A 57671-nucleotide genomic window follows, 5' to 3' on the forward strand; every position below is an offset into this window, starting at 1 on the left:
CTGGCACTGAAATGAAGACTGCCCCGGCAAAGCCGAGGCAGTCTTCTGGAGCGCCGCCCCGAGGCTGGTGACGGGTTATCACACAGCCTCCCTAAAGGCGCCGTTTTTGCTTCTACTCAAGCGTTCTTGCTAGCGGGCCGTCATTTCAGCCGCTCGAAGATGGTCGCCACGCCCTGGCCCATGCCGATACACATGGTGGCAAGCCCCAGGCGGGTGTCCTGCTGTTCCATCACGTTGAGCAGGGTGGTGCAGATCCGCGACCCGGAGCAGCCAAGCGGATGGCCAAGAGCGATGGCACCGCCGTTCAGGTTGACCGCCTCGTCCATGCGATCGAGCAGGCCGAGATCCTTGAGCACCGGTAGCGACTGGGCGGCGAAGGCCTCGTTGAGCTCGACGGTCTGGATATCATCGATAGTCAGGCCAGCCGCCTTGAGCGCCTTCTTGGTCGCCGGCACCGGGCCATAGCCCATGATCGAGGCATCGCAGCCGGCAACGCCGGTGGACAGCACCCGGGCGATCGGCTCTAGCCCGAGAGCCTGGGCGCGTTCGTAACTCATGACCGCCATGCCGCTGGCGCCCACCGACAGCGCAGAAGAAGTACCGGCGGTGACGGTGCCGTGGCGCGGGTCGAAGACGGGCTTCAGGGCGCCCATGGATTCGAGGCTGGCTTCGCCACGAATCACCTCGTCGCGATCCACGCGCACCTTGAAGCCCTCGGCGTTATGGCCCTCGACGCCGATGATCTCGTTGTCGAAGCGACCCGCATCGAGAGCGGCTTGGGCACGCTGGTGAGAGCGCACGCCGAAGGCGTCCTGCTGCTCGCGGCTGATGTTGTGCATTTTGCCCAGCAGCTCGGCGGTCAGGCCCATCATCATCGCCGCCTTGGCGGCATGCTTGCTGGCGGCCGGGTTTACATCGACACCGTGGGTCATCGGCACGTGCTCCATGTGCTCGACGCCGCCGATGATATAGAAGTCCCCCATGCCGGCCTTGATGTTGGCACTGGCGATATGCAGCGCGCTCATCGAGGAGCCACACAGCCGGTTGACTGTCTGGGCCGGCACGCTGCGCGGTATGCCGGTCATGATCGCCGCGTTACGGGCGATGTTCATGGCTTGCTCGAGGGTCTGATTGACGCAGCCCCAGATCACATCGTCGACTTCCCCGGGGTTGAGCCCGGGATTGCGATCGAACAGTGCCTGCATCACCGCCGCCGACAGGTTTTCGGCGCGCACGTTACGGAAAGCGCCGTGCTTGGCCTTGGCCATGGCGGTACGTACGCCGTCGACCACCACGATATCTCTTGGATTCAAACTCATCTGACAACCTCTCCTGTACGTGGTGGCTCAGGCCGGGTTCTGACTTGAAGCGGCGGCATCGGAATAGAAACGCTCGCCGGCCTTGGCCATGGCGCGCAGTTTGTCGGTGGGGGCATAGAGCGGCCCCAGTTCCTCGGCTAAGCGCTCGGCCTGGGCGACGAAAGCCTCGAGGCCCATGGCATCGATATAACGCAGCGCGCCACCGCGGAACGGCGGGAAGCCGATGCCGTAGATCAGCGCCATGTCAGCCTCTGCCGGCGTATCGACGATGCCATCTTCCAGGCAGCGCACGGTTTCCAGGCACAGCGGCACCATCATGCGTGCAATGATTTCCTCATCGGAGAAGTCTTGGCTTGCCGTGGCAAGCTCCTTGACCAGGGAAAGCGCTGCCTCGTCATCGACCTTCTTCGGCTTGCCCTTCTTGTCTTCCTCGTAGGCGTAGAAGCCCTTGGCGTTCTTCTGGCCCAGGCGCTCGGCCTCATACATGGCCTGAATGGCCGTTTTTCCTTCGCGTGCCATGCGGTCCGGGAAGCCTTCGGCCATTACCTCATTGGCGTGCACGGCGGTATCCATGCCCACCACATCGAGAAGGTAAGCGGGCCCCATCGGCCAGCCGAACTTCTCCATGATCTTGTCGACCCGGCGGAAGTCGGCGCCCTGCTCGACCAGCAGGCTGAAGCCGCCGAAATAAGGGAAGAGCACGCGATTGACCAGAAAACCCGGGCAGTCGTTGACCACGATCGGTGTCTTACCCATGGCGCGGGCATAGGACACGGTGGCCGCCACGGCCGCATCGCTGGTCTTCTCACCGCGGATCACTTCGACCAGTGGCATGCGGTGCACCGGGTTGAAGAAGTGCATGCCGCAGAAGTTCTCGGGACGCTTGAGATTCTCGGCCAGGCGGGTGATCGAGATGGTCGAGGTGTTGGAGGCGAGAATGGTGTCCTCGCCGACCTGCCCTTCCACCTCGGTGAGCACCGCGTCCTTGATCTTGGGATTCTCGACCACCGCCTCGACCACCAGGTCGACGTGACCAAAATCGCCGTAGGACAGGGTCGGGCGAATGTTGGTGAGCTTCTCGGCCATCGTCTCAGTGGTGAGCTTTTTCCGTTCGACCTGCTTGGCGAACAGCTTGCGCGCCTCCTTGAGGCCAAGCTCGATGGCGTCCTCCTTGATATCCTTCATCAGGATCGGGGTGCCCTTCGAAGCGCTCTGGTAGGCGATGCCACCGCCCATGATGCCGGCCCCCAATACCGCGGTCTGATTGACCGCCTGCGCCTGCTTGACGTACTGGCTGCCCTTCTTCTTGACCACCTGGTCATTGATGAACAGGCCGACCAGGTTGTAGCAGACATCGGTCAGCGCCAGCTTGGCGAAGGCCTTGGCCTCGATGGCCTGGCAGCGCTCGCGGCCCTCGCCGGCCCCCTTCTGGATCACCTTGATGGCCTCGATGGGCGCGGGATAGTGCGGGCCTGCCTTGCCGGCCACATAACCCTTGGCGGTCTCGAAAACCATCATCTGCTCGATGGCGTCGAGCTTGAGCGGCGAGGTCTTCTCGTCGCGGCGTGCCCGGTAATCGAGCTCGCCGGCATTGGCCCGGGCCAGGATGTCCCGCGCGGCGGCCTCGAGGCACTCGCCCGGCACCACGGCATCTACGGCGCCAACCTTAAGGGCGGCATCGGCGCGATTCTCGGTGCCACCGGCGATCCATTCGATGGCGTTATCGGCGCCGATCAGACGCGGCAGGCGCACGCAGCCACCCCAGCCGGGCAGGATGCCGAGCTTGGTTTCAGGCAGGCCGATCTTGGCGGTATCGGCCATGACACGGAAGTCGGTGGTCAGGGTGATCTCACAGCCGCCACCCAGCGCCAGGCCGTTGATGGCAGTAACGGTGGGAAACGGCAGGTCTTCGATGGCGTTGAAGATGGCGTGCACCGTCTGGTTCATCTCGACCAGATAGTCCTCGCCTTTCTCGAACAAGCCATGAAACTCGGTGATATCGGCGCCAACGATGAAGGCGTCCTTGGCACTGGTGATCACCAGACCACTCAGGCCCTGAGTCGCGGCGATGGCCTCGACCGCCTCGCCAAGCTCCGCGACCACCGCGCTGGACAGCTTGTTGACCGACTCACCCTTCAGGTCGAAGGTGAGCGTGGCGATGGGCTCGCCCCCGTTATTGGTATCGCTCGCCACCGCGATGGCATTGCCTTGATAGATCATCCATTCATCTCCAAACAGGGTTGGATGCCGGTGCCCGGCCGCGCATTCATACGGCCGTTTGATTATGGGTCAGCTTGCGCCAGCCACCGCGAAGCGTCAAGCCCCACGGTCTTAGCGAAAGGTACTAGTCCAAGGGTCTCGTTAAAGGTGCTGGTTAAAGGTGCTGGTGATAGGAGCCTAGCTGAAGAGGGAGACTTGTTCAGAGAAGGGCCTGGTCAGACAGGAGGCGAGTCAGGAAAGAAGGAAGGCATGGAATTATGTCGCGCCGGCGAAGGCGCAACCAGACCCCCCGGCGATGCGAATCCGTTCGCATCGCCGGGGGGTTCTTAGCGCCAGTTGAACCATCAGCCGAGCGCCTCCGGGCCGGGGGTTAACCCGTGTTGCGCAGCCCCGCGGAGATGCCCGCCATGGTCACCATCAGGGCACGCGTCAGCGCCGGACTGATGGCGCCATCGGCATCCCGGTTACGCTGCAAAAGCTCGGCCTGCAGGCCATGCAGGGGGTCGATGTAGGGGTTGCGCACCGCGATGGCCTGATGAATCAGCGGCGTATTCTCCAAAAGCTCCTGCTGGTCGAGGATATCGAGCAGCGCCGCCTGCAGCTTGGTGAAGCGCCCGCGCAGCTCTGCGCCCAGCTCCAGCAGCCCCGGTTCGTCGACCAGGCGCCGCTCGTAGTAGGCGGCGATATCGATATCGGCCTTGGCGGAAAGCATCTCCAGCATGTCCAGATAGGTGCCGAAGAAGGGCCAGCGGCTGCGCATGTCCCGCAGCCGCTCGAGGCCACCCGGCTCGGCCAGGCGCTGAACGAAGGCCTCGCCGCTGCCAAGCCAGGCCGGCAGCATCAAGCGGGTCTGGGTCCAGGCGAAGATCCAGGGAATCGCGCGCAGGGTCTCGACGCCACCGTCCTGACGACGCTTGGTGGGACGCGAGCCCAGCGGCAGCCGGCCCAGAGAGCCTTCCGGCGTCACCGCCCGGAAATAGGGCACGAAATCCGGATTTTCGCGCACCACGCCCACATAGGCCTTGTGCGCCACTTCGGCGAGATGGTCCATCTCCTCCCGCCAGGCAGGCTCGGGGGCCGGCGGCGGCAGCAGCGTCGCCTCCAGCACCGCGCAGGCATAGATCTCCATCGAGCGCAGGGCGATGTCCGGCTGACCGAACTTGAAGCGAATCATCTCCCCCTGCTCGGTGACCCTTAGGCTGCCATTCACCGAGCCCGGGGGTTGGGAAAGAATCGCCGCGTGGGCCGGACCGCCGCCGCGACCCACGGTGCCACCGCGACCATGGAAGAGCGTCAAATCCACGCCGTGGCGCTTGCAGACCTCGACCAGGGTCTCCTGCGCCCGGTACTGGGCCCAGGCGGCGGCCAGCTGGCCAGCATCCTTGGCCGAGTCGGAATAGCCGATCATCACTTCCTGCTCGTCGCCGGCCAAGCGGCGATAGCCCGGTAGTGCCAGCAGCCGGTCGATGACGTCGGCGGCCCGATTGAGGTCATCCAGGGTCTCGAACAGCGGCGCAATGGGTAGCGCCACGTCGCCGCCGACTTCCTTCATCAATAGCGCCACCGCCAGCACGTCGGACGGCTGGCCGGCCATGGAAATGATATAGGTGCCTAGCGCCTCGCGCTGCTCGGAGGCGACCACACGGAAGGTGTCGATCACCTCACGAGTCTCGCTGGAGCACTCCCAGCGGCGCGGGATCAGCGGGCGTCGCGAGTCGAGCTCACCAAGCAGGAACTCCTGGCGCTTGGCTTCATCCCATTCCTGATAGTGCCCCTGGCCCAGATAAGCGGTCAGCTCGTCGAATACCTGGGTATGGCGCGACGACTCCTGACGCAGATCGAGCTTGGTCAGGGTGACGCCGAACACGGCGACGCGGCGCAGGGTGTCGAGCAATACGCCGTTGGCGATGGTATCCAGGCCGACATCGCACAGCGAGCGATAGCAGGACAGCAGCGGTGCATAGAGCTGGTCACGATGCTCGATGATCGGCCCGCCCTCGTGGGGCTCACCGTCGAGGCCCGCCTTGGCCCAGTCGCGGGTGGCCTCGACCTTGGCGGTAAGGCGCTTGAGCAGTTCCCGATAGGGCTCAGTGGCATCACCGACCTCGGCGCGCAAGGCACTGTTGGCCTTCCACATCGATAGCTCGGCCTTGAGCTGGTCAAGATCGCGCAGGTATAGGTCAGCGGCCATCCAGCGGCCCAGCAGCAGGACCTCGCGGGTGACCTTGGCGGTGACATTGGGATTGCCGTCGCGGTCACCGCCCATCCAGGAGGCGAAGCGCAGCGGCGCGGCATCCAGCGGTAGGCGCTCGCCGGCGGCCTCCAGCAAGAGGCTGTCGAGGTCGCGGTGGAAATCGGGCACCGCCTGCCACAGCGAGTTTTCGATCACCGCGAAGCCCCACTTGGCCTCGTCGACCGGCGTTGGGCGCTCGTGGCGAATTTCGTCGGTGTGCCAGGCCTGGCTGATCAGCTCTTCCAGCCGGCCATGGACCCGGGTCAGTTTCTCGGGAGAATCGACCGTCGACTCGAGCCCGGTCAGGCAGTCATCGATGGCGTCGTACTTCTGGATCAGCGTACGACGGATGACCTCGGTGGGATGGGCGGTCAGCACCAGTTCGACCCGCATGCTGGCCAGCGATTCGACCAGCTCGCGAGGCGAATGGCCGGCCTTGCGTGCCCGGCTGATCAAATCGCCAAGTTCGGGCTGGGAGCCCGGCTTGTAGTCCTCGACGCGACGAAAGCGCGCCCGGTAATGCTGCTCGGCAATATTGGCAAGGTTGAGAAACTGATTGAAGGCCCGAGTGACCGGCAGCAGGTCGCGATCCGGTAGCCGGCGCAGGTACTCGATCAGCTCGCGGCGCCCTTCGGGATCGCCCTGCCGGCCGCGCTTGGCCAGGCCACGGATGGACTCGATCTTGTCGACGAAGCCCTCACCCAGATCGTCGGCGATGGTGCGCCCCAGGCTATCGCCCAGCACGCGCACATTGTCTCGCAAAGATTCATGCAGATCGTCGCTCACAGACATCCCTCCTGTCGGCTATTGGCATTGTTGACCCGCTACTGCAATGGGCGACTCCCGCGATGAGATGCCTGTCCTCGGGCGCGAGCGCCGTGTCTTGTTGTTCGTCTTGCGGCCGACCCGCTTGGCCATCAGGCCGGTGTTTCGCCGTTTCGCTCAAGCGCCTCATCGTTCTTTTCATCCGCCTTGGCGGTCTGCCAATGCGCTTCCATGTCCTCGAGTGTGACCTGGCCTAGCACCTTGCCCTCGTCGGCGAGCGCCGACTCCACGTGACGAAACCGCCGCTCGAACTTGGCGTTGGTGCCGCGCAGACGCTGCTCGGGATCGGTCTTCAAGGTGCGGGCGAGATTGACCACCGCGAACAGCAGATCGCCGACTTCCTCGCCGGCATGTTCCTGATCGCCGGCGGCCAAGGCCTCCTCGACCTCGTCGAGCTCCTCGCGGATCTTGTCCAGGACGCCGCGATGATCGGGCCAGTCGAAACCGACCCGTGCGGCACGCTTGGAAAGCTTGGCGGCGCGGCTCAGTGCCGGCAGGTTGCGGGGCACGTCGTCGAGCACCGAAACGGCCTTGGTATCTTGATCTGCTCGCTCGGCACGTTCATCGGCCTTGAGCGACTCCCAGCGGGAGTGTACCTGGGCGGCCTCGACCTCGGCGGCACTCTTGCCGTCGCGGCGAGACCCCAGAGTGCCATCGGGAAAGACATGGGGATGACGGCGCAGCATCTTGGCGGTCAGCACATGCACCACGTCGTGGAAGTCGAACCGCCCCTCTTCGCGACCGAACTGGCTGTAATAGACCACCTGGAACAACAGGTCGCCAAGCTCCCCCGGCAGTTCAGCGTAGGCGCGCCGCTCGATGGCATCGGCGACCTCGTAGGCCTCCTCGAGGGTGTGCGGTACGATCGAGTCCCAGTCCTGCTTGAGATCCCAGGGGCAACCCTGGTCGGCATCGCGCAGCACGGCCATCAGGGTCAGCAGGTCATCGAGACGGTAACGCTCGCTCATCAGCGTCCTCCCTTGCGGGGGGGCTTGCTCTTGGCGCCGCTTCTCAGGCGCTTGACGTCGAGCACGTTGGAAAGCTGCTGGATGCGCGAGAACAGCCGCCCCAGGGTCTCCAGGCCATCGACCTCGAGGGTAATGGTCATTCTGGCCAGGCCCTCGACCTCATCGGTCTGGGTGTTCACGGACAGCACATTGACCTTGTCGTTGCTCAGCACCCCGGTCACATCGCGCAGCAGTCCCGAACGGTCCCAGGCTTCGATCTCGATATCCACCGGATAGCGGGTCGCCGCCCGTTCACCCCATTCCACCTCGATGATGCGCTTGGGCTCGTCCATGCGCAGTTGAAGGATGTTGGGGCAGTCCTGGCGGTGCACGGTGACGCCGCGCCCCTGGGTGATGAACCCGACGATATGCTCGCCGGGCACCGGATGGCAGCAGTTGGCCATGCTGGTCTTGAGGTTGCCGACCCCCAGCACGGTAATGCCCTGATCGCCGGCGGCCGGCTTTTCGCGGCGCGGTTTGGCCAGCAGCCGGTCGAGCTGCTCCTGGTCATCGTGCTCGCCAAATAGCTGCTGGGCCTGATGAAGCACCTGGCCGATGCGCAGGTCACCGGCGCCGATGGCGGCATACATGTCCTCGGGCGTGGCGTAGTTAACCTTCTGCGCCAGGGTGGTGAGGTCGATATCCTCGACGTCGAGGCGCTTCATCTCCTTGTCGAAGAGCGCCTTGCCTTCATCCAGGTTCTGGCCGCGGGCCTGCTGCTTGAACCAGGCCTGAATCTTGGCCCGGGCCCGGGAGGTACGCACGAAGCCCACGGACGGGTTGAGCCAGTCGCGGCTGGGCCCACCCTTGGTGGCGGTCAGTATCTCGACCTGCTGGCCGGTCTGCAGCTCGTAGGTCAGCGGCACGATGCGACCGTTGACCTTGGCGCCGCGGCAGCGATGGCCGATCTCGGTGTGTACCCGGTAGGCGAAATCGATCGGTGTGGCCACCCGCGGCAGATCGATGACGTGGCCGTCGGGAGTAAAGACGTAGATACGATCCGGCGCCACATCGCTCGAGAGCCCTTCGCGCAGGTCGCCGAAACCGCCGACTTCCTCCTGCCATTCAAGCACCTGACGCAGCCAGGCGATCTTGTCTTCGTAGCTGCGGCTCTTGGCCTTGGTGTCGTGGCCCTTGTAGCGCCAGTGGGCACAGACGCCGAGCTCTGCCTCCTCGTGCATGGTGAAGGTGCGGATCTGAATCTCGAGCACCTTGTTATCGGGGCCGAACACGGCGGTATGCAGCGACTGGTAACCGTTTTTCTTGGGGTTAGCGATGTAATCGTCGAATTCGTTGGGCACGTGGTGCCAGCGGGAATGCACGATACCCAGCACCGTGTAGCAGTCGGCTACCCGGGGCACCAGGATGCGCACGGCGCGCACGTCGTAAACCTGGGAGAAGTCGATGTGCTTGCGCTGCATCTTCCGCCAGATCGAATAGATATGCTTGGCGCGACCGTCGACGTCGTACTCGTGGATGTCCTGGGCTTCCAGAAGCGCCTTGAGGGTGCTCACCACATCGTGGATATAGCCGGTACGATCGAGGCGCTTCTCGGCCAATTGCTTGGCGATCGACTTGTACTCGGCTTCGTGGAGATAGCGAAAGGACAGGTCCTCGAGCTCCCACTTGAGGTGGCCGATGCCCAGCCGGTGCGCCAGCGGGGCATAGATGTCGAACACCTCGCGCGCCACTCGCAGACGCTTGTCGCGGGTGGCGTCCTTGACCTGACGCAGGGCGCAGGTGCGCTCGGCGATCTTGATCAGCGCCACGCGCACGTCATCGATCATGGTCACCAGCATGCGCCGCAGGTTGTCCTGCTGGTTGTACTGGGACATGTCCTGACTCGGCAGGGCCTGATGGCTGATCGCCGCCATGTGCAGCACGCCTTCGATCAGGGTGGCGACTTCCTGGCCGAAGCGCTTCTCGACGGCCTCGACCGAGATCAACTTGACGCGCACAGAGCGATACAGCACGGCGGCTTCCAATGCGGTCTGGTCGAGCTTGAGTTCGCCGAGAATATCGGCCATCTCGAGCCCCATCCGATAGTTCGAGCGGTTGCCAAGCCCGAATGAGTGCGCCGGGGTTGCTTCATCGGCGAGGCTGCAGGCCAGCTCGCAGGCGTCACGCATCCGCGCTGGGTCGGTAAGCACGGTGTCCTCGCCGAGGCGGGCCAGCCATTGGTCGAGGTCTACCTCGCCGTCGTCGGTCAACGGCTGGTCATCACGCACCTTTACCATGGTGCTTCACTCCTTTGACATCTGCGCCGTCGTCTCATCGGACGCAGGAATTTCGGAATGCTCGAACAGCACAACGGCCTCGAGGTGGGCCGTCTGCGCAAACATGTCGGCGACTGCCGAGCGCGCCAGGCGATAACCACCGGCCGCCAGGTGCGCCGCATCCCGAGCCAGGGTCGCCGGATCGCAAGAGACATAGAGAATCCGAGCAACGCCGGACCTGGCCAGCTGCCGCGACAAGGCTTCTGCACCTTCCCGGGGCGGGTCCAGCACCACCAGGTCCCAGTCGGACTCGCCGAGTAGCGCGCGGACCTGGTCCTCGCGACTCAGATCCGCCTGCCGGGCACTGACCCCAGAAAGGTCGTTGCGCCGGGCATTGGCGGCCAGGCGTTCGACCATCAGCGGGTTGCCTTCTACACCGGTTACCTTACCGGTGTGTGCGGCCAGTGCCAGGCTGAAGTTGCCGACGCCGGCGAAGCAGTCGAGCACTCGCTCGCCGGCGTTGGGCGCCAGCCATTCCAGAGCCGTATCGACCAGGCGCTGATTGACCGAGGCGTTGACCTGCAGGAAGTCTCCCGGCGCAAAGCCAAGCAGCAACTCACGTCCGGCTTCGGACACGTTTTCCTGGCCATTCTCACGCTCGGCCCCAGCCAGCGTCGGCCCATTCAGCACCACCTTATAGTGCAGGTCGGGCGTCTCCGTCAGCCACTCGAGACGCGGCGACTCGCGGCCCAGCAACCAGCCAAGCGATAGCGCGTGGACGGCGGCAAAGGCCTGCCAGCGTTGGGCATCATCCGGCTGGGCACGCAGCTGACGCACCACCAGACAGACACCGCCATCGCTTGCGATAAGCTCGAGATGCCCCACCTGACGCGGCGCATCGAGGAGAGCGAGCTGCTCGCGAAGCGGCGCCAGCAAGGCTTCGAGGGCCGGCACCAGCACCGGACACATGCCCATGTCGATCAGGTGGTGGCTTCCTCGGGCGCGAAAGCCCAGATGGATACGCCCCTCGGCATCGACCTTGACGCCTAGCCGTGCCCGGCGCCGATAGCCGAGCCCGTCGGAGGACAGCAGCGCCGGCGCTTCATCCAGGGTAAGCCCCTGACGCGCCAGTTGCTCGACCAGCACCTGCTGCTTGTGATGGCGCTGGGCATCCAGTGTCTGATGCTGCAGGTCGCAGCCGCCGCAGACGCCGAAATGCGCACATGCTGGCGTCACACGTTCGGGCGATGCCGTCAGCACCTCGCGAACATGCGCCTCATCGAAGCGCTGGCGGCTCTTGTGCACGGCGATTTCCACCCACTCACCGGGCAGCGCGCGATCGACGAACAGGGTCTTGCCGGCCGCATCCCGCGCCACGCCGCGGCCATCGTGGGCGAGACGCAGGATGTCGACGCCACGATCATCGGAAGCCGCCTGCTGAGAGCGCCGGGGCGCCGATGCTTTCTTGGTCGCAGGTTTTGGTGTGCGACGCTTGCCTAGCATCGCCATCTTATTGCTCCGGCGCATAGAGGCCGGTGGATAGATAACGGTCGCCGCGATCACAAACGATGAAGGCAATCACCGCATTCTCGACTTCTTCGGCGATCTTGAGAGCACCTGCCAGGGCACCACCGGAGGAAACGCCGGCGAGGATGCCCTCCTCCCGTGCCAGGCGGCGCATATGCTCTTCCGCCTCGGTCTGGCCGATATCGATCACCCGGTCGACTCGCGCTGGCTCGAAGATGCTCGGCAGATAGGCCTCCGGCCAGCGGCGGATGCCGGCAATGCTGGCGCCATCCTCGGGCTGCAGACCGATGATCTGTACCTCGGGGTTCTGCTCCTTGAGGTAGCGCGACACGCCCATGATGGTGCCGGTGGTGCCCATCGAGCTGATGAAGTGGGTGATGCTGCCATCGGTCTGGCGCCACAATTCCGGCCCGGTGGTGCGATAATGCGCCATGGGGTTATCGGGGTTGGCGAACTGATTGAGCGGTTTGCCCTCGCCGCGAGTGATCATGGTATCGGCCAAGTCCCGAGCCCCTTCCATGCCCTGCTCTTTGGTCACGGGAATCAGCTCGGCGCCGAAGGCCGCCATGGCCTGCTTGCGTTCGCTGGACGCATTGTCGGGCATGATCAGTACCATGCGATACCCCTTCATGGCGGCCGCCATGGCCAGCGCAATGCCGGTATTGCCGGAAGTGGCCTCGATCAGGGTATCCCCGGGGGTGATCTCACCGCGTGCCTCGGCCTCGGCGATCATCGAAAGTGCCGGGCGATCCTTGACCGACCCCGCCGGGTTGTTGCCCTCGAGCTTGGCCAGCAGCGTATTGTTGCGTCCGGCAGCGATGCGCTTCAGGCGCACCAACGGCGTATTGCCGACCACATCCTCGAGCGTGGGAAATTGCATCTAACCTTCCTTCTGGAAAAGTCTTTGGCGCCATTATATCGTCGGGCGTGTCCCGGTGACAGGGATCGGCCATGGCTGTGGCATACTGCACGCAAATGAAGTTTCTAGAGAGTCATGCATGTCGATCAAGACGCGCCTGCTGCTGTGGCTGATGTTACTGCCGCTGAGTTTGCTGGCCATCACCTCTGCGCTAACCCTGACCCACGAGTCCAATGAACGTCGCTCATCGCTTCAACAACACCTGATAGAAACCACCTCCCTGACCGCCCAGGCGATGAGTTCGGCGCTGGCCAATCAACAGATCGATACGCTACGAACGCTGGGAAAAGCGCTACTCGAGGTCGATGAAATACGCTCGGTGCGTCTCTTCTCGGCAGACGGCACGCCCCTGATGTCGCTTGGCCAGCCTCCTCGCACATCGGCACGCCGCCCAACCGAGACGACGCTCGATACCAATGGCGCGGGCTGGCAACTGACGCTGCCGCTGGAAAACTCTGACGACTGGCTAGCGGTAGAAATCGAGACCTTTGGCCTTACGCTGAGCAAGTATCGTCACCTGCTGATCCATGGGCTGGGCCTGCTGCTGGCGGGCCTGGGCCTATTTTTGCTGGCCTATTCGCTGAGCCGGCGCACCACCGACCCCTTGATCGCTATTCAGGCGGCGCTGGAGCGCCTCAATCGCGGCGATCATGGCGTTCGCTTACCCGAAACGGGGCCAGAAGAGACGGCCCAGATCATGACGAGCGTCAATGCCTTGCGCGATCACCTGGAGCGTGTTCAGGAGGACATGCAGGCTCAAATCGAGCAGAACACCCAGGACCTGCAGGAATCGATGGAGACCATCGAGGTCAAGAATATCGAACTCGATATCGCCCACCGTCGTGCCCTGGAAGCCAGCCGCATCAAGTCCGAATTTCTCGCCAACATGAGCCACGAGATTCGCACGCCGCTCAACGGCATCATCGGTTTCTGTCAGCTACTGGGGCGCTCCCAGCTCGACAGCCGCCAGCAGGACTGGCTCGAACACATGCAGAAGACCTCCGACAGCCTGCTGCTGCTGGTCAATGACATCCTCGATTTCTCCAAGATCGAGGCCGGCAAGCTCGAGCTGGAGACCGTCCATCTGGACATGGTCGATCTGGTCGATGAGGTACTGGGCATGCAGGCACCCCAGGCCCATCAGAAAGGGCTACACCTACTGGGCCTGGTCTTCGATGACGTCCCGACCGACCTGAAGGGCGACCCACTGCGCATTCGCCAGGTGCTGACCAACCTCGTCAATAACGCCATCAAGTTCACCGAGAGTGGCGAGGTCATCGTACGGGTGATGCTCGAGGAGTCCCGAGAGCACCAGGTCATTCTAAGAGTGAACGTCAGCGATACCGGCATCGGCCTGCCCAGGGAACAGCGCGACAGGCTATTCAAGGCATTCAGTCAAGCCAACTCGAGCGACACCCGCCAGTTCGGGGGTACCGGGCTTGGCCTGGTGATCTGTCGGCAGTTGATCGAGCAAATGGGTGGCGCTATCACCATGTCCAGCGAACCCGGCCAGGGGTCGATCTTCTCTTTCAATATTCCCCTGTCCACGCGCCACGAATATCGCGCTCCGGAACTCGACCTCGGCGGTCGAGTGGTAGTCCTTCACGAGTCTCACCTGGCAACCCGGCGCGCCCTTAACCACCTGCTTTCGACCTGGAACGCCAAGGTTCCGGCGCGCGGTGACAACGGCCATACCGTTCTGCCCCCTCCACCGGACCTGGTCCTTGCCAGTCTCGATGCCAAGGATCTGGCCCCCGAGCGGCTGGCAAGCTGGCAGACCTGTCTGGATGAAAGCTCCTGCCCAACCATCCTGATGGCCAATACCAGCCCCTACGATATGCCGGAACTTCGCCTGCCAATGGGCGGCGAGACGCTGACGAAGCCCATCTCGCGCCAGGTGCTGGCCGACACGATCAAGCGACAGCTAGGGCTGTCGGCACCCTCCAAGCTTCCGACCCCTAAGACGTCGTTGCCGAAGCTTGCGGCCACCGACCTGCCAAGGGTGCTGGTGGTCGACGACGTGGCGTCCAACCGTCTTCTGCTGCAGGAGCTGCTTCGCGAAGCGGGCATCACCTCGCTGCTGGCCGCCAGCGGGGAAGAGGCGCTGGCACTGGCCCAAAGCGAGCGCATTGACCTTGTATTGTTGGACATTCGCATGCCCGGCATGGGAGGCGAAGCCACGCTGGAGGCGCTGCGCCAGCTAGGGGGCGCCTGGAAGACCTGTCCGGTCATCGCCGTCACCGCTCACGCACGGGAAGAAGAGCGCCAACGCCTCCTGTCGTGCGGCATGCATGACGTCTTGATCAAGCCCATCGACGCCAGAATGCTGATCAAGCTGCTCGGCCAACACCTGGGACTGGCCCTGCCGACTCCGCGTCAGAGCCCGAACGGGTCATCGGAGACGGCATCCGGCGAGAGCCATGTCGAGGCTGACGGTGAGCTGGCAGTGGTGGACATGCAGATGGGTGCCAGGCTTGCCGGTGGGCGAGAGGATCTGGCGCGCAAGACATTGACGCTACTGCTGGAAAGTCTGGATGAGAGCGAGGCTAGCCTGGATGCGGCTTGGCAGGCCAAAGACGAAGAGGCCCTGCTGGATGCCATCCATCACCTGAACGGTGCCTGCCGCTATTGCGGTGTACCGCAGTTGGCGCTGCTCGCCGAGACATTGGAGACGCGGCTAAGAGTGCAGGGCTTGGCGGCGGTCGGCCCTCTGCTGCAAGAACTCTACGCTGCCATGGGGCGGCTGCGCGCCTGGCAGTCGCGCCAGGCCTAGCAGCGCGGCCTCATGAGCGCTAGGTTCGTGAGGCCCGCTACCCTTCCAGCACCACCAGCGCCAGCGCCATGTCGGCCTCATCGGAAATCGACAGATGCATGCCGGTCACGCCCAGTCCCTCAGCGAGGGCCTGGGCCTGGCCGGAAAGCGTCAGCAAGGGCCGGCCCAGGTCGTCGTTAACCACTTGGATCTCGGTCCAACGCATGCCCTGTCGCATGCCGACCCCCAAGGCCTTGACGAAGGCCTCCTTGGCGGCAAAACGCTTGGCGAGATAGGCCGCAGGCTGGCCATGCTCGGCGAGACGCGCCTGCTCATGAGGACCCAGCAAACGTGCCGCAAAGCGATCGCCGTGGCGCGCCATGGCTGTCTCGAAGCGCGCCACCCTGGCGATATCGGTCCCAATGCCGAGGATCATATCGGCTAACCCTAAGCGTGGTCGTGGTCGTGGTCGTGGTCGTGAGTTTCCATGGCGGCCACCAGACCAGCCTCCTGGCCGGCGATCGCCAGACGCTTCATGTCGGCCACGGCTTCCTTGAGCCCCACAAACAGCGAGCGTGCGATGATGGCATGGCCAATATTGAGCTCGGTGAGCCCGGGAATGGCGGCGATCGCCTCGACATTATGATAATGCAGGCCATGCCCGGCATTGACCACCAACCCAAGCTCCAGCGCCATTTCGGCGGCGGCACTCAGGCGCGCGTACTCGCGCCGAGCCTCGTCACCGCAAGCCTCGGCATAGGCCCCAGTGTGTAGCTCGATCACGGGAGCCCCCACGTCCTTGGCCGCTTCGATCTGCACGGGTTCCGGATCAATGAACAGCGACACCTCGCAACCGACGGCGGCCAGGCGCTTGCAGGCGGCGGCGATGGTCTCGCGCGCACCGGCCACATCTAGCCCACCTTCAGTGGTCAGCTCTTCACGCTTTTCCGGCACCAGACAGATATGCGCCGGGCGAATCTCCTCGGCCAGCTCAATCATCGCCGGCGTCACGGCCATCTCGAGGTTCATGCGGGTGTTGAGCACCTCGGCGAGGAGCCTGACATCGCGCTCTTGGATATGGCGACGATCTTCACGCAAGTGGACGGTAATGCCATCGGCACCGGCTTCCTCGGCGAGCAAGGCCGCCTGGACGGGATCGGGAAATCGCGTGCCGCGGGCTTGGCGCAGGGTGGCAATGTGATCAATGTTGACGCCGAGCAGGATACGAGGGGGGAGCATGGCAATCTCTCCAATAAATCATCAGGGGAACATCAGCGGATAGGGGCAAGTCGATAGGGTATTCGATAGAGCAAGACATCAGCCGGAACGGCGACGCGCCGCCAGTTGCTGCATCAGCTCACGGGCCCGCAGGGGGCGCTCGCCAAGCAGCGGCGTCAGTGCGGCCCTGGCCAATGAGCGTGCCGGAGCCGCAAGTCCCGGCGCCGCCCAGTCACCCTGCTCCAACAGTTTGAGCGTGCGACCATCGAGGCCGCCAGCGTGACCCGGTGCCAGTGGACTGAAACGACGCGCGTCAGCCCGATAGACATAGCGAGTCTGGGGGTCGAGCTCAACGCCATCGAGATCACAGAACACCGGCTCGGCATCCAGCGCCTCCAGCAGGGCAAACTCCATACGCCGCAAGGCACCGGCCCGCTCGCCTGGCAGCGGTAATTCCTTCATGGCGGCGCCATAAAAGGCAAAGACCTCGGCCACCGGCAGTTCCAGCGGCAGCAGCCGGGTCAGCAGTTCGTTGGCGTAGAATCCGCATAGCAGCCCCTCTCCGGCGAGCATGGGCGCACTGCCGGTGCTCTCCATCAGGCGCAGGCGTTTCAACTCCCCTGCCCCCACCCAGGTCAGGTGCAGGGGAGTGAAGGGCTGCAGACGCGACCTGGAGCGGCTACCGGGTCGCTGCACGCCCTGTGCCACGGCGCGGATACGGCCATGATCCAGGGTCAGCAAGTCGACCAGGGCACTGGTCTCACGATAGGGACGCTTGTGCAGCAGAAATGCCGGCTGGGGCTGCATGAGAGGGTCAGTCGAGGTCGTAGCCCAGGCTCTTCAAGGCCCGCTCATCGTCAGACCAGCCGCGCTTGACCTTGACCCAAAGATTGAGCATGACCTTGCTCTCGAAGGCGCGCTCCATTTCCAGGCGCGCCTCGCGGCCGATCTTCTTGATGCGATCGCCGGCCTCACCGATCAGGATCTTCTTCTGCCCCTGACGCTCGACCATCATCAGCGCACTGATATGCAGGGTACCGCGCTGATCGGTCTTGAATTCCTCGATCTCGACGGTCATCTGATAAGGCAGCTCGTCGCCCAACTGACGCATCACCTTCTCGCGCACCAGCTCAGCGGCCAAGAAGCGCGAGCTCTTGTCGGTAATCTGGTCATCGGGGAAGTGATGAATGCCTTCCGGCAGGTGCTTGGCGACCTCGGCCTCGAGCTCGGGCACATTGGTGCCATGCTTGGCCGAGATCGGCAGGATGGCGGCAAAATCGCGCTTGGCGCCGACTTCATCGAGCCAGGGCAACAGGCTCGCCTTGTCCTCAAGCCAGTCGACCTTGTTGACGGCGAGGATCACCGGTGCGCTGACATGCTCCAGCTTGTCGAGCACCACCTGGTCTTCCGGCGCCCAGCGGGTGCGGTCGATGATGAAGACCACGCAGTCGATGTCGCGCAACGCCTGGGTCGCTGCCTGGTTCATGAAGCGGTTGATCGCCTTGTTGCGATCCTTCGACATGATATGCATGCCGGGGGTATCGACGTAGATGAACTGGGTCTCTTCATCGGTCTTGATGCCCATTACCTGGTGTCGCGTGGTCTGCGGCCTCCGCGACGTAATGGAGACCTTCTGACCGAGGATGCGATTCATCAGTGTCGATTTGCCGACGTTGGGACGCCCGACGATGGCGACGAAGCCACAGGATTGAGTCATGAGCGACCTCCACGGGGATCAAGGCGAGTCAGGGCAAGTTCGGCGGCCTGCTGTTCGGCATGGCGGCGGCTCGAGCCTACCCCCACGGTGTGCTCGCCGATCATTTCGATGTGGCACTCGACGGTGAAGGTCTGGGCATGGGCCTCGCCATCCACGTTGACTACCTCATAGCGCGGCAGTGGCGACTGACGCGACTGCAGGAACTCCTGCAGGCGGGTCTTGGGATCTTTCTGGGTGTCCTGCAGGTCCAGCGCCTCCAGGCGGGTCGCGAACCAGGACAGCACGCGGGTCTTGGCCACGTCCATGCCGGCGTCCAGATAGATGGCGCCAATCACGGCCTCGACGGCATCGGCAAGAATCGAGTCACGACGATGGCCGCCGCTCTTCATCTCGCCGGAACCGAGCCGCAGGCATTCGCCCACGGAAAACTCGCGGCCTAGTTCGGCAAGGGTCTGCCCCTTGACCAGGCGGGCACGCAGGCGCGAAAGCTGGCCTTCGCGAGCTTCCGGGAAGCGCCGGAACAGCGCCTCGGCGATCACGAAGTTGACGATCGAATCGCCGAGGAACTCGAGCCGTTCGTTGTTCTGGCCACCAAAGCTGCGATGGGTCATGGCCAGCTCCAGTAGGCCGGGGTCGGCGAACTCATGGCCGACCCGGCGGCTGAAGGCATTCAAGGGGTTGCTCACGAAACTCCTGCTACTCTCTTAAAGGTTGTCATCATCGATAGGCATTGTGATCACACCCGGATGCGGCCGTCGGGCCGCACCAGGGTCAGTCGATCACCCGGACCTCACTGAAGCTGGGCAGCCCGCCGTCCCAGTGCATCCACACGGCGAAGGCCTTGCCCACGATGTTTTCTTCCGGCACGAAGCCCCAGTAGCGGCTGTCGTTGGAGTGGTCACGGTTATCGCCCATCATGAAATAATGCCCCTCAGGCACGCGAAGCTCGCGCATCTGCGGCCCGGGGTCACGAAAATCATTGTAAATGGGGTGCGTGATATCGCCCAAGCTTTCCTCGAGCAATACCTCTTCTAGCTGGTCGGTATCGGTTTGATCGACCACCTCTTTGGGAACCGCTTCGCCGTTGATGTAAAGCTGCTTACCCTCATAGCGAATGCGGTCCCCCGGCAGGCCAATCACTCGCTTGATGAAGTTGACCGACGGATCCTGCGGAAAACGAAACACCATCACGTCGCCGCGTTCAGGCTCGCTGATATCGACCAGCTTGGTGTTGGTGACCGGCAGCCGCAGACCGTAGGTGAACTTGTTGACCAGGATGAAATCGCCGATCTCGAGTGTCGGGCGCATCGACCCCGAGGGAATCTGGAAGGGCTCGACCACGAAGCTGCGCACCACCAGCACGATCAGCAGCACCGGGAAGAAGGAGCGTGCATAGTCGACCAGCCACGGTTCCTTGGCGCTCTTTGGGGTGCCCTTGTTAGCCGCGGCATATGTCATGCCGCCCTCTTGACCACCCGATGCCTGGCCAGCCCCATGCGCCAGCTCTTGTCCCTCAGCGGCCAGCGCCATGCGCTGTTGGCGCCGTTTGGACCACCAGACGGCGTCGAGCAGCCAGATCAACCCGGTGACCGTAACGGCCACCACCAGCAGAAGCGAAAAATCCATTTGTCAGGGTTTCCTAGTCGTTCACCTTGAGCACGGCGAGGAAGGCATCTTGCGGGATCTCGACCCGACCCACCTGTTTCATGCGTTTCTTACCCGCTTTCTGCTTCTCGAGCAGCTTCTTCTTGCGGGATGCGTCGCCGCCATAGCACTTGGCGGTCACGTTCTTGCGCAGTGCCTTGACCGTCGAACGGGCCACGACCTGTCCTCCAATCGCCGCCTGGATCGCGACGTCGAACATCTGGCGCGGGATCAGCTCTTTCATCTTCTCCACGAGCAGACGACCACGTGAATGAGCATGATCACGGTGGATGATGACTGCAAGGGCATCGACGCGATCACCGTTGATCAGCACGTCCAGACGCACCAGCTTAGCGGCTTCGAAGCGCTCGAAGTTGTAATCGAGCGACGCATAGCCCTTGGTGATCGACTTCAGGCGGTCAAAGAAGTCCATGACCACCTCGGACATGGGCAGCTCGTAGGTCAACTGAATCTGACTGCCCAGGAACTGCATGTCCAGCTGGGTGCCGCGGCGCTGCTCACATTCGGTGATGACGTTGCCGACGAACTCCTGGGGCACCAGGATGCTGGCCCGCACGACCGGCTCACGCATCTCGTTGACGTTGGCCATGTCCGGCAGCTTGGAGGGGTTGGAGACATAGATGATCTCGCCGCTGTCCATCGCCAGCTCATAGACCACCGTGGGCGCCGTGGTCAGCAGGTCGAGATTGTATTCCCGCTCGAGGCGCTCCTGGATGATCTCCATGTGCAGGGTGCCAAGGAAGCCGACGCGGAAACCGAAGCCCAGGGCGTCAGAATTCTCAGGCTCGTAGTCCAGGGAGGCATCATTGAGCGCCAGCTTCTCCAGCGCGTCGCGGAAGTCCTCGTAGTCGTCGGCGCTGACCGGGAACATACCGGCATAGACTTGCGGCTTGACCTTCTGGAAGCCGGGCAGGCGCGGCACGTCTGGCGTTTTGGTGTGGGTGATGGTGTCGCCCACCGGTGCGCCATGAATGTCCTTGATACCGGCGACCACGAAGCCGACCTCACCGGCGCGCAGGATGCCGGTTTCCTTGCGTAGCGGGGTGAAGATACCCACCTCGCCGACCGGCCAGTCGCGGCCTGTCGAGGTCATGCGAATCTTGTCGCCCTTCTTCAGGGTGCCATCGAAGACTCGCACCAGCGAGACCACGCCCAGGTAGTTGTCGAACCAGGAGTCGACGATCAGCGCCTGCAGCGGCGCGTCCCGATCACCCTTGGGCGCCGGAATATCGCGCACCAGACGCTCGAGCAGACCTTCCATGCCCATGCCGCTCTTGGCCGACACCTGGCAGGCATCGGTGGCATCCAGGCCGATGATCTCCTCGATTTCCTTGCTGACCTTGTCCGGGTCGGCCTGAGGCAAGTCCATCTTGTTGAGTACCGGCAGCACCTCGAGCCCCTGCTCCACGGCGGTGTAGCAGTTGGCCACGGACTGCGCCTCGACCCCCTGCCCCGCATCGACCACCAGCAGAGCACCCTCACAGGCGTAGAGCGAACGAGAGACTTCATAGGAGAAGTCGACGTGCCCCGGCGTATCGATGAAGTTGAGCTGGTAGGTCTTACCATCGTCAGCCAAGTAATCCAGGGTGACCGACTGCGCCTTGATGGTGATGCCGCGCTCACGCTCAATATCCATGGAGTCGAGCACCTGCTCCTTGAGCTCGCGATCGGTCAGGCCGCCACAGATCTGAATGATGCGATCCGAGAGGGTCGACTTGCCATGATCGATATGGGCGATGATCGAGAAGTTACGAATCAAGCTCAGGTCTTTGCTCGTTGCGTTGTTGCTCATGCACAGTCATCCGGTTCTTGGTGCGCATCCCGTCGGCCACCGGGTAAAGCCCGATGGGTGGGGCGTCTTGAAAAAGAATGCCGGCATTGTACCGGCAAGGGCTCGACAGGAACAGCGACGCCGCCGGGAAGGTGCGCCCAACGAACGACGGGGCCCGCAGGCCCCGTCGTTAGTATCGAGTGAGATTAGTCGTCGGCCTCGAGTCGCAGCGCGATATACAAGGAGCGACCCTCACGATAGAGGCGTACCGGCACGGCGTGGCCGGACTCCAGGGAGTCGATGACCGACATCAGCTGCTTCGGCGAGGTAATGGCCTGATCGCCGATGGAGACCAGCACATCTCCAGGACGAATGCCGGCCTGCTGAGCCACACCGCCGGACTCGACGGCTTCGACACCCACACCGCCGTCGACGCCCAGACGCTCGAGGGTCTGATCATCGAGGGTAGTGACGGTCAGCCCCAGACGCGTCTGGCTGTCGCTGGACTGGCTCGAGCCCTGACCGCCATTGGCCATATCCGGCCAGTCACCGACAGTGACCGTGATCTCACGCTGGCGTCCATCGCGCATCACGTCCAGATCGACATCATCGCCCGGACGCACTCGCCCGATGAGTCGCGGCAAGGTGCTGGAGCGATCGACTTCCTGACCGTTGACGCCCACGATCACATCGCCGGCTTTAAGGCCATCGCGAGCGGCAGGGCCATCGGGGTCGAGATCGGCAATCAGCGCTCCGTTGGGGCCGTCAAGCCCGAAGGACTCGGCCAGATCCTGCGACACCGGCTGGATCACGACACCCAACCAGCCGCGGCTGACGTGCCCTTCGCTCTTGAGCTGGTCGGCAACGTCCATGGCCACGCTGATCGGAATCGCGAACGAGAGGCCCATGTAGCCACCGTTACGGGTAAAGATCTGCGAGTTGATACCCACCACTTCACCGTCGAGATTGAATAGCGGTCCGCCGGAGTTGCCCGGGTTGATGGCCACATCGGTCTGGATGAAGGGCACGTAGGCATCGGACGGTAGCGTGCGGTTGATGGCACTGACGATGCCAGCGGTGACCGAGTGATCGAAACCGAAGGGTGAACCGATGGCCGCGACCCACTCACCCACCTCGAGGGTATCGGAATCGCCGATATCCAGTGTCGGCAGATTGTCGGCATCGACCTTGAGGAGCGCGACATCGGTCTTGGTATCAGCACCGACCAGCTCGGCCTTTAGCTCCCGGCGGTCATTGAGACGCACCAGGATCTCATCGGCGTCCTTGACCACATGTGCGTTGGTCATGATGTAGCCATCTTCGCTGATCACGAAGCCCGAGCCGAGCGACTGACGCTCGTGTTCCTGCTTCTGGCCACCACCCGGCATGGGCAGCTGGTCGCCGAAGAAGCGCCGGAAGATCTCGGGAATATCCTCACCGCCGGGGCCGTGATAGGAGAAACCACCCGATGAGACGGTGCGTGTCGTCGAGATATTGACCACACCGGGGGCGGCTTGGGCGACCAGCTCGGTGAAGTCAGGTAGCTCACGAGCCTGGGCCGAGGCACAGGCCAGAGACAGCATTAACAGCAAGGCAAACATGAAAGAATGGCGAAGCGTGCGTTCCATAATCACTCCTGCAACAGCATGGGAAGGCAATGCGTGGATCGGCAATGGTGAGTGCCAGCGACTCCGATGCGACGGAGTCTCGGCCATTCCTATGAACTATCCCTAATATAATCGTTATATGTTGTTGGCGTGCCCGGCGATCAAGGCGGAGAGGGGTCGAGCAGTACCGGACGGTAGCTGCCAGGCTGGCACCGACCCCAGAGGGCCAGGCCGATCACGCCGCAGGCAAGCCCGGCCAGGAAGGCCACCGGTACCAGCGGATGGCCGGGCGCCAGCCAGGCCTCGGCGGCGCCACCGGCAAGCAATGACGTCACCAAGGGCAGGCCATAGATCGCCAGGGCCCCTTGCAGGAAACGTCGAGCCGGCAGGCCGATTCGCACCGTCTGGCCTACCGTCAAATCAGATGAAGTCTCAATGGTCAGCTGCCGGGGGCGAGCCTTGCGCCTGGTCGCCAGCAGGCCAGTGCCACAGCCCTTTCGGGAAGCACAGCCCGCACAGCCGCTCTGGGTAAGCACGCTGACACGGGCGCCTTCACGCAGAAGAGCATCGACCCGCGCCGTGGCTTCGAGCCAGTGCCCCGCGGTCATGCCAATGCTTGCGGTCATGGCGCCTCCTGAGGGCTCAAGGCGTCGCTGGACACCTCGTCACTGAGCACTTGGCTACTGCTCTCGGCACCGGCAAGCCCCACCCGCTCGACCACCCTGATCAGTACCTTGGGCGGCAACTCCCCCATCGCCACCACCTGCATGGGCTGGCCGCCCAGCACCATATGTCGAACCGCCGCGTAAGAGATGCCAAGGCGGTGCAGGCCTGGGGCTAGCGCGGGACGCTCGGGGTCGAGAGGTTCGACGAACATGCTGAGGCTGGAGAGACCATCGCTGAAGAGGCGATGAGGCACCTTATCGGCGTGACTGGCATCGGCCGTAGCCACCGGCTGAGGAACGAACCCGGGCGGTAGCCAACCGGGCTGCCAGGCATCGTTGGGAGAGGGGCGCACTCGGTCCATTTCGATCTGGCCCTCGAACACCGTGGGATGTTCGATGTCGGTGATCTGGAAGGTTTCGAGTACTCGCCCTTGGGTATCGAGCAACATCTGCTTGAGCGGCAGCGCCGTTACTTTGTCTAACCACAGGCGCTGCCCAAAGCGCATATCGTCGAGCGGCTCGATATCCAGACGAACGGCGGCACGGCCGGCAATCCGTTCCTCGCCACCGAGGCTGAGACGATAGTGTTCGTCGAGCTTGGCCATGATCGCCTGTGGCGAAGTCGGCGCGTTGGCGTCACCTGAGGCCCAGCCGCCGCGGCCAATGCGCCCCCGACGTTCGAATACGACGGGATCGCCATCCAGGAAGCGCGCCACCTCATGCTCGATGCCGTCACGGATATTATGGGTCAGCGCCAGGGTCCGCACGCCGTCGCTACCGATGCGCACGGCGCGCGCCTTGAACTCATAGCAGTGGTTGGCCCAGAGACTGCGACCGAACCAATCACTGGCCGTGGCCGGTGCCGCCTGCGCCTCCAGTCGCTGGCAGTCATACCCATCGGCGCTCTCTTCGGCCGCCAGGGCCGATGCCGCCGGCCAAGCCATTGCCAGCAAGGCCGCGAACGTCAACATCTGGGGAAGCGACCGACAGCGGCCAGGATCTCGGCTCATGACAGGGGACACCAGCATCAACGCAGACCCAGTGACTCTTGGCCTGAAGCCCTCAGCAGCGGCATCCAGGCATCGCCACTACGATATGCCGCGCCTTCCGCATGGCGGTCGAGATAGGACTGCAGCAAGCGGGCCTGCTGCTGATCGCCGCGCTGCGACTGGCGAACGCTAGGCGCCATCATCATCGGTGATTCGACGGTGGCGCCGACATTCATCAGGCCGCGGTCGGCTGCGGACGACTGAAACAGCGGCAAGTCGACCAAGGACGGTCGCTGAATCTGGCTGGAAACGCCACTGCCCCCGCTCGGCGCGCTGACCAGACCGGCCTGGCCTGACTGGGCACGCTCGTCAGGCGAGTTATAAAATTGCACGCCGGTAATCACCATCAACGAGACCGCAGCGGCCGCGGCCGCACTGCCTGCAAAGGAGCCAGCGCGGGAAAACAGGCTGCGCGACGGCGCCACCGGCGCCTCGATTTCCGGTGACGGCTCATCGGCGAGCCTCGCCATGATGCCTGCCGACAGATCGGTGGACACATCGATATCCCGGTCTCGCTGCATCAAACTGCGAGCCAGATGGTAGCGGCGCCAGGTCTCAGCGACCTCGGGGGACTCGTCCAGCGACTTGAGCACCCGAGGAAGTTCGAGATTGTCTGCCTCACTGTCCATCAAGGCAGACAATGACTCCTGTGAATTCTGATTCATCACTTACACCCTCACACTTTAAGGCGTGTCGCCCTTAGATCAGTTGTCGACTCGAGTGGTGACAACGTGCCTTTACGACCTGCCTACCCAGATGAGAAAGACGCCTAGCGTCAGACCATCCCTTTCAAGGCATTGCCACCGCGATACATTCGACCCATGCATGTGACGCCAGAAGGCGACAACAGTTCAGCCCTAAAGGCAAAAATGCTGGAATCGATCATTAATGCACCATGTCTTGGGTTCTGGCGGTCACCACCAGCGGCTGGATATGGCGATCGACGGCCTCCCGGGCACGGAAGATGCGCGAGCGCACCGTGCCGACCGGGCAGTCCATGATTTGGGCAATATCTTCATAGGACAGACCATCGAATTCACGCAGAGTAATCGCCGTGCGCAGATCCTCTGGCAGCGCTTCGATCGCCTCGAAGACCGCCGTTTCCAGCTGATCACGCGCGATGGCCGCCTCTGGTGACTCGACATCGGAAAGCCGGCCGCTCTGATCGATGACCTCGGCATCGACGATATCCATATCGCTACCCGGCGGACGACGCCCACGGGACACCAGGTGGTTCTTGGCGGTATTGATCGCAATGCGATATAGCCAGGTATAGAAGGCGCTATCGGCACGAAACTTACCCAGCGCTCGGTAGGCCTTGATGAAGGCCTCTTGGGCCACATCCTGGACCTCGGCGTGGTCATGCACGTAGCGGCCAATCAAGCCAATGATCTTGTGCTGATACTTCTTCACCAGCAGATCGAAGGCCCTCTTGTCTCCCCGTTGAGCGCGCTCAACGAGTTGCTGATCGGTTTCCCGGGTATCCATTCAGCCCCCCTTAATACAGGTAGGGCGTACAATCGACGCTCCAGAGGGCAGCCTCGCAGGGAAGCTTCGTCCGAAGGTACAATTCTCGGTGAACGCTTTAAGCAAACAAGCAGTCATAACGTCTATGTGGAAACCTGGTGGCATTCGGTGATGGTTATCCGTCAGTGTTCCTGTTTATTGGCATTCCATCAAGCACACAGCATGCCAGCGATAACGAACCGCTGGGACAGCAGGTGCCGGCAACGAGTTCCCTGCGGCCGTTGATTTTCACTAGCCCCACGAGCGATAGTAGGCGTCTCTTCATCATTTTCACGCGCGTATTCACGTCACAGGTAGCGGCATGTCACAACAGCAGGTCAATAACCTCAACGTCCTGGCCCAGGATGTCCTGATCACTCCCGAGACGCTCAAGCAGGAAATCCCCCTGACCGACGCCGCCGAACGCACGGTCATCGAGGGCCGCGAGACCATCCAGCGCATTCTGGACGGCAGCGACCCACGGCTGCTGGTCGTGGTGGGTCCCTGCTCTATCCATGACGTGGACGCGGCGCTGGATTATGCCCGGCGTTTGCGTCGCCTGGCCGATGAGGTCAAGGAAAGCCTGTACATCGTGATGCGCGTCTATTTCGAGAAACCGCGCACGACCGTCGGCTGGAAAGGCCTGATCAACGACCCGCACCTCAACGGCTCCTTCGAGATCGAAGAAGGCCTGCACATTGCGCGCCGGCTGCTGGTGGATCTCGCCGAGATGGGCCTGCCGCTCGCCACCGAAGCCCTCGATCCGATCTCCCCGCAGTATCTTCAGGACTGCATCAGTTGGTCGGCGATTGGCGCCCGTACCACCGAATCCCAGACCCACCGCGAGATGGCCTCTGGCCTGTCCTGCCCGGTCGGCTTCAAGAACGGTACCGACGGCAGCCTCGACGTAGCGGTCAATGCTCTGCAGTCGGTGGCGCACCCGCACAACTTCCTCGGCATCGACCAGGCCGGCCAGGTCGCGATCATCCGTACCCGCGGCAATGCCTATGGCCATGTGGTGCTGCGCGGCGGCAACGGCAAGCCCAACTACGACAGCGTCAGCGTAGCGCTTGCCGAGAAGGAACTGGAAAAGGAAGGCATCAAGCCGAACATCATGATCGACTGTTCGCATGCCAACTCCAACAAGGATCCGGCGCTGCAGTCGCTGGTAATGGAAAACGTCACCAACCAGATTCTCGAGGGCAACCGCTCGATCATCGGCCTGATGGTCGAATCCCATATCGGCTGGGGCAACCAGAAGATCAAGGACGACAAAGCGGACCTGGCCTACGGCGTGTCGATTACCGATGCCTGCATCGACTGGGACACCACCGTTGCCACCTTCACCGCCATGAACGAAAAACTGGCCCCGGTGCTGTCCAAGCGTCGTGACTAGCACCTCGTGATGTGCTCGCAGCCATTGCCACCGTCGGCTGCAATAGAAAACGCCCGCTATGATAGCGGGCGTTTTTCGTTTTATGGCGGCATTGTCGCGGCTGCCTGCCTGGGCGTGATACCGGTCATTCAATACTCTAGCGTTTAGCCTCGCCGGCCTTCAGGCCACCTGGCGCTCAGCTTGCTCGAGCTTGTACTGAGCGAAGAAACGACTGTCCTGCTCTGACGCATCGGGGCAGACGAAGTAGGCAATATCGTCACGCACTGGAGCCGGCTTTCGATGCTGGCCGTCTTCCCAGTACAACACCGCATGCTTCACCAGCTCTTCCAGGTAGGTGTGATCCCACTGATAGTGGCAATAGCCGTGGTGGTCGGAGAGATAGGGACTATAGTCGCTAGGCGTGGTCGTCACCTCAGCGTTCTTGTACTCGGCAAACGCCTTGGCGTCCTGCTCCGCCGTCTCCGGGTCGACGAAATAGGCCGCGTCGCGCCTTGGCGGCAGCGCCTGCGGCAAACCAAACTTCTCGCCCACCGCCGAACATTCGACCACAATCCAGGAGACGAAGTGAGCACCAATCAAGTGGTCCCATTTCAGTGCGATATACATGCAGTTTTCCTTTTTTAACGACATCCCATTGAGCAACATAGTCCCGAGAGGCCGCCTTTTCCACGCTCGGCACCCATGCGCCAAGGGACATCACCCGCCCTGCACGACGCCATCAATTTCGCGGGTAAAGGGCGGCAGACCGTCGAGCAATGCCTGACCATAGCGGCGTGTCAGCACCCGTCGGTCGAGCAGTGTAATGCGCCCACAATCGTCTTCCTTGCGAATCAGTCGACCACAGGCCTGCACCAGCTTTATCGAGGCATCCGGCACGGTAATGCGCATGAAAGGATTGCCGCCACGGCTCTCGATCCACTCGGCAAGCGTCGCCCCCACCGGGTCGTCAGGGACCGCGAAGGGCAGACGGGTGATCACCACATGGGTCAGGTACTTGCCGGGTAAGTCGATGCCTTCGGCGAAACTCGCCAGACCGAAGATGATACTGCCCTCCCCGGCATCGACTCGCGTGCGATGGCGCTCGATCAGCTCGCGCTTGGGCAGCCGGTCCTGGGCCAGCACGCGCTCGCGATAGGAGCGCGGCAATGCCTTCTCCACGGCGCGCAACTGGGCCCGCGACGAGAACAGCATCAGCACGGCTTCATCGTCGTCTAGCCCCTGGACGAAGTCGACGATGGCACGCTCGTGGCCCTCACGGTCGCCAGGGTCGACGGCTTCGCGAGGCACGCTCAGCACCGCACGGGAATAGTCGAAGGGGCTGGGTAGGCGCTGATAGCGGTAGCGATTGGCGAGCCCTGCACGCTCCTGCAGGCGCTCGAAACGCCCCAGGGCAGTGAGGGTCGCCGAGGTGACCACCGCACCGTGACAGCTGCCCCACAGGGTCCGTGCCAGGGTATTGGCCGCCGAGACCGGGCTTGCCGCGAAGACCAGCTCCGGCTCGCCGCCGATCTGTTCGAAGCTTAACCAGCGCGCCCGCGGTGGCTCTTGGGTATCGTCGACCTCGCTGAAGGCCAACCACAGGGCGTGAGCCTCCAGAGCGCGGCCATGCAACAGGGCGATCAGCGGCAGCCAGGGTTCGGCCTGCTCCCGGGGTAGCCCGGTGGACTTCTCCGGATCGAGGCTCTCGCGCAGGATATCGGCCATGGTTTCTAGATTGCGCGACATCTCGGCGAAGACCGTCACCAGCACACCGGCCTGCTCGCGCAGCGCCTCGGGCGCGCGGCCCATGTCGAAACGCAGCTGATGGGTCTCCTCACCGGCGCCATTGGGCAGTTCGGCGAGCTGGTGGCCCAGCGCAAAGACCTCCCCCAGGCGTGGCTCGAGCGCGGCGATCGCCTCGGGGAAGCCCCCCAACAGGCGCGCCAGGGTCGGCTGAACGCCGAGCGCCGTATTGAGCTCGGTCAGCGACTTTTTAAGGGTGCGCAGCCAGCGCAAGGCGCCGTTGACGGCGAAGCGATGGGTGAAGTGGCCAATCGCCTTGTCGGGCAGGTGATGCCCTTCGTCGAAGACGTAGATGCAATCGGAGGGACTTGGTAGCACCGCACCCCCGCCCAAGGCCAGGTCGGCGAGTACCAGGTCGTGATTGGCGACGATGATGTCGGCACTGTCCAGGTAGCGCCGGGCGCGGAAGAAGGCGCAGGCGCTGAAGTGGTCGCAGCGGCGGTTGGTGCACTGACGGTGGTCGGTGGTCAGGCGGCGCCATTGCGGGTCGGCGATGGCCACCGGCCAGCTGTCGCGATCCCCTTCCCAGCGGCCGTTGCCGTAGGCCTCGGCCAGCTCCTTGACCAGCCCATGAAAATCGTCGCCGTCGCGGGACTCCATAGCCTGCTCGAACAGCGACAGGGTCGGGTTGTCCTCGACGCCATCCAGCGCCTGCTCGAGCTTGGACACGCAGATATAGCGTCCGCGCCCCTTGGCCAGGGCATAGTCGAAGTCGAGCCCGCTATGCGCCTTGAGGGCCGGCAAGTCCTGGTGCAGCACCTGCTCCTGCAGCGCCACGGTGGCGGTAGAAACCACCAGCCGCTTGCCGCGAGCCTTGGCCACAGGGAGGGCCGCCAGCAGATAGGCCAGCGTCTTGCCGGTGCCGGTGCCGGCCTCGAGCACGCAGACATGCTCGTTGGAGGTCCGCTTGCCGGCATCATCGGTCTCGATTCCCGCCAGGGTACGAGCGATCTCGGCGATCATCAGTCGCTGACCGTAGCGCGGTGTCAGCTCGAGGCCCTCGAGAACCCGCCGGTAGGCGGTCTGGATGTCGCCCTTGAGCGCCTCGTCCAGCATCGTCGATATCGTCCTTACGGCCTTCGCCGTTACAGCGTGCCTTCCGGCGGGTGCTCGCAGGGCAGTTTGTCGTTGATGTAGCGCTCGATCTCGGGCAGCGAGAAGGCGTCTTCTTCACCCACGAAACTGATGGATACGCCCTTGGCGCCGGCGCGACCGGTGCGGCCGATGCGGTGCACATAGTCTTCCGGGTCTTCCGGCAGGGTGAAGTTGATCACGTGGCTGACGTCTTCGATGTGGATGCCTCGACCGGCCACATCTGTCGCTACCAGCACCCGCACCTCGCCTTCGCGGAAGCGCTCGAGGGTCTCGATGCGCTTGGTCTGCGGCACGTCACCGGAGAGCATCGCCACATTGACACCGGCTTCACGCAGCAGGTCGTCGAGCTTGCGGACCAGATCGCGACGGTTACAGAACACCATCACCCGCTCGAGGCTGTCGTCCTTCAACAGGTTGATCAGCAGGCGTGACTTGTCTTCGTCGCTGACCAGATAGACGTGCTGGTCGATGTCGGCGGCGTTGTCGACCGTGACCTCGATCTCCACATGTGCCGGATCCAGCGTCCACTGACTCGCCAGGTTGAGGATGTCCGGGGTGAAGGTCGCCGAGAACAGGAAGGTCTGACGCTCTTCCTTCTTGGGCGTGTGGCGGATGATGCGCTTGACGTCGGGAATGAAGCCCATCGACAGCATGCGATCCGCCTCGTCGAGCACCAGCACCTCGACCTGGGTCAGGTCGACATCGCGCTTCTCGTGGAAGTCGAGCAGGCGACCCGGGGTCGCCACCAGCACATCGACTTTCTTGCCCAGCTGATCGCGCTGCTGCTGGTAGTCCATGCCACCGACGACGCTAGCCACATTCAGCTTGGTGAAGCGCGCCAGGGCCTTGGCATCTTTTTCGATCTGCAGCGCCAGCTCACGGGTCGGCGCAATGATCAGCGCGCGCGGGGCGCCGGGCTTCTGACCGTCGGGCGCTTCTTCTTCGAGGAAGTAGGCCATCAGCGAGATCAAAAAGGCGGCGGTCTTGCCGGTGCCGGTCTGGGCCTTGCCGACCACGTCACCACCCAGCAGGGTCTGTGCCAGCGCCTCGGCCTGAATGGGCGTGCAGTACTCGAAGCCCAGCGCATGGATGGCACGCATCAGCGGCAGGGGCAGGTCGAAGTCATGGAAACGCCACTTGCCCGCGACGGCAGGCACCTGGAACTGGCGAATGTCCCAGTTGGACTGTGACTTGCGCGGTTTGCGGCGCCGACGTTTCGGCTTGCGTGTCTGCGCCGGGGCGGGATTCTGTTCCGACTCGCTCATAGGCTGTGCTTAGGTCCCAATAACAGTGGATGTGATGCACTGACGCCAGGGTCAGGCCAGTTCCGGGTGGGGTATTGTACCAGCCCTTGGCCGTCTCGGCTTGTCTGGTGATACCTTGGCCATCCAGGATGTTCGCCGGATCGACGTTCAAGCAGGCCAAAGGCGACGGCAGGGTAGCTGATGCTGGGCCTGGATATTGCACCGGGGTCGGCTGCCCTCAGCCGGCGGCGCCCGGTGATTGCTGTTGGTAGCGCCCGGTGATTGCTAGAATGACCGTCGCTCAAGAAAGGACACGATGTCATGACACGCAGAAAGAAGACCCGTTCGCTGGCCGACAAGGTCACGATTCGCACCGGCCGGCGCAAGGATTACAAGCAGTGGCGCCACGATCATCCCGATGAGGTGGCTTCATCACGGCGCTTCACCGCCAAGAAGCAGGACCAGCGCAAGCAGCAGGCCGCCCGCAAGCTCGAGCGCATGAAGCAAGCGCAGACCATCGAGATTCATCCGGAGAAAAACTCCCGACCCGAGGGCGAGGGCAAATAATGCGGCTGGTGTCGTTCAACATCAACGGAGTGCGGGCACGCCCGCATCAGCTCGAAGCACTGGTGGCGGCCCATTCGCCGGACGTGATCGGGCTGCAGGAAACCAAGGTCCAGGACAGCGAATTCCCCCGTGAGGCCCTGGAGGCACTGGGTTACCACGTCTATTTCCATGGCCAGAAGGGGCACTATGGCGTGGCCCTGATGTGCCGTCAGGAGCCCGAGGAAGTGCATTACGGTTTCCCTGACGATGACGACGATGCCCAGCGGCGCATGATCGGCGCACGGCTGCGCCTGGCCGACGGGGAAAGCCTCACCGTCTGGAACGGCTACTTTCCTCAGGGCGAGAACATCGAACACCCCACCAAGTTTCCTTACAAGGAGCGCTTCTACGCGCAGCTGTCACGGCTGCTCGAGGAAGACTGCCAGCCGGATCAGCGCATCGCCATCATGGGGGATTTCAATATCTCGCCGGAAGATCGCGATATCGGCATCGGCGAATCCAACCGCAAGCGTTGGCTGCGCGAGGGCAAAACCAGCTTTCAACCCATCGAGCGGGCCTGGCTGGGCCGGGTCAAGGACTGGGGCCTGACCGACAGCTACCGCCTGGTGCACCCGACTCGCGACGATCATTTCAGCTGGTTCGACTACCGCTCCAAGGGCTTCGATCGCGATCCCAAGCGCGGCCTGCGCATCGACCACATCCTGGTCAGCCGACCGCTGATCGACAAGGTCACCGCAGCCGACATCGACTACGAGCTGCGCGGCATGGAGAAACCGTCGGATCACGCCCCGGTGTGGACCGAGCTGGCTCTCTAGTCACTACGATCTAGCCAGTACGATCTAGCCAGTCCGGTCTGGATAGTGCGCCCGGCTGGCCCAATCTAGCTCGGGTGACCCGGTGCGATTGCCCAGGGCGCGCCGCCCCGACGCGTCATGGGTCGCCCTTGAATGACGATAAGTGCCTAACGCTTCCCTACCAGGCTACCGGGCTGCCGACAGCGGGTTTTGGTCGAGATACTTCAACCACTCGCTGGCCTGCTCGCTGCCCAGGGACTGTGCCCGCGACAGCGCTTCCTGCGCGGCTGCATCCTTGCCCCACCCCGCCGCCAGCTGGCCGACGTACAGCCAGTCCTCGGCCTTGCCGCTACGTTCGGCGACATGACGCCAGGCCGCAAGCGCCGGGCCACGAGACCGCGCCTGCTGATAAGCGGTCGCCAGCAGGCGCCGACGCGCCAGGCTGTCGTCAAGCCGGCCTTGTTCGAGTGCGGCCTTCAAAAGCTCAGCAGCCCTCGCCGGTGTGCCAGCGGCCAGATGCAGCCGGATGCGTCGTTCAAATGCGTCATCGCCCTTGAGCACGCCCTGGCGCCAGCCGGCTTCCCAGAGTGCGGCGGCCTGCGCGTGCTGATCCAACCGCTGCGCGAACCCGGCGGCCCGCCGCCATGTATCGGGGTTCTCCGGCGAGCGGGAAAGCAGCCGCTCGAGCATGCCCAGCGCCTGATCATCCGCGCCGGCCTGCTGAAAGATACTGGCGGCCAGCATCAGCCGTGTATCGCTCGGCGAATCATCCCGCGCCAAGCCGGCGGAGACCGCCTCCTTCGCTTCATCCCAGCGCTCGAGCCGCGCCTGCGCGCCGGCGAGCTGCCAGTAATCGGCGGCGTCCCCCCGATGCTCGCCAAGCCAGTCCGAGAGCAGGCCTGCTCCTCTCGCCTGCTGGCCGCCGGCGAGTCGCAGGTTCGCCTCCCGGCGAAGCCAGCGGGCCCGCATGGCCGCATCCATGCCCTGCACCGCCCGAGCCTTGGCGATGTATTCGGCGGCGTCGAGATAGGCCTTGCGGTGAACGGCGGCCTCCGAGGCCAGCTGCAGGTAGAGCGCCCGCGCCCAACGGTCGGCGGCGTTACCGCCCGCCAGACGCTGGGCCTGGGACAGCGCACGATCCTCGAGCGCCCCGACCTCGCTGGGGGCGTCGGCCTCCGCGAGATTCTCCTTGAGGGACTCGATATCCCGCAGGATATCGCCAGGCAGCGCCGGTGCGGCGAGGCAGGGAGCCGCGACCGCCATGGTCGTGAACAGCAACGCTGCCAGGACGCAGCGCATGGCGAGTCTCGACGTGGTCCTGAATATGGTCCTGGGCACGATCATGAGCAGCGGCATAGACATCACTTCAGCTCGAACTGCAGGGGTTGGCTGACCCGCCGCGAAGAGCCGGTCGCAGGAAATTGCCAGTCAGCGATGGCCCGGGTAGCGGCTCGGTCGAAGACACGCGCAGGGTCGGCCTCGATCACCTTGATCGAATCGCGGTCGACGCTACCATCGGGGCGGATCGTGAAGGCCATCACCACATGTCCCTCGAGGCCGCGGCGCTGCGCTCGCGACGGATACACAGGCGCCACTTGGCGCGTTGGCTGCGGAGCAGGACCGATCGTTTGCGGACCGGGCGACTGCGCTTGCGCATTGCTGGCCCCTCCCTCGCTTGCCGATGCCCCTTCGGCCTCAGCCACCGTGGCGGTGGAATCATCCGCCGGCATGGTCGCCTCGGCGGGCTCGGGAGCCGGCTCGGGTTCATGTTCCGGCGGCGGCTCCGGTGTAGGCGCTGGCGCTGGCGTTGGCGCCGGTTCTGGGGCCTGCTCCTTCAAGTCCGGTAGCGTCATCTCGGTAGGCACCGACGCTTGAGGCATCGCGGGCAGCTCGGGCTCAGGGAGCTCGATCGCGCTTTGCACCTGTGGAGACGGCGCAGGCGCCGGAGGTGGCGGCGCCGGCGCAGAGGGCGCTGGACGCGAGGCGTCACTGGCCGACGGCTGATTCGGCGCCTCGGCCATCGCCATCGACACAGACGACATCTCCATCGTTGGCGTATCTTCCGGTGGTGCCACCAGCAGCGCCAGCAGGACAAAAAGCCCGCCGACCAGCATGAGGCCCCCGATAAAGGCGACCAGATGTCGCATCAGGAGGCCTCTCGACTGGCGGCTACGGCCATGTTGTCGACCCCGGCCTCGCGCAGGCCGTCCATGACCTCGATCAGCAGACCGGTGGTGGCGTCGCTATCGGCCTGGATCACCACCGAGCCGTCATCGGTCACGAGGCCAGACACGGTGTCGCCCAAGCGATGCAGATCCACCGGCTGGCCGTCGACCCAGACCGCTCCCTCGGCCGTGATGGCCACCATGACCTGGGCATCGGGGCGCGGTGTGGCCGCACTAGATTCAGGGCGCTGGATCTCGACCCCGCTCTCCTTGATGAAGGAGGTGGTAACGATGAAGAAAATCAGCATGATGAAGACCACGTCGAGCATGGGGGTCAGATTGACCTCGCCCTCGCTAGCATGATCGCCCTCCAGGCGACGCCTACGCATGGGAGTCCTCCGTGGCGCGAGCCATCCGATCGTGGAGCTTCTGGTCTTCGCGACGAATGATGTGTTCCAGGCGGGTGGTGAACAAAAGCCCCACCACCGCCACTGCCATGCCGACCAGGGTCGGCAAGGTGGCGCGAGCGACGCCATCGGACATCGCTCGCGCCTGATTGACCTCGCTGAGCGAGAGGCTATCGAAGACGCTGATCATGCCGGTTACCGTGCCCAACAGCCCCAGCAGCGGACAGACCGCCACCAACCATTTGAGCCAGGGCAAGGGGCGACGCAGCCGTGTGATCAGTTCGCGGGTCCAAGCATCGCGCAGGGTTAGGGCACTCCAACTAACATGGTCGTGCCGCGCCACCCAGCGCTGGATCAGCACCCGCCGTGCCCGCCGATAGGTCAGGCGAAAATACCACCAGCGCTCCAGCGCCAGGCTGAACAGCACCACGGCCACCAGGGCAATCGCCACCAATACCGGCCCGCCAGCCCGAAACAGCCAGCTCAACGGTTCAAGCCAGGTTGGCATGGGCCGCGTATCCTTTCTCTTTGACATCAGCCGGGCTCGCCGCGACCGGCTCGAGGCGCTCGGCCAGGGCGGCACTGGCACGGCCTTCGATCACCCCGACCAGGGCACGACTGCGACTGGCCAATGCCGTGTGAGCAAATAACAGTGGCACCGCGGTGATCAAGCCCAGCACCGTGGTCACCAGCGCCTGGCTGATACCGCCGGCCATCATCTGCGGATCCCCGGTGCCGAAGACCGTGATCGCCTGAAAGGTCCCGATCATGCCGGTCACCGTGCCCAGCAGGCCAAGCAATGGCGCCACCGCCGCCAGCAGCTTGACCAGCGGCTGACCGCGCTCGAGCCGCGGCTGCTCGGCGAGCAGCGCCTCATCGAGGCGAGCCTCGAGGGCCTCAGGGGCATGGTCACCGGACAGCGAAGCCAGTCGCCGAAGGACTCGGCCCAAGGGGTTATCATCACGAGGATGATCTAGGCCTGAGAGCTGGCGACGCACCGCCAGACTGACCCAGACCAGGTAGGCATACTGAAGGACCGCCGCCAGCAGCCCCAGCACCCCTAGAGTGACGACGACATAGCCCACCGCACCGCCTTGCTGGAAACGCTCGAGCAGGCTCGGCTGCTGGGCGAGCACTTCCATGACCTGCCCCTGGGACGGGTCCATCACGACACGATCCCCACGGCCAGCCTGGAAGTTCTCGAGGGTCTCGGAAGCGGCCCCGGGCGTGTGTGAGCTCGCCGATAGCTCTCCCTCAGGGCCTGGGCGATGCAGCAATTGACCATCGCTGAAGGCCAGCATGTCACCGACACGGATCACTTCCCGAGGCCGGCGCTCACCGCTCGCATCGGCTACCGGTGCGGTAAAGCGCTGGACCTGGCCGCTTGCCACGGTCAGCGACATCAGGCTATCGGCCAGCGCTTCTAGATGCGAGAGACGTGGCAAGGCATCCTTGCCCAGTCGCGGCGGCAGGCGGGTATCGCCCAGGGTCAGGAAGCTGTCGGCAAGATCATCGCGCAGCGCGCCGGTCTGGCTCGCCAGGGTACCGGCGATGGCATCCAGTTCCCCGCCCATCTCACCGCGCCGCTCGGCCAGCGACTCGCGCCGGGCATCGAGTTCCGCCTGACGAGCATCGAGGCCATCGCGGCGCGCCCGGGCGTCTTCCAGTTGCGACGTGACCTCAGCCAGGCGTGCCGACAGGGCCTCGCGATCCTCGACCAGCGCCGATAACCGCGCCCGATCACGCGCTTCGGCGGCTTCGCGCTCGGCCTTGAGCGTCTGGATGGGCGAGGCATCTTCCTGCGCCTGATCCTGGGCCTGAACGGCCTGGGCGAGCGCAATTGGCATCAGGCCGAGAGAGACCGCGGCAACGGTCATTCGCATCAATCGCTTCATGCGTCACCCTCCTGCTCTGAGCTCTGATCGACCGCCGTAGAGGCCGCTGACATGCTTGGGGCCTCGCTGACGGCCTGGGAGACCGGCAGCGTCAGTAGCTCCGGCGCACGCTGATCGCGAGCGATCCGTAGCCCCTTGTCGAGCTCGGCACGCTCGGCGCCATCGAGGGGCTGCCATTCACCGGCCGCGGCCTTCCATACGCCACCCTCACGGCCATCCGGCGTCAGATAATAGAGGCCGGCGCGGCCGATACGCAGGAAATCGACCTCTCGTGACAGGGACTCTGGTGACAAGGACTCCCCTGCGCCTTCCGATGACGCTTCACCTGAGGCGCCATCGGCCTGAACCGAACCGGCATCCACAAGGCCGCGCCAGGCATCCAACTCTCGTCCGTAATCCAGCTCGGTGCGCCAGGCGGCCAGCACACGATCCAGCGCTTCGGCGTGGCTCACCTCACCATCGGCCAGCAGGGCCTCGAGGCTGTCCACCCGCGCCAGTCGCTCTTTCTTGAGGAACGGCAGATCCGCCTCGACCCACTGGCGCAGACGGTCGACCAGGTTACGCAGCATGCCCGGCAGCGCTTCGCGGGTATCGCCAAGGGCGTCCAGGGCCACTTCGCGTTCATCCAGCGTGGAGGCTTGCTGGTCGAGGCGCGGCGCCAGCTCGCGGTTATAGGCGGTCAACTGACGCAGCTCAGCCTGTCGCTCGCGCAGTGCCTCGATATCAGCGCGCGTGGCCTCGTCAGCGGCATCGATCTGGGCTTGTAGGGCAGCCTGGGCCTCTTCGGCCGCCAAGGCCTCTTTGCTTATCGCCTGTGCATCCGCGGCCTCTCCATTTGCGGCCTCAGCGGCCAAAGCCTGAGCAACCGGCGCCGCCAAGGCAAGCGACAAGACCAGCCCTGCCTGCCATCGATTCAAGGTGTGTCGCACCACGTTCTCCTGCAAAGGGGTCGCTACAAGTGAATGACACGCTACCTCAAACAATAACAATTATCAATCACAGCCATAGCTTGAACGCTCATCTCAGAGCCGCCCAACAGGCCATCATAGCCATAGTGAACACAAAAAAACCGGCCTCCCCGAAGGAAGGCCGGTCTGACGATCACGCCACTGATGATCGAGGGAGCTAACTGGAAGACTCGACCTTCCCCCAGCTTAATGGCGGCTTAGAGCTTGCTTTCGAGTTCCGGCAACACCTCGAAGAGGTCGCCGACCAGGCCATAGTCCGCCACCTGGAAAATCGGCGCTTCCTCGTCCTGGTTGATGGCAACGATCACCTTGGAGTCCTTCATGCCCGCCAGGTGCTGGATGGCACCGCTGATGCCCACGGCGATATACAGATCCGGGGCGACGATCTTGCCGGTCTGGCCGACCTGCATGTCGTTGTGCGCGTAGCCGGCGTCGACGGCGGCACGCGAGGCACCGATGGCGGCGCCCAGCTTGTCGGCAATACCGTCGAGCAGCTTGAAGTTCTCGCCGTTGCCCATGCCACGACCACCGGAGATGACCACCTTGGCGGCCCCCAGCTCGGGACGGTCGCTCTCGGCCAGCTCCTCCTTGAGGAACGTCGACTGGGTGTTATCCACCACCGTGTCGACCGACTCGATGCCGGCGCTACCCGCAGACGCCACGGCATCGAAGGCGGTGGAGCGCACGGTCATCACCTTGAGGGCGTCATCGCTCTTGACGGTGGCAATGGCGTTGCCCGCGTAGATCGGGCGGCAGAAGGTGTCGATGCCTTCCACGGCGATAATGTCGGAAAGCTGGGAGACATCCTTCAGGGCGGCCAGGCGCGGCATGACGTTCTTGCCGGTGGTCGAGGCACTGGCCAGCACATGGCTGTAGCCATCGGCCAGCTCGACCAGCAGCGCGCCCAGTGGCTCGGCCAACTGGTGGGCGTAAACGGCGTTGTCCGCCACCCGTACCCGGCTGACGCCATCGAGCTTGGCCGCGGCATCGGCAATGGCGCTGACGCCTTCACCCGCCACCAGCACGTCGATGTCGCCACCGCCGGCCTTGGCAATCTCCTGGGCGGCGGCTACCACATGGGCAGTAGTACCGGCGAGCTGTCCGTCGTGATGGTCGGCAAGTACCAGAATGCTCATGAGATCAGCTCCTTTCAAAGCACTTTGGCTTCGTTCTTGAGTTTATCGACGAGCTCATCCACCGAGCCCACCTTGACGCCGCCTTTGCGCTCGGCCGGCGCTTCGACCTTGACCAGGCTAACCTTGCTGGCGGTGGCCACGCCGTAGTCTTCTGGCGTCTTGACGTCCAGCGGCTTCTTCTTGGCCTTCATGATATCGGGCAGCTTGGCGTAGCGCGGCTCGTTGAGGCGCAGGTCGGTGGTGACGATCGCCGGCAGCGACAGCTCGACGCTCTGCAGACCGCCATCGATTTCGCGGGTCACCGCTACCTTCTCACCCTGGACATCCACCTCGGAGGCGAAGGTGCCCTGGGGCAGGCCGGCCAGCGCCGCCAGCATCTGGCCGGTCTGGTTGTTATCGGTGTCGATGGCCTGCTTGCCGAGAATCACCAGTCCCGGCTGCTCTTCGTCGATCACACCCTTGAGCAGCTTTGCCACCGCGAGCGACTCGACCTTGTCATCGGTCTGCACATGGATGGCGCGATCAGCGCCCAGCGCCATGGCCGTGCGCAACTGTTCCTGAGCCGCCTTGGGGCCCACGGTCACGGCGACCACTTCGCTAGCCACGCCCTTTTCCTTGAGGCGGACCGCTTCTTCCACGGCGATTTCGCAGAAGGGGTTCATCGCCATCTTGACGTTGGTGAGATCGACGTCGGAGTGATCCGGCTTGACGCGGATCTTGACGTTGTAATCGATGACGCGTTTGACCGCGACCAATACTTTCATGGTGTCCTCGCTGTACGCTGGGGCCTCGCTGAGGCGTTACTCGGGATGGCGCTATCATGCATCGGCCGCCCCGTTATCACCGATGGGCAGGTCGTTATATTCATTCATTAAGTGCATGATCAACCAACGGATCCCGGGCAGGTGCGTAATCTGCCACAGGGCCAGTTTCGCCACAATATTGACGACATGAATGGTCCTGAACGGGCCATGTTTCCAGCCATTGCTATCCGGCAGCATCGTCGTCAAACGCCACCGTAAAAGAGGCGACGGGGGCGACGTTCGTCGTCCGTCGAGCCCCGTGCTGCCACACTTGAGTGTCAGTATGCTTACCATGGGCGAGACATGGAAGCAAACGACCGTTTAAAATTATAGCCTCCCGACCAAGTCGGCTACCCGAGTGAGCTCTAATACCGCACAATAGTCATTATAAATCTGGCGCAATTCCCACGGGCATGGCCAGACCGCGGCATTGAACAAGAGGAGAGAGCAAGTGGAAGAGCAAGAACGCGAATACATGGATTTCGACGTGGTCATCGTCGGCGCCGGCCCCTCCGGCCTGGCGGCGGCCTGCCGTTTGATGCAGCAGGCGAACGAGGCCGAGCAGGAACTATCGGTGTGCGTCGTGGAGAAAGGCTCTGAAGTCGGCGCTCACATCCTCTCGGGGGCGGTCTTCGAGCCCCGCGCGCTGGCCGAGCTCTTCCCCGACTGGGAAAGCCGCGGCGCCCCGCTGACCACGCCCGCCATTCGCGATGAACTCTATCTGCTCAAGGACGCGGACAAGGCCCAGCGACTACCCAACGCCCTGGTGCCCAAGACCATGCATAATACTGGCGGCGACCAGACGCGCTATGTCATCAGCGCCGGCAACCTGTGCCGCTGGCTGGGCGAGCAGGCCGAGGAACTCGGCGTCGAGATCTTCCCTGGCTTCGCCGCTCAGGAAACCCTGCATGACGAAGACGGCACCGTGCGCGGCATTCTGGTCGGCGACATGGGTCTGGGCGCCGACGGCGAGCCCAAGGACGGCCACATGCCGGGCATGGAGCTGCGGGCCAAGTACACGCTGTTCGCCGAGGGGGCCCGCGGGCATCTGGGCAAGCGCCTGATCGAAAAATTCGACCTGGATGCCGGCAAGGATCCTCAGCACTACGGCATCGGCCTCAAGGAGCTGTGGGACGTGCCGGCCGAGCAGCACGAGCCGGGGCTGGTGCTGCATGGCTCCGGCTGGCCGCTGGACAAGGACACTCACGGCGGCTGGTTCCTTTACCACGCCGAGAACCAGCAGGTAGTCGTCGGGCTGATCATGGATCTTTCCTATCAGAACCCCTACCTGTCGCCCTTCGACGAATTCCAGCGCATGAAGCACCACCCGGTGCTCAAGCAATATCTGGAAGGCGGTAAGCGCGTGGCCTACGGTGCCCGCGCCATCACCAAGGGCGGCCTCAACTGCCTGCCCAAGATGACCTTCTCCGGCGGCCTGCTGATCGGCTGCGATGCCGGCACGCTCAACTTTGCCAAGATCAAGGGCCTGCACACCGCCATGAAATCCGGCCTGGTAGCCGCCGAAAGCGTCTTCGAGGCCTTGAAGGCCGGTGACGAAGGCGGCAATGAGCTCACCACCTTTACCGAAAAGTGGCAATCCAGCTGGGCCTACCAGGAGCTCAAGGAAAGCGCGAGCTTCGGTCCGGCGATTCACAAATACGGCACCGTGGGCGGCGGCGCCTACAACTTCCTCGATCAGCTCCTGGGCGGCAAACTGCCTAACGTCCACGACACTACCGCCGACTATGCCGCGCTCAAGAAGGCCAGCGAGTGCCAAAAGATCGACTACCCCAAGCCCGACGGCAAGCTGTCTTTCGACAAATCCTCCTCGGTGTTTCTCTCCAACACCAACCACGAGGAAGACCAGCCCTGCCACCTGCGCCTCACTGATCCCGAGGTGCCGGTCAGGGTCAACCTGCCGGAATACGCCGAACCGGCCCAGCGCTACTGCCCGGCCGGTGTCTACGAGATTGTCGAGGACGATGCCGGCTCACCCAAGTTCCAGATCAACTTCCAGAACTGCGTGCACTGCAAGACCTGCGACATCAAGGACCCTTCCCAGAACATCACCTGGGTGGCACCGGAAGGCGGCGGTGGGCCTAACTACCCCAATATGTAAGGGAAAGTCTGATACATTGCTGCGCTCGGAATCCTGACCGCCGGCGGTACTCTGATCGCCGGCCCGGTTGGTGTCTTCACCTAGCAGGCTACCCCGATATCTAAGCCGCTCAGAGCGGCAGAATCGGCATGCAGGGCGAGCGATTTCGCCGGGACGCCGGCGCAGCGAGAGCCGGACAGCGCGAATCGACAGGGATGTCGATTCAGGGCCGGCAAGAGGGACCTTGTTCCGGCCCGAGCGGGTCGCCCGGCTCGCGAAGCGTCGGGGTTTCGTCCCGGTGTCAGCGAGCCGTTCTGTGCCGATGGCCCCCAAGAGCAGGACTCATAAAAACGCCCCGAAGGTTGGATTGGGTGTCCAACTTTCGGGGTGCAGTTCACACTCGGCCTGCGGGGCGTTTTTGTTACGTCTTGCGGGCGTCGCCGGGCTCAGTCGCCGGTGGCGATGAGTCGGTCGGGGTCGCGAATCCAGTCGCTCCAGGAGCCGGCATAGAGCCGTGGCAGGGGGCGTCCGGCGATGGCGTAGGCAAGAATGTCATGGCAGGCGGTCACGCCGGAGCCGCAGTAGGCGATCAGCTCGCCGTCCGTCTCGGCATCGACGTCCTCCAGTTCGGCGGCAAGCTGCGTGGCCGGCTTGAAGTGCCCGTCGGCGGCCAGATTGTCGGCACTGGGCCGACAGCAGGCGCCGGGAATATGACCGGCCACCGGGTCGATGGGCTCGACCTCACCGCGAAAGCGCGCCAGCGCCCGGGCATCCACCAGCGCCGAGTGCCCCGGCGTGATGTCGGCAGCGCTCACCAGGGCGCCGTCGTCAAAGCTCGGCCGCCAATCGCTGGGAGCATGAGCCACCCCCTCGCCTGACTCGAGCGCCCCGCCGCTGGCCTGCCAGGCCAGCAGACCGCCGTCGAGTACGCGCACATCGGCATGACCCGCCCAGCAGGACAGCATCCACCAGGCTCTGGCAGCGGCAAGCTGGCCGCCCATATCGTCATAGACCACCACCGGCACATCCGGCGTGATCCCCAGCCGCTGGATCACCGCCGTAAAGGCCTCATGGCTCGGCAGAGGGTGGCGACCGCCCTCGCCTGCCGGCGCCGACAGATCATGCTCCAGGGCCAGGTGCTGGCTGCCTGGCAGGTGGCCGTCACGCCACAGGGCTCGCCCGGCGTCAGCGTCATCGAGCCGGGCACGACAATCGAGCAACAAGGGTGGACGTGATGACGCCTGGGCGGCGGCAAGGGAAGCACTATCGATCAGTGGGTTCATAGCATGTCTCTCTTGACGGGCTCTTGACGGGTTCTTGGCGGGCCCGTCACAGGCGACTGACAGGCTCCCGGCGAGTTCCAGGTATGACTCCCGCCCTATTCGGTGACCGGCGCTGCCGACAGCGGCTCGATGGGGGCACGGTTGGCAATCAGCCGGCGCTTACCAGCCTGGGCAAAACGGACTTCGATGACCGGGTCCCGCGGGTCACCCTCGACGAGGTCCACCTCTCCCTCACCGAATACCGCATGTCGCAGGCGCTGGCCAACGCTGAACAGGAAGCCAGCCCCCGGCTCGCCGACGCTGCCTCCGTGGCCGGGAGCGGCGTCGGTCCTGATCGTCACTGGAATCGAGCGCCCCTGGGCGGCAAGATAGCGCTCGGCCAGGGCCGGCTGCTCCACCTCGAGCGGTGCCGGTACCGGCGGCTCGGCGACACACTCACCATGTCCCGCGTTCCGTGTAGTGCCATGAGGCGTGCCGTGAGTCGTGCCATAGGCACTACCCTCGTGCAGCGCTTCGGCCAGTCGCTGGCAGTCCTGCCAAGCGGTCTCGGCGATAAAGCGGCTGGGCCGGTGCTCGCCGCCGTCATGCAGCATCAGCAAGCGCTCACGGGCGCGCGTGATGGCGACATAAAAGAGCCGGCGCTCTTCCTCGAGGCGCTCATCGCTGAGCGGATTCTCGCGGCTGTAGTGGGGAAAATCTTCTTCGTTGGTGCCCCACAGGGCGACGAGCGGCCATTCGAGGCCCTTGGCGCCGTGCACGGTGGTGATCAGCACGCCATCCTCGCGACTCTCGACCGGCTCGCGCAGCAGCGCAATGAAGGCGTCGGGGTCGTGGGCTAGCTCGCCGGCCTGTTCGATCAGCACGTCGAGCAGGCGCACATCCTCCTCGCCCTTCTCGCGGCGGGCCGCGGCGCGCTTGAGGACCTTCTCGGCGTCCAGCCGCTCGACCACATGGGTAAGCAGCTTGGCCGGCGGCCAGGCCTTCAGGCGCGGCAATTCACAAAGCAGCTCCCAGCGCCGCTTGAGGTTGCGACGTTGCAGGGGCTTGAGGCTCTGCAACAGCGGGTCCTGGCGATCCGGCCAGCTCTGGGTCTCGGCCAGACGCTGCGCCAGGGCGCCGAGCCGCTCCCGAGCCACGAAGGGCGTGGGCTGGGCAAGCAACAGCTCGAGATGGCCGGGATCCTTGAGCAGGTCGGGCTGGCGGGCCAGCATCAGATAGCCTGCCAGGGCCTGTACCAGCGGCAGGCAGAACACGAAGCGGTCGTCACGGGACAGCCGGAAGGGAATGCCGGCCCGCAGCAGGGTCAGTTGCACCGACACCGACAGCGCCCAGCTGCGCACCAGCACGCAGCTCTCCGAGAGCATCCGGCCCTGACGCTGCCAGCCGGCGAGTGCCTCGGCGAGCCGCTGCCCTCCCTGTGCGACCTGAAGCGTGGTGATGGGGTTGTCGGGAATCGCCAGGCACAGCTGATCCGGGCGACGCCGATTGGCGGCGATGGCGTGATTGGCGGCCAGCGCCAGGGCATGGCCATGGCGGAAGGTGGTCGACAGCGGATAGTCCCGCGCCTCGCCGAAGGTGGCCGTGAAATCGTCGAGCATGGTATCGGGGCGGGCCCCGCGCCATTCATAGATGCACTGGTTGGCATCGCCCACCGCCATGACCGCCGCCGTCTCGCCGGCCAACAGGGCCAGCAGCCGCTGCTGGGCGGCATTGATGTCCTGATACTCGTCGATGATCACTTCATCGAGGAAGCCCTGGACCCGCGCCTTGAGTGCCGGCTCCCGCTCCAGCGCCTTGAGCGGGCGATACAGCAGGTCGGCGTAGGTCATCTGCTGATGGTCGGCGAGCAACGTCTCGACGGTATCGAAGGTCTCGACGAAGTGGCCGGTATCGGCGCCGTAATCGAGGCGCTCATGCAGCTCGCCGGGGTCGGCGAGTTCGGCCTTCACCAGCTCGCAGAAATGCCCGAATGTCTCCAGGCGGTCGGGCTCCAGGGCATCCTCGAGTCGGCTCTGATCGCCGGCCAGCGTCTGCTGCACGGCCTGCCGCAACAAGCGCTCGCGCTGCCAGTCGGCGGCCAGCAACTGGCGCGGCGCCAGGGCTCCCCAGCGGGTCAGGCTCTGGGTCAGACGATGGCCCAGCGAATGAAAGGTGCGTACATCGGGCAGCGGCGTGCCGGCCGGCGCCTGGGCCACCAGCTTGGCGGTAAAGTCCTCGCGAGCGGCGCGGTTGAACATCAGCACCAGCATGCGTCTGGGCGGCACGCCGGATGCGAGCAGGTGCAGCACTCTGGCCACCAATGTGGTGGTCTTGCCGGCGCCGGCCACGGCCGCCACCCGCGCATGCCCACCGGGGTGACCGACCACCGCTTGCTGCTCCGCGGTCAGCCTCACGTGCCCTCCTCGGAAAACCGGCCCAGCGGCTGCCAGACGCCGGCACTCTCGATACCAAGCTCCTGTTGGGGGGCGCCATCCTCGTTGACCGTCCGGCTCTCGGCCTGCTCGACCAGCCGATAATAGACATTGCGATGCAGCCGCGCCGCCAGACCAAAACGCACCGGCACTGACGGAATATCCTGATCCAGGCTCAAGCGATGATCGCCATCCAACGTTAGCCGATCGCCGACGTTGGTGGTCAGTGTCCAGACGCCGTCCTGGTGGTCGGCATCGACAATCAGGAAGGCACAGTCCTCGACCGCGATCCGCCACTTCTCGACCGGCGTTATCAGGTAATGCACCCCATCGTCCTCACGGCGCAAAATGGTCGAGAGCAATCGCACCAGTCGGCCACGCGCGATGGGCTCCCCCTCGTGCCACCAGCGGCCGTCGGCTCGGATGCACAGATCCATCTCACCCGACAGCGGCGGGTGCCAGTCCTCGAGCGGCGGAATCGCTCCATCGCCCTCGATATACCCCAGCAGGGGCTCTAGCGGCGGGTGATTGATCGGCATCGGTTGTCCTCCTCGACGGCGACGACGGGCTCAGATCAAACCGGATTGAGCCAGGGATTCTCTGACGTCGTCAGGCGCCTCCGGCACGGCGGCACGGAAGAGACGGTAGAAATTGGCGGTGGTCTGCATGGCCACTTCGTCGACGCTGATGCCACGCTCCTCGGCGATGCATTCGGCCACCTCGACGACCCACTGAGGCTCGTTGGGCTTGCCGCGGTGCGGGACCGGCGCCAGATAGGGACTGTCGGTCTCGATCAGCAGGCGATCCAGCGGCACCTTCTGCGCCAGCTCGCGTACCGCCTTGGCATTGCGGAAGGTGACGATGCCGGACAGCGAGATGGAGAAACCGTGGCGAACCGCCTCCCGCGCCATGTCCAGGTCCTCGGTGAAACAGTGCAGCACACCGCCGACATTGGGGTCGGTGTACTCACGAATCAACGCCAGGGTGTCTTCACGAGCTTCACGGGTATGGATGATCACCGGCAGCTCGAGTTCGGTGGCGGCCATGAGATGGCGGCGAAAGCGCTCGTACTGCACCTCCTGGGATACGCCATCGTAATGATAGTCGAGACCGGTCTCGCCGATGGCGACCGCTTCATGACGCTCGGCACATGCCTTGATGGATTCCACCGTCGGCTCGTCGGCCACTTCGTGCAGCGGATGCACACCGGCGGAGATCACCACGTCGTCATGGGCGCGGGCGATCTCGGCGAGCCCGGGTACGTCCTCGAGGGTCACGGCGATGGCCAGGAACTGTCGCACATGGCGGGCTCGAGCGGCATCGAGTGCGGCATTCAGGTCGCCGTCATGGGCGCTCAGATCGAGACGATCGAGATGGCAGTGGGAATCGACAAACATGGGTCACTCGGTCAGCGAAAAAGAGGGAAAACGAGACAACATCACAGGGTATAGGTCGGGGCGCCCTTATCGAGCTGGCCGGCCAGCAGCGTCTCGATGTGGTTGCGCACGCCCTGGTCCTCGTCACGGAAATGCAGGCCTATGCCCGGCACCCGCCGCCCTGTGACACCCGGGGGCGAGACCCAGACCACCTGTCCGGTAACCGGGTAGCGCTCTTCATCGCCGGGCAGGGTCAGCAACAAAAGGACTTCCTGATCAAGCGTATAGCGCTCGCGGGTCGGCACGAAGATACCGCCCCGCTGCAGAGAGGGCATGTAGGCAGACAGCAGGGTCGGAAGATCCTGAATCGTCAGTGACAGCGCTTTCTGACCGGACATGATGACTCCTCGTGGTGAAAAGGACGACGCGATGGGCGCTATGAGCGCAGCAGTGCCGACCAGCGCACCAGCCAGGCTTCCAGCACCAGTTGGGGATTGGGGTTACCGCCGGAGGCCAGCAGGCGGCGCTGCTCACGGGCGAAGTCGAGCAGCCTGAACCAGTCGCGCACTCGCGCATTCTTGACGGCTTGACGATACAGCGGCAACAGATCGGGATTGCGCAACGCCACAGTGCCCCCCGACAGCCCCAGGCGGATCAGGTCCTCCAGCCAACCGATACCGTACCACAGGATGGCCTCTACCGATTGGCCGGCCAGTCGCGAGGCTTCGGCCACCGGCTCGGCGCCCCGCACCAAGGCATCGAACAGCTCATGCAGGGTCTGGCGCAGTTGACGGGCCTCGCCGGTCGCGAGATCGCGGGCCAGTAGCGGCAGCCCACCGGCCACCTGCAACCAGAAGGCAGCATCCTGATGCTCTCCCAGCGCCTCGGCGAGCCAGGCCTGGCACGCCTGCGGCTCCGGCGTGGCCAGCCGCCACTGCTGACAGCGCGAGCGCACGGTGGGCATCAGTCGTGAGGGAATCTCCGCCAGCAGCACGAACAGGGTGCTGGCACCGGGCTCCTCGAGGCTCTTGAGCAAGGCGTTGGCAGCGGCCACGTTCATGGCCTCGGCGGGCTCGATCACGATGACCCGATGGCCACCCTGCTGGGCCGTCTGATTGACGAAGGCATTGACCTCGCGAATCGGGTCGATGCGAATCTGACGCCCCTTGTCGGCCGGGCTTACGCGCTTCAGGTCCGGATGATAGCCGGAGGCCAACATCGCGCAGCTATGGCAGTGGCCGCAGGCAAGATCGCCGGGATGGTGGCAAAGCGTGCGAGCGATCAGCGCCTCGGCAAGCGCCTGAGGCCCGACGCCCTTGGGCCCGGACAGCAGCAGCGCGTGGGGCAAGCGACCGCTATCCTGAAGCTCGACCAGCTGCCGCCATCGCGCCGTCTGCCAGGGAAGCGGCGCCGGCATCGTATCGGCGCTCATTCCTCCCCCTTGGCCGGCCCCAGGCCCAGTTGACGCTCGAGTGCTGCGACGATCGAGGCCTGAACGGCTTCGAGCGTTTCACCGGCGTCGATGACGGCGAAGCGCTCGGGGGCGGCGTCGGCTCGAGCAAGGTAGGCGTCGCGCACCCGGGTGAAGAACCCCAGCCGCTCACGCTCGAAGCGATCGCGCTGCCCGCCCTGGCCGTCAATGCGCGAGGCCAGGCGTTGCTGGGCGGCATCGGCTGGCATATCGAGCAATAGCGTCAGGTCCGGCGTCAGCTCACCCTGTACCAGGTGTTCCAGGGTGGCGATACGCGCAGGATCGAGGCCACGGCCGCCGCCCTGATAGGCAAAGGTCGCGTCGGTGAAACGATCGCAGACCACCCAGGCGCCGCGGTCGAGCGCCGGGCGAATGCAGCGCGCCAGGTGCTGAGCGCGTGCCGCAAATACCAGCAGCAGCTCGGCATCGTCATCCAGCGGCTCATCGACATCTGGATCGAGCAACAGGTCACGAATGGCCTCGGCGCGAGGGGTGCCTCCGGGCTCACGGGTGCGCACCACCTCGATGCCTCGCTCCGCGAGATAACGGCACACCAGCTCCACGTTGGTGGTCTTGCCTACGCCTTCGCCGCCTTCCAGGGTGATAAAGCGTCCGCGGGTGTCCATAAGGCTCCTGGCGTCAGCGGTTGAGAATGTAGCGCCGCACTGCGGCATTATGCTCGCGCAGGGTACGCGAGAAGTGATGGGTGCCGTCGCCCTTGGCCACGAAATACAGGGTGTCGCCGGGCGCCGGATCCACCGCGGCTTCGAGGGCCGCACGCCCGGGCATGGCGATCGGCGTCGGCGGCAGGCCATCGATCATGTAGGTGTTGTAGGGCGTGGCCTCACGCAGGTCGGCCCGGGTGATATTGCCGGCATAATCGTCGCCCATGCCGTAGATCACGGTGGGGTCGGTCTGCAGGCGCATGCCGCGTTCCATACGACGTGCGAAGACCCCGGCAATTTCACGGCGCTCTTCGCTTGCCCCGGTCTCGCGCTCGATCAGCGAGGCCATGATCAACGCCTCATACCGGTTATCGATGGGTAACGGGCGCTCCTTGTCGCGCCCTTCCCAGACTTCATCGAGAATGGCCACCATGCGCTCATGGGACTGGCGCAGGATCTCCATGTCCGTGACGCCCTTGTGATAGCGGTAGGTATCGGGGAAGAACCAACCTTCGGGATACTCGCCTTCGCGACCCAGCGCTGCCATGATCTCGTCATCGCTCATGCCCTGGGTCTCATGAACCAGTTTCTCGGCCTCATTCAGGCGCTTGCGCATTTCCGCGAAGGTCCAGCCTTCGGGAATCGTCAGCGGATAGGTGACCACCTGGTCGCTGCCCAGGAGAGCCAGCGCCTCACGGCCGGTCATCCCCGGCTCGAGCCGATACTCGCCCACCTTGAGGCTGGGCACTGCCGCAGGATCGAGGCGGGTCAGCAGGCGAAACGCCCAAGGATCCTCGAGAATACCGCGACTGGCCAGATCCAGTACGACCTGGTGAAAGCCGGCGCCGGCAGGCACTTCGTAGAGCGTCGGCTCACTGATATTGATCGGCTCGACCAGACGACTTTCCCAGTAACGATAACCACCGAAGGCCAGCGCAGCCGTCACGGCTAGCAGGGCCAGCAGAATTTTTCCCACTCGCATGATGTCTCCTCAAGGAACCGCCGCCAGCCGGGAATTAGGGCAGCGACGGGTAGCCCAGCAGGCGCTGGGCGTCGTTCTGCAATCGGCGATGCGTCTCGCCAATCGTCCAGGTGATGAGCGCATGGCCATTGCTGTCATCGAGCCGTGTTACTGGCCACAGACCTTGCAGGGAGTTGCCCAGCCACAGCGCCTCGGCCTGCTCGAGACGCTCAGGCATGGCCTCGACTTCCGCGATCGAGCGCTCGGCGAGCAGCGCTTGGCGCAGGGTGCCGGCGACACCGCAGCGATCGAGCCGCGGCGTTTCCAAGCGCCCGTTGCGCTGCCAGAAGAGGTTCATGCAGGTGGCTTCGATGATCCGCCCGTCGCTGTCGCAAAGCAGTCCCTCGGCAACATCGGGGTCCGACCACTCGTTGCGGGCCAGCACGTTTTCGAGGCGGTTGAGGTGCTTGAGCCCGGCGACCCGCGGCTGAATCCCCAGTCGCAAGGCACAGTGGCGAACCCGCACCCCCTCACGCCAGCGCGCTTCGGCGGGGGCAAACGGCAGGTGCTGCACCAGCAGGCGCGGCTCGGGATCGGCCGGCGCCAGATAGCCCCGCCCGCCGCTACCGCGCGTCACGATCAGCTTGAGCACGCTCAGTCCGGCCGGCGCCCGACCAGGTAACGCATCCAGTTCGTCACGTTGCGGCGCAGGAAAGCCCAGCCGCTCGCAGCCGCGAGTGAGGCGCGCCAAGTGGGCATCCCACAGCAAGGGAGTGCCGTCTCGAACCAGCACCGTTTCAAAAACGCCATCGCCATAGGCCAGACCACGGTCATTCAGCGGCAGCACTGCCTCACTCATCGTTGACTCAGATCCGAGTAAAGATCAGCGAGCCATTGGTACCGCCGAAACCGAAGGAGTTCGACAGCGTGGTGTCGATCTTCATCTCGCGGGCGGTGTGCGGCACGTAATCGAGATCACAGCCTTCCTGGGGGTTGTCCAGGTTGATGGTGGGAGGCGCCACCTGATCACGAATCGCCAGCACGCAGAACACCGCCTCGACGGCGCCGGCGGCACCCAGCAGGTGGCCAATCATCGACTTGGTGGAGCTGACGGCCACGGATTTGGCGCCCTCACCCATCACCTTCTGCACGGCTCGGCTCTCGGCCAGGTCGCCGGCCGGCGTGGAGGTGCCATGGGCGTTGATGTAATCGATGCTGGCAGGGTCGATGCCGGCATCGCGAACGGCGTTGCGCATCGACATGGCGGCACCGCTACCGTCTTCCGGCGGTGCCGTCATGTGATAGGCATCGTCGCTCATGCCAAAACCGGAGAGCTCGGCATAGATGGTCGCCCCACGCGCCTTGGCGTGCTCGTATTCCTCCAGCACCATGATGCCGGCCCCGTCGGACAGCACGAAGCCGTCGCGGTCCCGGTCCCAAGGGCGACTAGCGGCGCTAGGGTCGTCATTGCGGGTCGATAGTGCCCGCGCCGCCGAGAAGCCACCCAGGCCCAGCGGCGTGGTGGCCATTTCCGCCCCGCCGCAGACCATGACGTCGGCATCGCCGTAGGCGATAGTGCGCGCACTGTACCCGATGTTGTGGGTACCGGTGGTGCAGGCGGTGGTAATGGCGATATTGGGGCCCTGGAAGCCGTGCTGGATCGCCAGGTTGCCGGAGATCATGTTGATGATCGAGCCGGGCACGAAGAACGGCGAAATACGGCGCGCCCCGCCCTTGTTGAGGGCGTTGTGGTTATGCTCGATCATCGGCAGCCCGCCAATACCGGAGCCAATCGCCACACCGATCCGGTGCGCGTTGTCCTCGGTGCACTCAATGCCAGCATCGCTGATGGCCTGTCCGCCGGCGGCAATGCCGTACTGGATGAACAGATCCATCTTGCGCGCGTCCTTGGGGTTCAGATAAGGACTGATGTCGAAGTCCTTGACCGACCCACCGAAGCGCGTATTGAACCCGCTGGTATCGAAATGTTCGATGGCGGCAATACCGCTTTTGCCGGCGACAATGTTCGCCCAGCTCTCATCGACGGTGTTTCCTACGGGCGTTACCAGACCAAGCCCGGTCACCACGACCCTTCTACGAGGCATCAGCTTCCCTCCAGACTATTCAGGTGGCATGCCTCAGCATACCGGCGTTGCGGGAATTATACCTGAAGTCCCCGGGGGTGTGTCTCCACCCAGGGCTCCCGCATGCTGCCGGCACATCGGCATGGCGCACCAAAAAAAACGGGAGCCACCCATCGATAGCCAGGGTGGCTCCCGTGTCAGGTCACTTATGTGAACCTGGCGACCATTGAGGTCGCGATCTCAACACCCGATTACTGGTGGGCGTTGACGTAGTCGATCGCTTCCTGAACGGTGGTGATCTTCTCGGCTTCTTCGTCGGGAATTTCGGTATCGAATTCCTCTTCGAGCGCCATCACCAGCTCGACGGTATCAAGAGAATCGGCACCGAGATCTTCGGTAAAGGAAGAGGTGTTCTGGATGTCTTCTTCCTTGACGTTCAGGCGCTCGGCCACAACCTTCTTCACGCGCTCTTCGATGGTGCTCATTAGTTACTACTCCAGTCGTTCAAGATAGCCGTTAACTTACAGCCGGATAGAATCCGCAAGCCCAAAAAAGCTGCGGGGTAGTGTATAGACCGCCAGGGGCCTTCGCAACATGAGAGTCGGCCAAGCCGTCAGCGCATGTTCATGCCGCCGTTGACCTGCAGTGTTTCGCCGGTAATGTAACCGGCGGCATCACTGGTCAAAAAGCCCACGGCCGCAGCAATTTCCTCGGGCTGACCAAGACGGTTCAGCGGAATCTGTGACATCAGGGCTTCTTTCTGCGCCTGCGGCAGCGATTCCGTCATGTCGGTGGCAATGAAGCCAGGTGCCACATTGTTGACGGTGATGTTGCGCGAAGCAACCTCACGTGCCAACGCACGGGAGAAACCTTCCATACCAGCCTTGGCCGCAGCATAGTTGCTCTGGCCAAGATTGCCCATGGTCGCGACCACGGAACTGATACTGACGACACGCCCAAAGCGCGCTTTGGTCATGCCGCGAACGCATGCCTTGGTGACGCGGTAGAGAGACTTGAGGTTGGTGTCGATGACATCATCCCACTCGTCTTCCTTCATGCGCATCAGCAGATTGTCACGGGTGATCCCGGCATTGTTAACCAAGATCGTCGGTGCGCCGAACTCATCGCCAATCGACTTGAGCAGCGCATCGATGCTGTCCTGGTCAGTCACGTTGAGCTTGCGACCCGCACCCTTGATGCCCTGCTCCTTGAGGTAGGCATCGATGGCCTCGGCACCATGATCGCTGGTAGCCGTGCCAATGACGATGCGACCCTGACGGCCAAGCTCGAGGGCGATGGCACGACCGATGCCACGACTGGCTCCCGTCACCAGGGCAATTCTAGTTTCGCTCATATTCCAATCCGCATTATTGCTGTCATCTTGAGGCGACATGCCTCCACCTTATTCGGTAGCGGCACTTCGCGCCAGTTCGAGTGCGCTTTCCAAACTGTCCGGGTCGTTAACGGCCAGGCCTTTGGTGGAACGATTGATGCGCTTACCCAGGCCGGTCAACACCTTGCCGGGGCCGCACTCGATAAATACTTCGGCACCCTGCTCTGTCATGTTTTCGATGCATGAGGTCCAGCGAACTGGCTGATAGAGCTGCTCGACCAGCCGGGTGCGCAGCGTATCGACGTCGGCATGAGCCTGGGCGTCGACGTTCTGAACGACCGTGTAGCGCGGGGGGCGCATCTCGATATCGCTCATGGCGCTGGACAGGCGTTCGGCAGCAGGACGCATCAGCTCGCAGTGTGAAGGCACCGAGACCGGCAGCGGCAGCGCGCGCTTGGCACCCGCCTGCTGGCAAAGCGCAATAGCGCGATCGACCGCAGCCTTGCCGCCGGCGATCACGACCTGTCCTGGCGCATTGTAGTTGACCGCAGCCACTACCTCACCCTGAGCCGCCTCGCGACAGGCCTGCTCCACGGCAGCGTCCTCGAGGCCAAGGATGGCCGCCATGCCACCGGTACCCGCCGGCACGGCTTGCTGCATGGCCTCGCCACGCAGTTTGACCAGACGCACCCCTTCGGCGAAGGGCAGCACGCCTGCACAAACCATCGCACTATACTCGCCAAGGCTGTGGCCCGCCATGGCGCCAGGGCGCGGACCTTCCAGCTCCTGCCAGACACGCCAGATGGCAACGCTTGCCGTCAGCAGTGCCGGCTGAGTGCAGGCAGTAGCGTCCAGATGTTCAGCAGGTCCTTCCTGGACGACATGCCAAAGATCGTAACCCAGGGCGTCGGAGGCCTCTTCGAAGGTGGTTCGTACCACGCTGTATCGTTCAGCCAGCTCCCGCATCATGCCTACTTGCTGGGAGCCCTGCCCCGGGAACACGAGGGCCAGGGATTGCGTCATGACTTTCACCTTTACGTCTTCTATTCGTTGGTCTGACAACGGGCATCCGTCCCGCTATCGCCTCGATCGCACGCGACCGACGCGATAACAGGACGCCTCTCACTGAGCTCGTGAGCCAGCTGAGACGGCAAGTCTTCTCTAACTTCTTGCATGGCTCGTGAAATGGCATGAGCAAAGCCGATGGCATCGGCACTGCCGTGGCTCTTGACCACGATACCGCCCAGCCCAAGCAAACTGGCGCCGTTATAGCGTACCGGGTCCAGTTCGCCGCGCAGACGACGCAACGCAGGGCGCGCCAGAAATCCTACCAACCGGCTTCCCCAGTGCGCCTCGAAGGTCTGCTGCACACGCTGAATGAGCATTCTTGCCAGCCCTTCGCTTGCCTTGAGCACAGCATTGCCAACGAAACCGTCGCACACTACCACATCTACATGGCCAGAGTAGATACCATCACCTTCGATAAACCCACGGTAATCCATGTGGTTAAAATCGCGTAAGCGTGCATCCGCTTCGCGGACGCTGGCGGTCCCCTTGGTTCCCTCGATACCCACATTGAGCAGCGCGACCCGCGGACGCTCCAGGCCATCGATCCGACGCGCCATGACTTCACCCATCAGCGCGAAATCGACCAACCGCCCGGCGTCAGCCTCGACGTTGGCCCCCAGATCCAGCAGGTAGCAATGCCCTTTGCCCCGAGTCGGCACGGCCGTGCTGATCGCCGGGCGTGGAATACCCGCCACCGTTCCCAATGCACGACGCGACAGCGCCATCAGGGCGCCCGTATTACCGGCCGATACCGCTGCCTGAGCCTCACCCGAGGCCACGCAATCGAGCATCATCGAAAGGCTCGAATCCTTGGATCCGCGCAGAACGCTCGAGGGCTTGGCGTCTTCGGCGACGACAGCAGGGGAATGGTGCAGAGTCAGGCGGGAAAGCGAGGATGCATCGCCTCGCGGCAGCTGTGCGAGTGCTTCATCGAGGGCGGGCTGCTGGCCGAACAGGCTCAAATGCAGCCGAGGATGGGCCTGAAGAGCCCTGACGGCGGCTGACACGGTGGCACGGGGACCGAAGTCCCCGCCCATCGCGTCGATGGCGATTCTCACGTCAATACGCAGAGCGTCGCCGGCCGAAGCACTGACTTACGCTTCGACGACCTGACGACCACGGTAGAAACCGTCCGCAGCCACGTGGTGACGACGGTGAGTGGTGCCGGTTTCCTTGTCCTGGGACAGGGTCGGGCCGGTCAGTGAGTCGTGGGCACGACGCATGCCGCGCTTGGAACGGGTTTTACGGCTCTTTTGAACTGCCATGGGATTTCACTCCAGAGTGCATCGATGATCTATCAGGATTTGCCTTTCAAGGTGCGCAGCACATCGAAAGGACTATCAGCAGGCGTTGCCGAGGCCTCGGACGCGTCGCCGCTGCTCAGCTGGTCTGATGAAACGCCACACTGCGCCTCATCGTGGTAAATCACCTGCGGCAGACTGAGGATCAACTCATCCTCGATCACCGTCAGGAGATTCAGCTGTTCGTCTTCCACCACTACCGGCTCGTGTGTACTGGGCAGATCGGCGGCAAGCGCGTCGCTGCTGACCACACCCAACAGGAAATGGCTACTGACGTGGGTCGGCATTGGCTCCAGGCAGCGCCGGCAAGGCAACTGCACGTCGGCTTCCAGCCGCCCCTCGATCACTCGACGCCCTTGAGTATCGATGGAGAAGTCCAACCAGACTTGGCAATCGCCCTGCTGGGGTCCGGCATCTTCAGCGAGACGCGCAAACGCATCGAGCGGCACAAGGCCTTCGAGATGTTCGGCGTTGGCGGCGAGCCGATGTGGCTCGACCTTCAAGGGAAGTCGTGTGGTCAACATAGGCGCGCAATGATAGGCACTCCCCCGCCGGGTGTCAAAACATCCTGGCAAGGCGGTATGCTTGAAGGCCCGAGGGGCACGCTCGATCGCCTGAACACCTGCCTTTATTGACTCCGATGGAGACCGCATGACACGCCTGGTTCTTGCCTCAAGCTCCCCCTGGCGCCGCCAATTGCTCGAACGACTGGGACTACCCTTCACCTGGGCAAGCCCCGAGATCGATGAGGCGCCTCTCCCCGCAGAAGCGCCCGAAGCCCTGGTGCATCGCCTGGCGCTGAGCAAGGCCAGCCGCCTGGCCGAGACTTTTTCTCATCATCTCATCATCGGCTCCGACCAGGTGGCGGTGTTCGAGGGCGAGATACTCGGCAAGCCCGGCAGCGAAGCCGCCGCCCGCACCCAACTGCTACGCTTTTCAGGCCAGCGCGTGCGATTTCTGACGGGGCTTGCCCTGCTCGATACCGCCGGCGCTCGACACTGGCTCGGCCACGACAGCTATGACGTGGTGTTTCGTCACCTCGAAGAAGGCGAGATCGCCCGCTATATCGCTCGCGAGCAGCCGCTGGACTGCGCCGGCAGTTTTCGCATGGAAGGCCTTGGCATCACCCTCTTCGAGCGCCTGGAAGGCGAT

At 63.8% G+C, this 57671-nt stretch carries 53 protein-coding genes (1 of these 53 running past the window's edge); 6 read left to right on the plus strand and 47 right to left on the minus strand.

All coding sequences use genetic code 11. The features are described 5' to 3' along the window. Nucleotides 1-140: 140 nt before the first annotated feature. The 7 genes from fadA to cysM all read right to left on the minus strand — a co-directional run bounded on the left by fadA (nt 141) and on the right by cysM (nt 12227). Nucleotides 141-1319 carry an acetyl-CoA C-acyltransferase FadA gene (gene fadA, locus BLR71_RS06865; protein ID WP_092524475.1) on the minus strand — a complete coding sequence of 393 codons (1179 nt, stop codon included), beginning with the start codon at nt 1317-1319 and terminating at the stop codon, nt 141-143. 27 nt (nt 1320-1346) lie between these two features. After that, a complete protein-coding gene (gene fadB / locus BLR71_RS06870) occupies nt 1347-3539 on the minus strand; it encodes a fatty acid oxidation complex subunit alpha FadB (RefSeq protein WP_092524477.1) in 2193 nt (730 codons plus the stop codon). 370 nt (nt 3540-3909) lie between these two features. After that, nucleotides 3910-6558 carry a phosphoenolpyruvate carboxylase gene (ppc, locus tag BLR71_RS06875; RefSeq protein ID WP_092524479.1) on the minus strand — a complete coding sequence of 883 codons (2649 nt, stop codon included), beginning with the start codon at nt 6556-6558 and terminating at the stop codon, nt 3910-3912. 131 nt (nt 6559-6689) lie between these two features. Beyond that, complete coding sequence (mazG, locus tag BLR71_RS06880; protein ID WP_092524481.1) at nt 6690-7565, minus strand: nucleoside triphosphate pyrophosphohydrolase; 876 nt, start codon at nt 7563-7565, stop codon at nt 6690-6692. Continuing rightward, a complete protein-coding gene (gene relA, locus BLR71_RS06885; protein WP_092524483.1) occupies nt 7565-9841 on the minus strand; it encodes a GTP diphosphokinase in 2277 nt (758 codons plus the stop codon). Before relA ends, mazG begins: the two co-directional genes overlap by 1 nt. 6 nt (nt 9842-9847) lie before the next feature. Continuing rightward, nucleotides 9848-11329, minus strand: a complete 1482-nt coding sequence (gene rlmD, locus BLR71_RS06890) for a 23S rRNA (uracil(1939)-C(5))-methyltransferase RlmD (RefSeq protein WP_092524485.1) — start codon at nt 11327-11329, stop codon at nt 9848-9850. A gap of 1 nt (nt 11330) precedes the next feature. Further along, nucleotides 11331-12227 (minus strand): cysteine synthase CysM, encoded by an 897-nt coding sequence (cysM, locus tag BLR71_RS06895; protein WP_092524487.1) that lies wholly within the window; start codon nt 12225-12227, stop codon nt 11331-11333. A 118-nt stretch (nt 12228-12345) separates the two neighbouring features. On the opposite strand from cysM, the gene BLR71_RS06900 reads away from it, so the two are divergent. Next, a complete protein-coding gene (locus tag BLR71_RS06900; protein ID WP_092524489.1) occupies nt 12346-15039 on the plus strand; it encodes an ATP-binding protein in 2694 nt (897 codons plus the stop codon). 37 nt (nt 15040-15076) lie between these two features. On the opposite strand, the gene acpS is transcribed toward BLR71_RS06900, so the two are convergent. The 12 genes from acpS to rpoE form a co-directional block, all read right to left on the minus strand. After that, nucleotides 15077-15454, minus strand: a complete 378-nt coding sequence (gene acpS, locus BLR71_RS06905) for a holo-ACP synthase (RefSeq protein WP_092524491.1) — start codon at nt 15452-15454, stop codon at nt 15077-15079. 11 nt (nt 15455-15465) lie between these two features. Beyond that, nucleotides 15466-16257 carry a pyridoxine 5'-phosphate synthase gene (pdxJ, locus tag BLR71_RS06910; protein WP_092524493.1) on the minus strand — a complete coding sequence of 264 codons (792 nt, stop codon included), beginning with the start codon at nt 16255-16257 and terminating at the stop codon, nt 15466-15468. A 78-nt stretch (nt 16258-16335) separates the two neighbouring features. Beyond that, nucleotides 16336-17043, minus strand: a complete 708-nt coding sequence (recO, locus tag BLR71_RS06915) for a DNA repair protein RecO (RefSeq protein WP_092524495.1) — start codon at nt 17041-17043, stop codon at nt 16336-16338. Between the two features lie 7 nt (nt 17044-17050). Beyond that, on the minus strand, nt 17051-17953 hold the full coding sequence (era, locus tag BLR71_RS06920) for a GTPase Era (protein ID WP_092524497.1): 903 nt from the start codon (nt 17951-17953) through the stop codon (nt 17051-17053). Further along, nucleotides 17950-18639 carry a ribonuclease III gene (gene rnc / locus BLR71_RS06925; RefSeq protein ID WP_092524499.1) on the minus strand — a complete coding sequence of 230 codons (690 nt, stop codon included), beginning with the start codon at nt 18637-18639 and terminating at the stop codon, nt 17950-17952. The genes era and rnc overlap by 4 nt, the downstream gene beginning before the upstream one ends. An 85-nt stretch (nt 18640-18724) precedes the next feature. Beyond that, the gene (gene lepB / locus BLR71_RS06930; protein ID WP_092524501.1) at nt 18725-19579 is read right to left on the minus strand and encodes a signal peptidase I; all 855 of its coding nucleotides are present in this window, start codon (nt 19577-19579) and stop codon (nt 18725-18727) included. Nucleotides 19580-19592: 13 nt separating this feature from the next. Further along, entirely contained in the window at nt 19593-21410 is a 1818-nt protein-coding gene (gene lepA / locus BLR71_RS06935; protein WP_092524503.1) for a translation elongation factor 4, read from the minus strand. Nucleotides 21411-21595: 185 nt separating this feature from the next. Continuing rightward, the gene (locus tag BLR71_RS06940) at nt 21596-23017 is read right to left on the minus strand and encodes a DegQ family serine endoprotease (RefSeq protein WP_092524505.1); all 1422 of its coding nucleotides are present in this window, start codon (nt 23015-23017) and stop codon (nt 21596-21598) included. Nucleotides 23018-23157: 140 nt separating this feature from the next. Further along, nucleotides 23158-23622 (minus strand): SoxR reducing system RseC family protein, encoded by a 465-nt coding sequence (locus tag BLR71_RS06945; RefSeq protein ID WP_092524507.1) that lies wholly within the window; start codon nt 23620-23622, stop codon nt 23158-23160. Next, nucleotides 23619-24671: a MucB/RseB C-terminal domain-containing protein gene (locus BLR71_RS06950; protein WP_245696369.1), complete on the minus strand. Its 1053-nt coding sequence runs from the start codon at nt 24669-24671 to the stop codon at nt 23619-23621. Before BLR71_RS06950 ends, BLR71_RS06945 begins: the two co-directional genes overlap by 4 nt. A gap of 17 nt (nt 24672-24688) precedes the next feature. Continuing rightward, nucleotides 24689-25375: a sigma-E factor negative regulatory protein gene (locus BLR71_RS06955; protein WP_092524511.1), complete on the minus strand. Its 687-nt coding sequence runs from the start codon at nt 25373-25375 to the stop codon at nt 24689-24691. 220 nt (nt 25376-25595) lie between these two features. Next, nucleotides 25596-26198, minus strand: a complete 603-nt coding sequence (rpoE, locus tag BLR71_RS06960) for an RNA polymerase sigma factor RpoE (protein WP_092524513.1) — start codon at nt 26196-26198, stop codon at nt 25596-25598. 340 nt (nt 26199-26538) lie between these two features. On the opposite strand from rpoE, the gene BLR71_RS06965 reads away from it, so the two are divergent. Next, entirely contained in the window at nt 26539-27612 is a 1074-nt protein-coding gene (locus BLR71_RS06965) for a 3-deoxy-7-phosphoheptulonate synthase (RefSeq protein ID WP_092524515.1), read from the plus strand. A gap of 159 nt (nt 27613-27771) precedes the next feature. On the opposite strand, the gene BLR71_RS06970 is transcribed toward BLR71_RS06965, so the two are convergent. From BLR71_RS06970 to rhlB, 3 genes are all read right to left on the minus strand, one after another. Further along, the gene (locus BLR71_RS06970; RefSeq protein ID WP_092524517.1) at nt 27772-28218 is read right to left on the minus strand and encodes a hypothetical protein; all 447 of its coding nucleotides are present in this window, start codon (nt 28216-28218) and stop codon (nt 27772-27774) included. 90 nt (nt 28219-28308) lie between these two features. Then, nucleotides 28309-30450: an ATP-dependent DNA helicase DinG gene (dinG, locus tag BLR71_RS06975; protein WP_092524519.1), complete on the minus strand. Its 2142-nt coding sequence runs from the start codon at nt 30448-30450 to the stop codon at nt 28309-28311. A gap of 29 nt (nt 30451-30479) precedes the next feature. Beyond that, a complete protein-coding gene (rhlB, locus tag BLR71_RS06980; protein WP_092524521.1) occupies nt 30480-31754 on the minus strand; it encodes an ATP-dependent RNA helicase RhlB in 1275 nt (424 codons plus the stop codon). Between the two features lie 300 nt (nt 31755-32054). On the opposite strand from rhlB, the gene BLR71_RS06985 reads away from it, so the two are divergent. Beyond that, nucleotides 32055-32300 (plus strand): hypothetical protein, encoded by a 246-nt coding sequence (locus BLR71_RS06985; protein WP_092524523.1) that lies wholly within the window; start codon nt 32055-32057, stop codon nt 32298-32300. Next, nucleotides 32300-33115 carry an exodeoxyribonuclease III gene (xthA, locus tag BLR71_RS06990; protein WP_092524525.1) on the plus strand — a complete coding sequence of 272 codons (816 nt, stop codon included), beginning with the start codon at nt 32300-32302 and terminating at the stop codon, nt 33113-33115. The genes BLR71_RS06985 and xthA overlap by 1 nt, the downstream gene beginning before the upstream one ends. Nucleotides 33116-33280: 165 nt before the next feature. Here the strand turns inward: xthA and BLR71_RS06995 are convergent, their stop codons facing one another. The 9 genes from BLR71_RS06995 to BLR71_RS07035 form a co-directional block, all read right to left on the minus strand. Continuing rightward, on the minus strand, nt 33281-34393 hold the full coding sequence (locus tag BLR71_RS06995; protein ID WP_245696370.1) for a tetratricopeptide repeat protein: 1113 nt from the start codon (nt 34391-34393) through the stop codon (nt 33281-33283). Nucleotides 34394-34455: 62 nt separating this feature from the next. Continuing rightward, nucleotides 34456-35241 (minus strand): energy transducer TonB, encoded by a 786-nt coding sequence (locus BLR71_RS07000; RefSeq protein ID WP_092524527.1) that lies wholly within the window; start codon nt 35239-35241, stop codon nt 34456-34458. Further along, complete coding sequence (locus BLR71_RS07005; RefSeq protein WP_092524529.1) at nt 35241-35648, minus strand: ExbD/TolR family protein; 408 nt, start codon at nt 35646-35648, stop codon at nt 35241-35243. The genes BLR71_RS07000 and BLR71_RS07005 overlap by 1 nt, the downstream gene beginning before the upstream one ends. Beyond that, nucleotides 35641-36174 carry a MotA/TolQ/ExbB proton channel family protein gene (locus BLR71_RS07010; RefSeq protein WP_092524532.1) on the minus strand — a complete coding sequence of 178 codons (534 nt, stop codon included), beginning with the start codon at nt 36172-36174 and terminating at the stop codon, nt 35641-35643. Before BLR71_RS07010 ends, BLR71_RS07005 begins: the two co-directional genes overlap by 8 nt. Continuing rightward, nucleotides 36158-37561: a MotA/TolQ/ExbB proton channel family protein gene (locus BLR71_RS07015; RefSeq protein ID WP_092524534.1), complete on the minus strand. Its 1404-nt coding sequence runs from the start codon at nt 37559-37561 to the stop codon at nt 36158-36160. The genes BLR71_RS07010 and BLR71_RS07015 overlap by 17 nt, the downstream gene beginning before the upstream one ends. Then, nucleotides 37558-38490 (minus strand): DUF3450 domain-containing protein, encoded by a 933-nt coding sequence (locus BLR71_RS07020; RefSeq protein ID WP_245696371.1) that lies wholly within the window; start codon nt 38488-38490, stop codon nt 37558-37560. Before BLR71_RS07020 ends, BLR71_RS07015 begins: the two co-directional genes overlap by 4 nt. 236 nt (nt 38491-38726) lie before the next feature. Continuing rightward, nucleotides 38727-39665, minus strand: coding sequence for an electron transfer flavoprotein subunit alpha/FixB family protein (locus tag BLR71_RS07025; RefSeq protein WP_092524537.1), 939 nt, complete (start codon nt 39663-39665; stop codon nt 38727-38729). 14 nt (nt 39666-39679) lie between these two features. Then, nucleotides 39680-40429 carry an electron transfer flavoprotein subunit beta/FixA family protein gene (locus BLR71_RS07030; protein WP_092524538.1) on the minus strand — a complete coding sequence of 250 codons (750 nt, stop codon included), beginning with the start codon at nt 40427-40429 and terminating at the stop codon, nt 39680-39682. Between the two features lie 54 nt (nt 40430-40483). Continuing rightward, nucleotides 40484-40675 (minus strand): hypothetical protein, encoded by a 192-nt coding sequence (locus BLR71_RS07035; protein WP_139172558.1) that lies wholly within the window; start codon nt 40673-40675, stop codon nt 40484-40486. A gap of 244 nt (nt 40676-40919) precedes the next feature. On the opposite strand from BLR71_RS07035, the gene BLR71_RS07040 reads away from it, so the two are divergent. Further along, a complete protein-coding gene (locus tag BLR71_RS07040) occupies nt 40920-42587 on the plus strand; it encodes an electron transfer flavoprotein-ubiquinone oxidoreductase (protein WP_092524541.1) in 1668 nt (555 codons plus the stop codon). A gap of 425 nt (nt 42588-43012) precedes the next feature. On the opposite strand, the gene BLR71_RS07045 is transcribed toward BLR71_RS07040, so the two are convergent. The 16 genes from BLR71_RS07045 to BLR71_RS07120 form a co-directional block, all read right to left on the minus strand. Beyond that, nucleotides 43013-43849 (minus strand): sulfurtransferase, encoded by an 837-nt coding sequence (locus BLR71_RS07045; protein WP_092524543.1) that lies wholly within the window; start codon nt 43847-43849, stop codon nt 43013-43015. A gap of 95 nt (nt 43850-43944) precedes the next feature. Beyond that, a complete protein-coding gene (locus BLR71_RS07050) occupies nt 43945-46242 on the minus strand; it encodes an ATP-dependent helicase (protein ID WP_092524545.1) in 2298 nt (765 codons plus the stop codon). Further along, nucleotides 46239-46799 (minus strand): DUF1285 domain-containing protein, encoded by a 561-nt coding sequence (locus tag BLR71_RS07055; protein ID WP_092524547.1) that lies wholly within the window; start codon nt 46797-46799, stop codon nt 46239-46241. Before BLR71_RS07055 ends, BLR71_RS07050 begins: the two co-directional genes overlap by 4 nt. A gap of 30 nt (nt 46800-46829) precedes the next feature. Next, nucleotides 46830-47657: a TatD family hydrolase gene (locus BLR71_RS07060; protein ID WP_092524549.1), complete on the minus strand. Its 828-nt coding sequence runs from the start codon at nt 47655-47657 to the stop codon at nt 46830-46832. 41 nt (nt 47658-47698) lie between these two features. Next, a complete protein-coding gene (locus tag BLR71_RS07065; RefSeq protein ID WP_092524551.1) occupies nt 47699-48034 on the minus strand; it encodes a PilZ domain-containing protein in 336 nt (111 codons plus the stop codon). 38 nt (nt 48035-48072) lie between these two features. Continuing rightward, complete coding sequence (locus tag BLR71_RS07070) at nt 48073-49068, minus strand: DNA polymerase III subunit delta' (RefSeq protein ID WP_092524553.1); 996 nt, start codon at nt 49066-49068, stop codon at nt 48073-48075. Further along, nucleotides 49065-49733, minus strand: a complete 669-nt coding sequence (tmk, locus tag BLR71_RS07075; protein WP_092524555.1) for a dTMP kinase — start codon at nt 49731-49733, stop codon at nt 49065-49067. The genes BLR71_RS07070 and tmk overlap by 4 nt, the downstream gene beginning before the upstream one ends. Nucleotides 49734-49746: 13 nt before the next feature. After that, complete coding sequence (mltG, locus tag BLR71_RS07080) at nt 49747-50754, minus strand: endolytic transglycosylase MltG (protein ID WP_092524557.1); 1008 nt, start codon at nt 50752-50754, stop codon at nt 49747-49749. A gap of 34 nt (nt 50755-50788) precedes the next feature. Further along, the gene (pabC, locus tag BLR71_RS07085; RefSeq protein ID WP_092524559.1) at nt 50789-51592 is read right to left on the minus strand and encodes an aminodeoxychorismate lyase; all 804 of its coding nucleotides are present in this window, start codon (nt 51590-51592) and stop codon (nt 50789-50791) included. Nucleotides 51593-51599: 7 nt separating this feature from the next. Then, entirely contained in the window at nt 51600-52838 is a 1239-nt protein-coding gene (gene fabF / locus BLR71_RS07090; protein ID WP_092524560.1) for a beta-ketoacyl-ACP synthase II, read from the minus strand. 230 nt (nt 52839-53068) lie between these two features. Then, a complete protein-coding gene (gene acpP, locus BLR71_RS07095) occupies nt 53069-53302 on the minus strand; it encodes an acyl carrier protein (RefSeq protein ID WP_016414620.1) in 234 nt (77 codons plus the stop codon). A 128-nt stretch (nt 53303-53430) separates the two neighbouring features. Continuing rightward, nucleotides 53431-54210, minus strand: coding sequence for a 3-oxoacyl-ACP reductase FabG (fabG, locus tag BLR71_RS07100; protein ID WP_422730761.1), 780 nt, complete (start codon nt 54208-54210; stop codon nt 53431-53433). Between the two features lie 9 nt (nt 54211-54219). After that, on the minus strand, nt 54220-55173 hold the full coding sequence (gene fabD / locus BLR71_RS07105) for an ACP S-malonyltransferase (protein ID WP_092524562.1): 954 nt from the start codon (nt 55171-55173) through the stop codon (nt 54220-54222). A gap of 20 nt (nt 55174-55193) precedes the next feature. Further along, on the minus strand, nt 55194-56276 hold the full coding sequence (gene plsX, locus BLR71_RS07110) for a phosphate acyltransferase PlsX (RefSeq protein WP_092524564.1): 1083 nt from the start codon (nt 56274-56276) through the stop codon (nt 55194-55196). Between the two features lie 36 nt (nt 56277-56312). Next, entirely contained in the window at nt 56313-56483 is a 171-nt protein-coding gene (rpmF, locus tag BLR71_RS07115; RefSeq protein WP_092524566.1) for a 50S ribosomal protein L32, read from the minus strand. Nucleotides 56484-56515: 32 nt separating this feature from the next. Next, nucleotides 56516-57043 (minus strand): YceD family protein, encoded by a 528-nt coding sequence (locus tag BLR71_RS07120; RefSeq protein WP_092524568.1) that lies wholly within the window; start codon nt 57041-57043, stop codon nt 56516-56518. A 127-nt stretch (nt 57044-57170) separates the two neighbouring features. On the opposite strand from BLR71_RS07120, the gene BLR71_RS07125 reads away from it, so the two are divergent. Continuing rightward, nucleotides 57171-57671 carry the 5' portion of a Maf family protein gene (locus BLR71_RS07125; RefSeq protein WP_092524571.1) on the plus strand. The gene runs 111 nt beyond the window's last position, so the window shows 501 of its 612 coding nt (coding positions 1-501); it begins with the start codon at nt 57171-57173; its stop codon lies beyond the right edge, outside the window.

This window comes from Onishia taeanensis (assembly GCF_900100755.1).
Classification (GTDB): Bacteria; Pseudomonadota; Gammaproteobacteria; order Pseudomonadales; family Halomonadaceae; genus Onishia; species Onishia taeanensis.

Bases quoted from the DNA above. Each gene is read 5' to 3' on its own strand.
- mazG (WP_092524481.1), bottom strand. From the start codon at position 7,565: ATGAGCGAGCGTTACCGTCTCGATGACCTGCTGACCCTGATGGCCGTG.
- rpoE (WP_092524513.1), bottom strand. From the start codon at position 26,198: ATGGATACCCGGGAAACCGATCAGCAACTCGTTGAGCGCGCTCAACGG.
- BLR71_RS07010 (WP_092524532.1), bottom strand. From the start codon at position 36,174: ATGCCAACCTGGCTTGAACCGTTGAGCTGGCTGTTTCGGGCTGGCGGG.
- pabC (WP_092524559.1), bottom strand. From the start codon at position 51,592: ATGAGTGAGGCAGTGCTGCCGCTGAATGACCGTGGTCTGGCCTATGGC.
- BLR71_RS07120 (WP_092524568.1), bottom strand. From the start codon at position 57,043: ATGTTGACCACACGACTTCCCTTGAAGGTCGAGCCACATCGGCTCGCC.
- mltG (WP_092524557.1), bottom strand. From the start codon at position 50,754: ATGCGAGTGGGAAAAATTCTGCTGGCCCTGCTAGCCGTGACGGCTGCG.
- BLR71_RS07025 (WP_092524537.1), bottom strand. From the start codon at position 39,665: ATGAGCATTCTGGTACTTGCCGACCATCACGACGGACAGCTCGCCGGT.
- rhlB (WP_092524521.1), bottom strand. From the start codon at position 31,754: ATGAGCGAGTCGGAACAGAATCCCGCCCCGGCGCAGACACGCAAGCCG.
- era (WP_092524497.1), bottom strand. From the start codon at position 17,953: ATGACTCAATCCTGTGGCTTCGTCGCCATCGTCGGGCGTCCCAACGTC.
- BLR71_RS06940 (WP_092524505.1), bottom strand. From the start codon at position 23,017: ATGGAACGCACGCTTCGCCATTCTTTCATGTTTGCCTTGCTGTTAATG.
- BLR71_RS07060 (WP_092524549.1), bottom strand. From the start codon at position 47,657: ATGTTTGTCGATTCCCACTGCCATCTCGATCGTCTCGATCTGAGCGCC.
- relA (WP_092524483.1), bottom strand. From the start codon at position 9,841: ATGGTAAAGGTGCGTGATGACCAGCCGTTGACCGACGACGGCGAGGTA.
- fabD (WP_092524562.1), bottom strand. From the start codon at position 55,173: ATGACGCAATCCCTGGCCCTCGTGTTCCCGGGGCAGGGCTCCCAGCAA.
- BLR71_RS06945 (WP_092524507.1), bottom strand. From the start codon at position 23,622: ATGACCGCAAGCATTGGCATGACCGCGGGGCACTGGCTCGAAGCCACG.
- BLR71_RS06995 (WP_245696370.1), bottom strand. From the start codon at position 34,393: ATGCGCTGCGTCCTGGCAGCGTTGCTGTTCACGACCATGGCGGTCGCG.
- fabG (WP_422730761.1), bottom strand. From the start codon at position 54,210: ATGTCGCCTCAAGATGACAGCAATAATGCGGATTGGAATATGAGCGAA.
- BLR71_RS06985 (WP_092524523.1), top strand. From the start codon at position 32,055: ATGACACGCAGAAAGAAGACCCGTTCGCTGGCCGACAAGGTCACGATT.
- BLR71_RS07000 (WP_092524527.1), bottom strand. From the start codon at position 35,241: ATGCGACATCTGGTCGCCTTTATCGGGGGCCTCATGCTGGTCGGCGGG.
- pdxJ (WP_092524493.1), bottom strand. From the start codon at position 16,257: ATGCTCCCCCCTCGTATCCTGCTCGGCGTCAACATTGATCACATTGCC.
- BLR71_RS07005 (WP_092524529.1), bottom strand. From the start codon at position 35,648: ATGCGTAGGCGTCGCCTGGAGGGCGATCATGCTAGCGAGGGCGAGGTC.
- acpP (WP_016414620.1), bottom strand. From the start codon at position 53,302: ATGAGCACCATCGAAGAGCGCGTGAAGAAGGTTGTGGCCGAGCGCCTG.
- recO (WP_092524495.1), bottom strand. From the start codon at position 17,043: ATGCAGCCCCAGCCGGCATTTCTGCTGCACAAGCGTCCCTATCGTGAG.
- BLR71_RS06965 (WP_092524515.1), top strand. From the start codon at position 26,539: ATGTCACAACAGCAGGTCAATAACCTCAACGTCCTGGCCCAGGATGTC.
- fadB (WP_092524477.1), bottom strand. From the start codon at position 3,539: ATGATCTATCAAGGCAATGCCATCGCGGTGGCGAGCGATACCAATAAC.
- xthA (WP_092524525.1), top strand. From the start codon at position 32,300: ATGCGGCTGGTGTCGTTCAACATCAACGGAGTGCGGGCACGCCCGCAT.
- acpS (WP_092524491.1), bottom strand. From the start codon at position 15,454: ATGATCCTCGGCATTGGGACCGATATCGCCAGGGTGGCGCGCTTCGAG.
- cysM (WP_092524487.1), bottom strand. From the start codon at position 12,227: ATGCAATTTCCCACGCTCGAGGATGTGGTCGGCAATACGCCGTTGGTG.
- BLR71_RS07070 (WP_092524553.1), bottom strand. From the start codon at position 49,068: ATGAGCGCCGATACGATGCCGGCGCCGCTTCCCTGGCAGACGGCGCGA.
- lepA (WP_092524503.1), bottom strand. From the start codon at position 21,410: ATGAGCAACAACGCAACGAGCAAAGACCTGAGCTTGATTCGTAACTTC.
- BLR71_RS07045 (WP_092524543.1), bottom strand. From the start codon at position 43,849: ATGAACCCACTGATCGATAGTGCTTCCCTTGCCGCCGCCCAGGCGTCA.
- BLR71_RS06900 (WP_092524489.1), top strand. From the start codon at position 12,346: ATGTCGATCAAGACGCGCCTGCTGCTGTGGCTGATGTTACTGCCGCTG.
- BLR71_RS06955 (WP_092524511.1), bottom strand. From the start codon at position 25,375: ATGAATCAGAATTCACAGGAGTCATTGTCTGCCTTGATGGACAGTGAG.
- BLR71_RS07015 (WP_092524534.1), bottom strand. From the start codon at position 37,561: ATGAAGCGATTGATGCGAATGACCGTTGCCGCGGTCTCTCTCGGCCTG.
- BLR71_RS06970 (WP_092524517.1), bottom strand. From the start codon at position 28,218: ATGTATATCGCACTGAAATGGGACCACTTGATTGGTGCTCACTTCGTC.
- dinG (WP_092524519.1), bottom strand. From the start codon at position 30,450: ATGCTGGACGAGGCGCTCAAGGGCGACATCCAGACCGCCTACCGGCGG.
- fadA (WP_092524475.1), bottom strand. From the start codon at position 1,319: ATGAGTTTGAATCCAAGAGATATCGTGGTGGTCGACGGCGTACGTACC.
- BLR71_RS07065 (WP_092524551.1), bottom strand. From the start codon at position 48,034: ATGTCCGGTCAGAAAGCGCTGTCACTGACGATTCAGGATCTTCCGACC.
- rpmF (WP_092524566.1), bottom strand. From the start codon at position 56,483: ATGGCAGTTCAAAAGAGCCGTAAAACCCGTTCCAAGCGCGGCATGCGT.
- tmk (WP_092524555.1), bottom strand. From the start codon at position 49,733: ATGGACACCCGCGGACGCTTTATCACCCTGGAAGGCGGCGAAGGCGTA.
- BLR71_RS07030 (WP_092524538.1), bottom strand. From the start codon at position 40,429: ATGAAAGTATTGGTCGCGGTCAAACGCGTCATCGATTACAACGTCAAG.
- BLR71_RS07055 (WP_092524547.1), bottom strand. From the start codon at position 46,799: ATGCCGATCAATCACCCGCCGCTAGAGCCCCTGCTGGGGTATATCGAG.
- lepB (WP_092524501.1), bottom strand. From the start codon at position 19,579: ATGGATTTTTCGCTTCTGCTGGTGGTGGCCGTTACGGTCACCGGGTTG.
- fabF (WP_092524560.1), bottom strand. From the start codon at position 52,838: ATGCCTCGTAGAAGGGTCGTGGTGACCGGGCTTGGTCTGGTAACGCCC.
- BLR71_RS06950 (WP_245696369.1), bottom strand. From the start codon at position 24,671: ATGAGCCGAGATCCTGGCCGCTGTCGGTCGCTTCCCCAGATGTTGACG.
- rlmD (WP_092524485.1), bottom strand. From the start codon at position 11,329: ATGGCGATGCTAGGCAAGCGTCGCACACCAAAACCTGCGACCAAGAAA.